Raw genomic sequence first — 57,671 nt, 5'->3', positions numbered from 1 at the left:
CTACATCCTGAACGAATACAACATGATAAAACTCATTCTTTTGGTCCGTTTCTTTCGTAATGACTTTATTTCTTTGTTTTGCCGCTTCCGAAGAAAGCTCTTTAATCGTCTCTTGACTAAAGGCAGATTGTTGTCCTTTACTGTATTGAACTTTCTTTTTTTCATCTATAAATAGGATAGAAACCGGTATTTTTTCTTCTAGCTTTTCAAATATATACGGATTTTTTAAAACATCATCAAACCCTTGTTCTTCTGCTAATACAGCAACATACCCGGTCTCTTTTGCCATTCTCTCTTTAGCGTGATCGATATAGTAGTTTTCAAACACAGTTTCTAGCAATAAACCTAGTCCAACTAAAATAAACACAATAAGAGAAACAAATGTAAAAAGAAGCCTGGAACGAAATTTATTCATCCCCTTTTGGCTCCTCTAATTTATATCCTAAACCACGTATCGTTTTAATGTACGTCGGTTTTTTCGTATTTTGTTCAATTTTATCGCGCAAGTGGCTAATATGAACATCAACAATTCGTGTATCACCAGCAAAATCATAATTCCATACAGCACTTAATAATTGATCACGCGTCAACACGCGACTTTTATTTTTCGCAAGATACACAAGTAGTTCAAATTCTTTTGGTGTTAATTCAAGCTTTCTTCCTTGGAAATAAGCCTCATAAAACTCCGGTAAAATTTTAAGGTCTGCAATTAGGATGCTATCTTCATCTGGTGCTTCTGCAACTTGTTCTTCTTGTTGTAACTTCGTACGGCGCAAAATCGCCTTCACACGAGCAACAACTTCCCTTGGGCTAAACGGCTTCGTCATATAATCATCCGCCCCAAGTTCAAGACCGAGCACCTTATCAAATTCATCATCTTTTGCCGTTAACATTAAAATCGGTGTCATGACACGTTGCAATCGTAATTCTTTACAAACTTCCATACCATCCATTTTCGGAAGCATTAAATCTAATATAATTAAATCTGGACGTTCTGTTGTCGCTTTTTGAAGCGCCATTTCTCCATCCATCGCTGTTATAACTTCAAAACCAGCTTGTTGTAAATTAAATTCAATTAAAGTTAAGATAAATTCCTCATCATCAACTACCAAAATACGATTGTTCATTCTTTTCCTCCAAGTTATAGACTTGAAACCTTCTTCATCCTAGTATTTTCCCCGTTATTCTCATCATACTAGAAAACAAGGTCCCCCTCAATATAATTGTCTATTCATGGAGCTCGTTTGTACTAACGCTTCGAAAATAAAAGCAATTGAAACTTCATTCTCTCTCCCTCTCCGCTATCCAAACTCGATAGATGAACCCACCTTTTTCAAAGTGTTTTTCCGTATGAACCACATACTCCCTCTCCTGCGCTAAGAAAAAAGAAAGAGCATACGCGATTTTATAATCTGGTGTTTCATATCCATCAAATACTCTCCCGTACATTTCATTCGCGAGCGAATCGGCCCACACTTCAGCTTCTCTCATCGTTTCAAAGATTATGTCTTCTCCTTTCCATTTCACCTTAAAAAATCACTCCTTCAATTGACTTCAACTATTACATTATGCGATAGTTTATATTATTGATTCAAATATATAAATATTAATAATATGGAGGTTCTATTATGCGACTAGTACTACCTATTCTATCTTTAGTAGTAACATGTATCCTTACTTTCAACGCCCCGAGCTGGGATACTATTAAAACAGGCTGTTCAGATTTCGCTGAAGGGTTCAAACAAGGATTCTTCAACTAAAAATAGCGCTAGCTCCCTTATTAAAGGTATGCTAGCGCTATTCGTATTTTCATGTTTTAAAAATTATCTAATGCTTTTTCCATAATAGAAACTGATTTATAAGGCGGTGTTACTGTTAATGAGCCTTTCACAACAGTATCTCCTTTTTCATCATGAGCAGATACAAGCATATCAATTGTATGTTCCTCCTCTGAAACAGCCACAACTTCAAAGTGGATTTGTAACGTCTCATAATGGTGAACATGCTTCACGAATGTAAGGTCCTTCCTAGTAATATGGCTACCTGGACCTGGTAAATATTTCGTAACTGCCGTTGTAATGAGCCCTGTTAGCATAATACTCGGTACAATCGGCTTTTCGTACGGAGTTTGGGATGCGTAATCATGCTGAATATATAATGGATTGGCATCATTCGTTAACCCTAAGTACAATAACAAATCTTTATCCTCAATTTTTTCAGTGATAGATAATTTCTCTCCTACTGTAATTTCATCCATTTTACGACCAATTTGAACTTTTTTCTTTAACATGTTACAACCCCCTCCGATTTTTTCACCTTATTATCCTACTAAAAGCGATACCTTCTCCGAAATTTACTATGATGAGGGCAATGTATAGTATAAGTCTATAGTTTCATTATAGGATACTACAAATGATAGCGTTTTCATATTATTTCAAAAAAACAATTCGATAAATAGTAGAAAAAGATTCGGGACCCCGAATCTTTTTCACTTATATTAAATCGTTAAACAAGAACTTTCATAACGTTACGTACAGATTCTACAGAGCGATCTAACGCTTCTCTCTCATCTGCAAGAAGTTCTAATTCAATAATTTTTTCAATTCCGTTACCACCTAGAATTACTGGTACACCTAAGTAAAGGTCACTATAACCATATTCACCTTCAAGGTACGCAATAGCCGGTAATACACGGCGTTGATCTTTTAAGATTGCTTCTGTCATTTCAACTAAAGAAGCAGCTGGTGCGTAATATGCACTACCGTTTCCTAATAAGCCTACAATTTCGCCGCCACCTTTACGTGTACGTTCTACAATTGCCTCTAAACGCTCTTTTGGAATTAATGTTTCTAACGGAATGCCACCTGCATAGGAATAGCGTACAAGAGGTACCATATCGTCACCGTGTCCACCAAGAACAAATCCTGTAATGTCTTTCACAGAAAAATTTAATTCTTGTGCAATGAATGTACGGAAACGAGCTGTATCTAATACACCCGATTGACCGATAACACGCTCTTTCGGGAATCCTGCTTCTTTAAATACAGAATATGTCATTGCATCAACTGGATTTGTTAATACAACAATAATCGCATTTGGTGAATGTTTTGCAATGTCGCGCGTAATACTTTTCATAATTTTAGAGTTTGTTGCTACTAAGTCATCACGGCTCATACCAGGCTTACGCGCAATACCTGCTGTAATAACGACAACGTCAGAATCAGCCGTATCTGCGTAATCTGATGTACCAATAATGTTAGCATCAAAACCTTGTACTGGGCTCGCTTCTAACATATCTAACGCTTTCCCTTTTGTTGGATTTTCCAGCTGTGGAATGTCCACTAATACAACATCTGCAAGTTCTTTTTGTGCTAATAAGAATGCTGTTGTTGCTCCTGTAAATCCTGCACCGATGACTGAAACTTTCTTGCGTTTGATTGTCATAATTTACCCCCCGCTTTAATTATGCGTTTTTGATTATCGCTACATCCATGTTTTTAATAAGCTCATTAGCAAATTCTGAACATTTCACTTCTGTTGCGCCTTCCATTAGACGAGCGAAGTCGTATGTTACTACTTTTGAAGCAATTGTTTTCTCAACTGAAGCAGTTACTAATTTCGCAGCCTCGTTCCATCCTAAGTGCTCTAATAATAATACACCAGAAAGAAGAACAGAAGATGGATTTACTTTATCTAAACCTGCATATTTTGGAGCTGTACCATGTGTAGCTTCAAAGATAGCATGTCCAGTAACATAGTTAATGTTTGCACCAGGTGCAATACCAATTCCACCTACTTGTGCAGCAAGTGCATCAGAGATGTAATCTCCATTTAAGTTCATTGTTGCAACAACATCGAACTCACGTGGACGAGTTAAAATTTGTTGTAAGAAGATGTCTGCAATAGAATCTTTTACGATAATTTTTCCAGCAGATTCTGCATCTGCCATCGCTTTATTCGCTGCATCTTTTCCATCTTTTTCAACGATACGATCATATTCAGCCCAAGTAAATACTTTATCGCCGAATTCTTGTTCAGCTACTTCGTAACCCCAGTTTTTGAAAGCACCTTCTGTAAATTTCATAATGTTTCCTTTATGAACTAATGTAACAGAAGAGCGTTTTTCGTTAATTGCATATTGAATTGCAGCACGAACAAGACGCTTTGTCCCTTCTTCTGAAATTGGCTTAATACCAATACCAGATGTTTCTGGGAAACGGATTTTATTAACACCCATTGCTTCTTTTAAGAAAGCAAGAACTTTTTCTGCTTCTGGAGATCCTTGTGCATATTCAATTCCAGCATAAATGTCTTCTGTATTTTCACGGAAAATAACCATATCAGTATCTTCCGGACGTTTTACAGGTGAAGGAACACCTTCAAAATAACGAACTGGACGTAGACATACATATAAATCTAATTCTTGACGAAGCGCTACGTTTAGAGAACGAATACCACCGCCAACTGGAGTTGTAAGTGGACCTTTAATTGCGATTAAATATTCACGAATTAAATTTAAAGTCTCTTCTGGTAACCACTCGCCTGTTTGGTTGAATGCTTTTTCCCCTGCAAGCACTTCTTTCCAAACGATTTTCTTCTCACCATCATATGCTTTCTCAACTGCTGCTTCTAGTACGCGAGATGCTGCAGCCCAAATATCAGGACCAATTCCATCTCCTTCGATAAATGGAATAATCGGATTGTTTGGTACATTCATAACACCATTAGTTACAGTAATTTTTTCGCCTGTCGTCAATGTGATAACCCCCATGTTTGAAATTTCATATGTATGAAACTGAGGGAGTAACCCCTCAGTTCAAACCGTTAGTCAAATTAAAATATTCTAATCATTACATCTTCCCTAAAAAATCAGACTTTTGAAAGCGTATTTTCACTATCTAAATAGTGTTTTTTACTTATCGTTGTCCAATTGGAACATACACTTGATGCGTAGGTCCATTATAATCAGCACGTGGACGGATTAAACGGTTATTTTCATATTGTTCTAGAATATGAGCTAACCAGCCTGACATACGGCTAATAGCAAAGATAGGTGTAAATAAGTCATGGTCGACTCCTAAACAATGGTATACAGATGCTGAATAGAAATCAACATTTGGTGGAAGACCTTTTTCTTTTGTTACAATGTCTTCAATTTTGATAGACATATTATACCATTTCTCTTCTCCTAAAAGCACGCATAATCTCTTAGACATTTCACGTAAGTGTTTCGCACGTGGATCACCATGCTCATATACACGGTGGCCAAATCCCATAATTTTCACTTTATTTTGAAGAGCATTATGAATATATGATTCTACATTTTCTTCTTCACCAATTTCAGTTAACATCTTCATTACATTTTCATTCGCCCCACCGTGAAGAGGACCTTTTAGTGCACCGATTGCTGCTGTAATACCAGAATATACATCTGAAAGTGTAGCTACGCAAACACGTGCAGTAAATGTAGAAGCGTTTAACTCATGATCTGCATGAAGTACAAGCGCCTTATCAAAAGCTTCGATTTCAACTTCATTTGGCTCGCGATCATTTAACATGTACAAGAAGTTTGCAGCTAATGATAAATCTTTTCTCGGCTCAACAACATCTAAACCTTTACGGATTCTTGCATAAGCAGCAACTAAAGTTCCCACTTGAGCCTGTAATTTAACCGCTTTCAAATAATTGGACTTTCCATCCATTATTTCAGCGCTCTCATCGTATAATGATAGCATGGAAATTGCAGTTCGTAAAACAGACATCGGGTGTGCGATTTTTAAATCTACTTGTTTCAAATATGTTAAAATCTCACCTGGCACTTTATAGTATTCAGATACAGTGTCTTTAAATTCCGCTAGTTCTTTTTCGTTAGGAAGCTTGCGATGCCATAATAAGTACACTACTTCTTCAAATGTAGCATTCTCAGCTAAATCATCAATATTATACCCAACATAAGTTAATGTATCATCAATAATAGAGCTCACAGATGATGTTGTTGCTACTACCCCTTCTAAACCTCGAATAACAGTCATGACATTCTCTCCTTTTCCTGAAAATTCTCCCAATCTTGCTCCTTATATCTATTTGCTCCCCTTATAAATTATGAACGCCCGTTCACTCTTTAGGCAAGCAAAATGCACGATCATGCAAATTTTTTGCGATGTTCCCCTCTTAATGTCCATTGCCTACATGGAAGCATGAGCGTGAATGTCTCCCCGAATCCTCACGCTCAGAACAAAAAGTTAGTGAGGAAAATAAATTCCGAAGAGTTTTATGATAAAAACAACATAAAACAATATCATTATAAAATTGTTTTATGTTGTTTTTATTTTATTTGGTGTAAAGTCTCTGCTGTTATGTAACTTTTCAAAGTTTCTAATCCTATTATAAACAATTATCTGACTTTTGTGAACAGAAAGAATTCAAAATTTTTATATTACTATAAAATTCCTTATTTAAACATCTGTATAATACTCATAACTGCATAGGCAATTCCAGCCCCAATTAATGGACCTACAGCAACCCCATTAAATAAGGCAACTGCTATAATCGTCCCAAAAACAAGCGCAGTTGTAATATGAGGATCCGTCGCCAATAATTGTACGCCGCCTTTCGCTAACAAAGCAACCGCTACCCCTGAAGCTAAAGCAATCCACGCATAATACGATTTCGCTGCTTCTCCAAGTTGTTTAAAACCTATTTCCCCCGTTGCAATTGGTACAAGCACCGCTATTGTAATAACCGTCACACCGAGGTTAATTCCTTTTGTTTGTAAATAAGGAAAGACTTTATCTCCTAAAAACGTAAACTTTAATAAAAATAACACACCGACAGCTACAGTAAGCGATTGGTTTTTCGCAATAAGTCCTATAATAAGTAGTATGAATAAAAATAAAGTTGACTGACTAATCATGATTACACTTCCTTTCTGAAAATAATGAACTCGTTTCCAAACAAAAATACCTTTAAACCTATCGTTATACATGCTATATCGATGACAATAAGGCAACAACTTCATTATTTATATGCATTTTCAAATTACAAAACGAGACTTTAACAAAAAAATTAAAGCATGTATACATTTTTGAAAACGCTTGTCTCTCCTTTCTTTTCTAATAAGAAACAGGTAAAATAAAAAGAAGAGAAAATGAATTTTTTACCATATAGTAGAAGCATCATCAACAAGCTTTTGCAGTCATTCATGCACTAAAAAAGCGGGCTAAATCCATCATTCCACTATAACATAAAGTGAAACTTTAATCAGTGAAGCACACTCGTTATAAGTTGAACGAATTAGGATAATCCAAATTGGAATGGGAGGTAAACATCTTTGAACCGAAACTTACTATATATGATATTGCGACTCATATTTGTCATTGTGGCAACGGTAGTTGGGTTCTATGCATTGCTATACATGTCAGGACTTATCTATCCTTTTATTATCGCTTTTGCATTTGCTTATTTGATTAATCCTGTCGTCAATTTTCTTAATCAAAAACTACAATTCCCTCGCGCACTAGCAGTACTCGTTAGCTTAATTCTCGTATTCGGAGCTATCGTCGGGCTTGTTACATACCTTGTAACTGAAGCAATATCTGCCACAACATACTTACTACAAATTGTTACAGTGAAGTTTCCAGATATCGTTACATTCGCTCAACAATTTGCACTTAATCATATTATGCCTCTCTACGATGATTTAATCTCTAAATTTAATCACCTTGGAGAACCACAGCGCTATACAATTACACAAAACATTCAAAATTTAGGAACCGAAGCAACAACACAAATGAAAGAACTTTTAACCGCCATTATAAGCGGGTTAACAAATTTCATTAGCGCATTACCAACGACTTTAACTGTTCTTGTATTCGTTTTATTAGCCACTTTCTTTATTAGTTACGATTGGCACCGTCTTGCTCAGAAAGCAAGAAAATTGCTACCGAATCGTGTACACGGCTACGGAAAAACGATTTTTGTCGACTTAAGAAAAGCTTTGTTCGGTTTTGTTAAAGCACAACTTACACTCGTATCTATGACAACCGTTATTGTGTTAATTGGACTTTTAATATTACGCGTACCATACGCTATTACTATCGCAATTATTACAGGCGTTGTAGATTTACTCCCCTATTTAGGAACAGGAGCTGTCTTCGTTCCTTGGGTTATATACGTATTTTTCACTGGCGACACCGCATTCGCCATCGGTCTTCTCATCTTATACATCGTCGTGATTGTCCAAAGACAAATTATGGAGCCTAAAGTACTTTCATCTAATATCGGCCTCGATCCATTAGCGACACTAATCGCTCTATTTGTCGGCTTTAAGCTCTTTGGTTTCTTAGGATTAATCATCGGTCCAGTCACATTAGTACTACTTAATACATTGCACAAAGCTCATGTATTCCATGACTTGTGGAAATTCATTAAAGGCTCACCATCAAAATAATAAATTCTAATTCACATACAACAAAAAACTTAACTGTAATCAGTGGGAAATTCCCACTGATTATTCCTTGTACTTATTTTTATATTAATTACATTTTAAACGAGAGGGTTTCCTAAAAAAGGATAATTTTCTTGTTTTTTTGCATAGAAAACGCATATTTCGTGGTGTTTTTACATTTTTATTCTATTTGTTTTATAATTATTACTTACATTTATTACTTTTTATGTAAATGAATAAATATACAAAATAGCATAAGAGAAGACTTTTCACCAACAATTTCTCCGCTCTAATATCATTTCTTGGCGCTACTTAATCTTATATATAACGTTAAGAATTATATATTGAATCGAAAATACATAGGGAACACAATAAAGTAGGGGGGCATCCCCACTGCTTATTAGCCCACACCAATCCATTTTTTACGGGCAGTTATCCCCCACCTAGCTTCCTAGCATTCGCCGAATTTTGAAGTAGGAGTCTTACTGTCCGGCAAATAGCCGGATAAAACAATACTTTAATCCCCGGTACCAATCAGGCTTTTGCAGGATAAAAAAATAGTGCTTAGATTGCTATAATCTAAGCACTATTTCTGAATAATAATAGTAGATTTCTTTCTAAACTTCCATTCCATCCACTTCATAACAAGCGGCTTCAATAAAGCCCTCGTTACAGGAATAACAAAGATAAAACCCATTATATCCGTCACGTATCCAGGAAGTACCAAAAGAATACCTCCTATAAAGACAAAAATACCATCTAGGACGGCATCACCCGGCATTTCTCCTCTATTTAACCTAAATTGAATCTCTCTAAGCACTTTAAACCCTTGTCGTTTTGCCAAATACACACCTACAATACCTGTAAATACAATCATAGCGAACGTAGACCATAAACCTATTATATGACTTGATCCGATCAAGACTGTAATCTCAATCGCGGGTATTAAAATAAGTAAAAATAACAACCATTTCACGGTTCCACACCCCTTTCATATTCTATCAAAAAACTCAAACATCATCTCTTCTAACATTACCTTTAAAGCACCCACAACGCTCTTATAAGCCCCCGAAAAGAGAAACAACCTTTCCCTATTAAAACTCCATAAGAAACAATTTTTAAAGTATTTTCAGGCTTTTCAAGCTATCTATATCTCTTTTTTGTGTAAAAAAAAAGAGAAGGACTCCGATCCTTCTCTCCGTATTACTTATAGCACTTCCGCATGTCCATTATAAACAATTCCGCGTGCTGCATCAACTGTTACTTCTTGGCCATTTTTTAAAGTTGTTGTTACGCCGTTTACACCAACGATAACAGGAATACCGATTGATACACCTACAACAGCTGCATGGCTTGTTAGACCGCCTTCTTCTACAACTAAAGCAGCAGCTTTTTCGATTGCAGGAATCATATCTTTATCTGTGCTTGTTGTAACAAGAATATCACCTTTGTTTACGTTCGCTACAGCTTCAGCAGCTGTTTTCGCTACAACTACTTTACCTTTTGCAGCTTTACGACCGATTCCTTGTCCTTTAGCAACTTCTTCACCAACAACATGGATTTTCATTAAGTTTGTTGTACCAGTTTCAGCAACTGGAACACCAGCAGTGATTACTACAGTGTCTCCAAGTCCGATTAGACCTGCATCCATACCTGTTTGAATTGCAGTCTCTAACATTTCGTCAGTAGAAGCTGCACGCTTCTCAGCCATAAATGCTTGTACACCCCAAACAAGTGCAAGACGACGTCCTACTTGCTCGTCAGTTGTTACAGCTACGATTGGAGATTTAGGACGGTATTTAGAGATCATTTTCGCAGTATATCCACTTTCTGTTGGAGCTACGATTGCAGCTACACCAAGAGCAAGTGCAGTGTGCGCAACAGATTGGCTAATTGCATCTGTAATTGTTGGAGTGAACTCTTTAATACGTTTTTTGAACATATCTTCATATTGTAATGATTTTTCAACACGTACCGCAATGTTAGCCATCATTGTTACTGCTTCTACTGGATATTGACCAGCAGCCGTTTCACCTGAAAGCATGATTGCATCTGTACCATCGAAGATTGCGTTAGCTACGTCACTTGCTTCTGCACGAGTCGGACGCGGGTTACGTTGCATAGAGTCTAACATTTGTGTTGCAGTAATAACCGGTTTACCTAACACATTACATTTTTTGATTAGACGTTTTTGTACTAATGGTACTTCTTCTGGCGGAATTTCTACACCCATGTCACCACGAGCTACCATTAAACCGTCAGAAACTTCTAAGATTGAATCGATGTTGTCGATACCTTCTTGGTTTTCAATTTTCGGTACAATTTGGATGTATTGAGCGTTATGCCCTTCTAATAATTCACGAATTTCTAATACGTCAGATGCTTTACGTACGAAAGATGCTGCGATGAAATCAACTTTTTGCTCGATACCGAAAACGATATCTTTTACGTCTTTTTCAGTGATACCAGGAAGCTTAATGCTTACGTTTGGTACGTTAACACCTTTTTTATTTTTTACAGTTCCGCTGTTTAATACTTTTGTACGGATGTTTCCGCCAGCCTTCTCGATTACTTCTAGTTCGATAAGACCGTCATCGATTAGAATACGAGAACCTGGATCTACATCGTCATAAAGACCCGCATAAGATACAGAGAACTTCTCTGCAGTACCTAACACTTGCTCAGTAGAAATAACTACTTCTGCACCTGTTACAAGCTCAGCTTGCCCGTCTACGAAGTCGTGAGTACGGATTTCCGGACCTTTTGTATCAAGTAAAATACCAACTGTTTTACCAGTTTTCTTTGAAGCTTCGCGAATGCTTTTAATACGAGCTCCATGCTCTTCATGACTACCGTGAGAGAAGTTTAAACGAGCAACGTTCATACCCGCTTCGATTAATTGTTCTAATTTCTCAATGCTTTCACTAGCAGGACCTATAGTACATACAATTTTAGTTTTACGCATATTGCACCTCCGAAAATTATGAAACCGTTCCCAAATATCTGACATTAAACCGATTAGATGGATAACTCTTTAGATAATTGATACATATCTTTGTCGATTGTATGCTTTTGAGCTAACGCCTCGATAATGTCATGATCAACAAGTTTATTATTTTGAATACCAACACAACGTCCGCCATTACCAGCAATTAATAATTCAACTGCTCTTGCGCCAAGACGACTTGCTAATACACGGTCTTGTGCACTTGGTGATCCACCACGTTGTACGTGACCTAATACCGTTACACGAGTATCAAAATTTGTTGCTTCTTCAATGTGCTTACCGATGTCAATTGCACTTCCAACACCTTCAGCTACAACGATAATACTGTGCTTTTTACCACGGTCACTACCACGTTTCAGACGAGCGATAACATCATCCATGTCATACTTCTCTTCTGGAATTAAGATTGTTTCTGCACCATCAGCTAAACCAGCCCATAATGCGATATCACCAGCGTGACGTCCCATTACTTCAATAACATATGTACGTTCGTGAGATGTAGCTGTATCACGAATTTTATCAATTGCATCAATAACAGTATTTAAAGCTGTATCGAAACCAATTGTGAAGTCTGTTCCAGGAATATCATTATCAATTGTACCTGGTACACCAACACATGGGAATCCTTGTTCAGTTAATTTTTTAGCGCCTTGGTAAGAACCATCTCCACCAATAACAACAAGTCCTTCGATACCGTGTTTCTTTAATTGCTCGATACCTTTTAATCGTACTTCTGGGTCTTTAAACTCAGGACATCTTGCTGTATATAATTTTGTACCACCGCGGTGGATAATATCGCCAACAGAACCAAGTTCTAATTTTTCAATATGACCAGAAATTAAACCAGCGTATCCATGGTAAATACCATATACTTCAATATCATGGAAAATCGCTTTACGAACAACTGCACGAATGGCAGCATTCATACCAGGTGAATCTCCACCACTTGTTAATACACCAATACGTTTCATTTGTACTCACCTCATAAAGATTATTTACCTTATAATAAAATAACACGAAAAAATATAAAATTACAATGGAGAAGATGTGTCTTTTCACAATAAAAACGTGCATTCGCGAAGTGGAACGCACGTTTTTATTATTTTATCCAAATGGAAGCGTTTGAAAACGAAACTTGCCCAATTTTCATATATTTTTCATAACGTTTTTCGATTAATTCATCTTTCGAAATTCCGTTTAATTGTTCAAAAGTTTTTCTAATCATTAAGTCTATATTTTCCGACTGCTTCAAAACATTACGGTGTGCTCCACCTTTTGCTTCTGGAATAATTTCGTCAATTACACCTAATTCTTTCAAATCTGCCGCTGTAATTCTCATCGCTTCTGCAGCTTCCCTTGCTTTTCCTGCATCTTTCCAAAGAATTGCCGCTGCGCCCTCTGGCGTAATAACAGAATAAGTGGAATTTTCTAGCATATGAATGTAATCTCCTACTCCAAGGCCTAGCGCACCACCACTACCTCCTTCACCGATAACGATACAAATAACAGGTACCGTTAAACCTGCCATTTCAAATAGGTTGCGGGCGATAGCTTCACTTTGCCCACGTTCTTCAGCAGCTTTACCAGGATAAGCTCCTTTCGTATCAATAAAACAAATAATTGGACGATTAAACTTCTCCGCTTGCTTCATGAGACGCAGTGCTTTTCGATATCCTTCTGGATGAGGCATCCCAAAATTACGACGAATATTTTCTTTCGTATCTTTTCCGCGTTGATGCCCAATTACAGTTACAGGCATCCCCTTATATTTCGCAATGCCGCCGACAATCGCTGCATCATCACCAAATAGGCGATCTCCATGACATTCGAAAAAATCAGTAAATAAGTGCTCAATATAATCGAGCGTTGTCGGTCGTTCTGCATGACGAGCAATTTGAACACGGTCCCATACTTTCATATTGCCGTATATATCTTCCTCTAAATTTTCTAGCTTGTCTTCCAAAATGCGAATCTCCTCACTGAAGTCCATCTGGCTGTTTTTCGTATAGTCTTTCAGTTCACGAATCTTATTTCTTAGCTCAACAACTGGTTTCTCAAATTCTAGCTCTGCCATACAGCCATTTCCCCTCCTTGATGAACTTCTAAAATCTTGCGAAGTGATTCTTTCATATCATCACGATGCACAACCGCATCTAATTGACCATGGTCTAGTAAGAATTCTGCCGTTTGGAAATCTTCCGGTAGTTTCTCACGCACGGTTTGTTCAATTACACGTCTACCGGCAAATCCGATAAGTGCGCCTGGCTCTGCAAGATTATAATCACCAAGTGAAGCGAAACTCGCTGAAACCCCGCCCGTCGTTGGATGAGTCATAACAGAAATAAATAATCCTCCTGCATTACTATGCTTTTTCAAAGCTACGCTTGTTTTCGCCATTTGCATTAAACTTAATATCCCTTCTTGCATACGGGCACCACCCGAAGCAGTAAAGATAATAAATGGAACTTGTAAGTCGTATGCCTTTTCAACCGCACGGGCAATTTTTTCTCCTACTACAGAGCCCATACTCCCCATTCGAAAACGAGAATCCATTACTGCAACAACAACAAGCATGTCATCAATTGTTCCTTCACCAGTTACAACCGCTTCGTTCAATTCAGTCTTCTTACGATCGCTCTCTAGTTTCTCTTCATATCCAGGAAACTCGAGTGGATTTAATGAAACCATCTCTTTGTCATACTCACGGAATGACCCCTCATCCAATATACTATCAAGACGTTCCCATGCATTCATAGGATGATGATATCCACAGTTCACACATACTTTTAAATTTTTTAGAACTTCTTTCGTATACATGATTTTTTTACATTTCGGACATTTTGTCATAACGCCATCCGGCACATCTTTCCGTACTTGTTCTGAAGGTATTGCAGCGTACTTTTTCTTTTTCACGAATAAATCTCTTAGCACAATTTGACCCCCTTCGTTGAGAGCTAAGGTTAGCGTAAGAAGAAAATGGGGCTAACACCAAAGTTTGATGTTAGCCTTATCTTCTCAATCTGTCTAATAACCTCTCTCTTTACGTTTAACTTTAACCGCTATGCGGTAGAATGTTTGTCATAACGTGTCATGGTCATTTCGACAAATTTTATACATTACGAGTGAAACTGTATATTCTCTACTAATTCATCGTAAATTTTTAGTGCATCATTTTCTTGTTTTTCTTCCAAAGTCGCATAAAGCTTTCTATACAAATCGATAGAGTCTCCTGAAACTTCACAAGAAAGAGTTGCTACATAATCATTTACGATCATCCAAATGCGATATAGTAAATAATTATCGACTTGTTCAATAAGTGTTTTAAAGAACGTTTGATGAAGCGTTGGAATTGAGCTTTCATTTCCTTCAAGTACTTGATCTAATTTCCTTAGTACTTTAGAAAACGTTTCTTTCGGTAAATTACATACAATTCGAATCATATCTTTTTCAAGCAATCGTTTTGTTTGCAATAAATCACGAATTGTTTTCTCATCTTGCAGTAAAAACGGAGCGATTAATTGTACCAGACCGTTATCGTAAAAGTTTCGAATAAACGTTCCTTCACCACGTCTCGTTTCAATTAACCCTACAAGTTCTAGAGCACGCAATGCTTCTCTTACAGAGGAACGTCCAACGTTTAAGCGTGAACTTAACTCACGCTCAGACGGCAAACGATCCCCCGCTACCAATCCATCCTCTTCCATAATGGAACGGATTTTTTTTACAATTTCGAGATATACTTTTGTGTTTGATGATGTCAATGGAAATTCCTCGCTTATTCTTTACCAATCAGCGCTAATTGTTTTGTTTTCTCAGCGATCTCGTTTGGATCTACTTGACGGCGAGCTACTCCTGTCTCCATTGCAGCTTTCGCAACATAAGCCGCTACTTGAGGCGCTACACGCGCGTCAAACGGTGCTGGAATGATATAGTCTGCATTTAACTCATCTTCTGCTACAAGCTCTGCAATAGCCTGTACAGCTGCCATCTTCATTTCTTCGTTAATTTGTGTCGCATGTACGTCAAGTGCTCCGCGGAAAATACCAGGGAACGCTAGTACATTATTTACTTGGTTCGGGAAGTCAGAACGACCTGTTCCAACAACAGCTGCGCCCGCTGCTTTTGCCAATTCTGGCATAATTTCTGGAACCGGATTCGCCATTGCAAAAATAATTGCATTGTCATTCATTGTACGAACCATCTCTTCTGTTAATGCACCTTCTGCAGATACACCAATAAATACGTCCGCACCTTGTACAACATCAGCTAAAGAACCTTCAATACGATTCTTATTAGTATATTTTGCAACTTCATCCTTCACCGGATTCATACCTGCAGGACGACCTTCGTAGATCGCACCTTTACGGTCACACATAATAACGTCACGTACACCATAGCGATATAAAAGTTTAATAATTGCAATACCTGCTGCACCTGCGCCATTTGCGACAACTTTAATGTCAGACATTTTCTTTCCAACTAATTTCAATGCGTTCACAAGCCCTGCTACTGTTACGATAGCTGTTCCGTGTTGATCATCATGGAAGATAGGAATGTTTGTTTCTTTTTTCAAACGTTCTTCAATAATGAAGCAGTTTGGTGCTGCGATATCTTCTAAGTTAACGCCGCCAAAAGTTGGCTCCATTAATTTTACAGTTTCAACAATTTTATCTACATCGTTTGTATTTAAGGCAATCGGGAATGCATCTACACCAGCAAAGCTCTTGAATAATACAGCTTTACCTTCCATTACTGGAAGAGATGCTTCAGGTCCAATGTTACCAAGACCAAGTACAGCTGTTCCATCTGTCACAACTGCTACCATATTTCCCTTCATTGTATATTCATATACCTTACTTTTATCGTCATAAATTTCTTTACAAGGCTCTGCAACCCCTGGAGAATATGCAAGACTTAAATCTTTTGCATTTTCTACTTTTACTTTTGACACAGTTTCTAATTTTCCTTGATGCACTTTATGCATGTGAAGTGCTTCTTCACGAAGTGTTGACAAACTATCCACTCTCCTCAAATTATTCTTGCTGATATCAATTTCTCCAAGTGGTCTGACCACGAACACTACTACTATAATAATCGAAGTGTAGGGAAATTGTCCATTATATTTTCACAACCACATTTTCTTCCCCGACAATTTCACGAAGTGCTCCTAAACATTCTTCACCTGGATGAATCGATAAACTTCGAGATAATTGTACCATTTTATGTTCCTTTTCATAATAAATTAGTACTTTCGCAAAACCTGAATAGTCAAACAATAATTTTGTAACCTGATTTAAAAGCTTTTTCTCATACTGAGACGGCAATTTCACGTAAACGGATGCGTCTTTCTTTTCTTCGTAAACATCCATTTCTTCTAATGGATATAGTCCGTTTACAATCCATTGCAGCTTATGGTTTCTTAGCTCAATCGTACCATCGACTAAAACAATTGCTCCTTCTTGTAACCTATTTGCAAAATGGATATACGTTTCCGGAAACATAACACCTTCCATCTCATCATTTTGATCACAGAATGTAATAAACGCCATCTTTTGCAACTTTTTCGTACGAATCACTCTCACACTTGTTATATACACGATAGCTCTTTGTACTTTTTTCTTATGTCGCATCGCCTGAGCGAGTGATGGAATTTCTAATTCTTTTGCTAACTTCACATACTGCGCTGTCGGATAACTTGATAAATAAAAGCCCAGTGCTTCTTTTTCTTTATTTAATTGTTCAATAAAAGATAGCTCTTCTCCTTGTACGTATTTTGATTTTGGAACAGCATCTCCTAAATCACGTGCAAGATTGGCGTACTCTAACGCTCCTTTAAGACTTTTCCATAAATTTGTTCTCGAAATACCAAAATCATCAAAACATCCCGACCAGACGAACGCCTCTAAATTTCGCTCTGTTACAAACTTTGATGGCATACGAAGACAAAATTCAAATAAATCTTCGAACATTTTTTTCTCGCGTTCTTCTAATAATGCCGTCACTGTAGCCATTCCGATATTTCGAATTGAAAGTAAACTGTAACGTATTGCATTTCCTTCTATTTGGAAGTTGTAACCACTTCTTTGAAGAGACGGTGGCAAAACGTGAAAACCTTTCCGCTTCGTTTCTCGTATATACTGCACAATCTTATCTTCATTTCCAATTGCACTTGATAGTAATGCCGTCATAAATTCCAGCGTATAATTCGCTTTTAAATAGGCGAGTTGATATCCAATCATACTGTAAGCTACAGCATGACTTCGGTTAAAACCGTAATTTGCAAATCTTACAATTAAGTCATAAATTTTATTTGCAGATGTCTCTTCATAACCGTTTTTCAAACAACCTTGCACAAAATGCTTACGTTCTTGATCTAAAATATCACGATTCTTTTTACTCACTGCACGGCGCAATAGATCTGCTTCTCCGAGCGAAAATCCAGCTAACTTCGAGGCAATTTGCATAATTTGTTCTTGGTATACAATTACACCGTATGTTCTTTCTAAAATCGGCTTTAAATCCGGATGTAAATATTCAATTTTTCTTTTTCCGTGCTTCGATTCAATAAAGGTGGGGATTTGTTCCATCGGTCCTGGTCTATATAGCGAGTTAACAGCAACAATGTCTTCAAATTCATTCGGTTTTAATCCGCGAAGTACATTTCGCATACCACCTGATTCAAGCTGGAATACACCTGTTGTATCCCCTCTCCCTAACAATTGAAACGTCTTTTCGTCTTGAAGAGGTAACTTTCTTATATCAATTTGTACCCCCGTTTTTTTCACGATAAACTTTATAATATTTTCAAGTAACGTTAAATTACGTAATCCTAAAAAGTCCATCTTGAGCAACCCGAGTTCTTCTAATGCATCAGCTGGATATTGTGTAACATAAACATCGTTATGCCCTTCTTGAATTGCTATACTCCCCGTTAATGGTTCTTGACTCATAATAACGCCAGCTGCATGAATAGACGTATGACGCGGTAAGCCTTCTACACGCTTTGCAATCTCAAATACACGTTCATGCAAAAGATTTCCTTGAATAAACTCACGAAGCGATTGTGATTCTTCATAAGCATCTTTTAACGTTATACCAAGCTTTGATGGGATAAGTTTTGAAAATATATCAATATCTCTCGGCGGCAGCCCCATTACACGTGCAATGTCTCTAATTGCTGCTTTCGCCGCAAGCGTACCAAACGTTACAATTTGCGCAACACGCAGCTGACCATATTTATCTTTCACATATCGAATCATCTCATCACGTCTTATATCTGGAAAATCGATATCAATATCTGGAAGTGTCACACGTTCGGGATTTAAAAATCTTTCAAATAATAAATCGTATTCAATCGGATCAATATCTGTAATTTCTAATACATAAGAAACGAGTGAACCAGCAGCCGACCCACGGCCTGGTCCTGTTAAAATATGATTTTCATGCGCATACTTCATAAAGTCCCATACGATAAGGAAATAATCACTAAATCCCATGCTAGAAATGACATTTAATTCATGATTCAAACGCGCTATATGCACTTCTTTCGGCGTACCATATCGTTTACGCATACCTTCTTCACAAACACGGCGCAAATACGTATCATTCGTTTCGCTAGATGGAACAGGAAATTTCGGTAATTGATTTACATGAAACGGTATTTCTACATTACAACGTTCTGCGATTTTTGCTGTGTTATAAATGGCTTCTTCTGCTTGAGAAAATAGTGCTCCCATTTCATCTGATGACTTTAAATAATATTGATCCGTTTTCATTCTCGGCCTATCTGGATCCGTCATTTTCGTTCCACTTTCAACAGATAATAAGCATTCATGAACAAGTGCATCACTTTGATTGATGTAACGTACATCATTTGTTGCAACGACTGGAATGTTTACTTTATTAATAAATTCAGGTAGCTTCTCTTGTAAAAGCAGCTCATCTTGAATCGCATGATGCTGCAAACTTATATAAAAATCGCCGAACATATTTTGATATGTGCGAGCTACTTCTTCAGCCTGACTCTCTTTGTCTTCTAATAATAACTGTTCAATTTCCCCGTCTTTCCCTGGTGAAATTGCAATTAGCCCTTTCGCATAATGCGCCAGCCACTTCTTCGGAATACCTTCTTTCGATTTCGTCATAATACTACTAGAAATCTTTAATAAATTTTGATAGCCTATTTCATTTTCAGCAAGTAAGACAAGCGGATAAGACCTTTCTTCTTCTTCACTAAAAATAGAAGCTGTTAAGCCGATAATAGGCTGTATACCATTTTTCTTACATGCTTTATAAAACGGAATAACGCCATACATAACATTTTCATCCGTAATAGCCAGCGAGGAAAAACCAAGCTCTTTCGCCCTGACTACAAGCTCATCAATTTTACAAGCACTTTTTAATAAACTAAAAACGGTTTGACATTGTAAATGCACAAACTTCACTGTTGTACCCTCTCTTTACCTATTTGACTACTTTTATTATAGGTGAAGAGGAAAGCGGAAATCAAAACATACTTCTTATACTTTGTCCATATATATGAAGAAGAAAGGGGAATGACGATGGATGTAAGAGAACATACTTTTTTCTCTCTGCTTATTATTAGTTATTTTATTGCCTTTGGGGTTATACTTGGCGGTTCATTAATTGGCGGGTTTGGTGCATTTCTTATCGGAAAACCAGCTCTAACTTATATTAATCAATTTGCTCAAAATTTAAGAATTTGGGCACTCGTTGCAGCAATTGGCGGAACGTTTGATACGTTTTATAGCTTTGAAAGAAGTTTCTTTGGCGGAGATATGAAAGATATCGTAAAACAAATTCTCCTTATTTTTTTCGCAACTGGTGGTATGCAAACTGGTCTTATTATTATTAAATGGCTAACGCAGGAACATGTATGAGAGTACCAAGTGCCAATACAGCTAAAAGATGGTATTTAGTTTTAGCTGGCGCCGCTGTTGGAGGCGTGTTGAGCTGGTTTGTTTTTTTGTACATATACGGTGTTTTTCAACAAGAACAAGCTAGTAAAATAGCAGAACAACGAGAAATTATAGAAAAGCAAGAAGCAAAACTCCACGTCCTTCTCGAAGATCAAGAGAAATTGAACACAGAAAACAAACGACTCTTAACCATCCAAGAGATTAAAATAAAAATTATAAATCGAGAAAAATACGATTTAGACAACCTTACACTCGAAAATATGACCACTTCTATCCATAATGATCTTCAACATCTTTTAACGAAAAACATTCAAAGTATCGCAAAAAACAAAGACCTTCTCAAAAAAGCAATCGAAAATAAATCGTACAAACATTACGATCGTATATATCGTTTTAAAGTCGATACAATATCTTTTGATACTGTGCTTGAAATTAGCATTGCTATAGAGAAAGAAAAATAAAGAAGGAGGGCTTTAGCGCCGCTCCTTCTTTTCGTTTTAACATATAATCTCTTATTTACAAATCTCACGTAAATCAGCAAACAGACGATCCGCTTCTTCCCAAGAAGATGCTTTTGCACCAGAAGCCATCGGATGTCCTCCGCCGTTATATTGCATCGCTAGTTTATTTATAACTGGTCCTTTTGAACGAAGGCGAACACGAATCACATCATCTTCCTCTAAAAATAGAACCCACGCCTTTAATCCATCAATATTACCAAGCGCTCCAACAACACCAGATGCTTCAGAAGGAAGTACATCAAATTCTTCTAATACTTCTTTCGTTAATTTAATGTAAGCTGCTCCTTCTTCTACCATCGTAAAGTTTTGTAAAATATAGCCGTTTAAACGAGCAATTTTTTCTTTCGTCTTATACATTTCATTGTATAAATCTGTGAATTTCACGTCCATGTCAACAAGCTCACTTACGTAACGAAGTGTTTTCGCTGTTGTATTCGGGAATAAGAAACGGCCTGTATCACCGACAATTCCCGCTAAAATAAGGCGGGCCGATTCTGTTGTTATCTTTAATCCTTTATCTTTTCCATACGTGTAAAACTCATAAATCATTTCACTTGTAGAGCTCGCTGTCGTATCTACCCACGTAATATCTCCGTACGGATCTTCATTCGGATGATGATCAATTTTAATTAACATCTTCCCTTTTGTATAGCGCTGATCACAAACACGCTCTTGGTTCGCAGTATCACAAACGATAACAAGTGCATCTTCATATACACTATCTTCAATATCATCCATTACTCGTAAAAACGATAACGAAGGCTCGTTGTACCCAACCATATAAATGTTTTTCTCTGGAAACGATTCTTGCAAAATTGTACCAAGACCACACTGAGAACCTAACGCATCTGGATCTGGACGCACATGACGATGAATAACAATTGTATTAAATTCTTTAATTGCTCCTAAAATTTGCTCATGCATATGTATAATCTCCTTTTTATTCAACTTCTTCACTTTATCCTCCATTATAACGGAAAGTATTTCATACATGCGAACAATTGCTTTATAATAAAAGTTAGAAAGTTTAGATATTTCTTTTTTCTCCACTATTATTTTTCACAAATCGATGGGAGTGTGCATTATGCCAGTATTAGTCTTCTGTATTATCGTCTCATTTATGTTGTACCTCTTCTACAAAACAAAATTCTTTCGTACAAACCGCCCGATGGAGAAAGGTTGGCTCTCTGGAAAATCTGCAATGGCACTCGGTTCATTCGTCTTGTTCTTCGGGGTAAACCAATTCTTTTTAGAACTTTCAACTGCCCGTATTATCGTTGGTGTTTTATTCGTTGTATTTGGTAGTGCAAGTGCATTTAATGGATTTCGCCAATATAAACATTTCTTACCATTAGCAGTTAAAGAAGCAGAGGCTTCTGAAGCAACGTAAAAAAGCATCAACATTGTGATGCTTTTTTCCTTCCTCTAACTTTCAAAATCATATATGCAACAAACGCAGAAGGTATATTAAATGGGTTGCCTTGCACATGAAAATGTAATTGTTCTTCTTCAAAAGACATTTTTTCATATAGTTCTCGCTGAGATAATCCTGTCCGTTTCTTTTTTTCATTTAATCCTTGTATGTATAGATATTGAATAGGTATCATCACAAGAAAATAAAATAGTGCGACACCACCAAAAAAGAGCACTTCTGATGACATATTGCATACCACCTTCCCGAAATCCATTTTCTTACAATATAATTATAACATAGTACACATTCGAGATGAATTAATATTCTGTCTTTTTTACGTTGCCTTCCCACTAATTTTCCCCACTCCACCTTATACATATTCCGCTAAAACTCACATCTTTAATAATGATTTCCAAACTTAAACTAACAAAAAAGATAGAACAAATCAAAACGATTTGTTCTATCTTTTATTTATCGATTAACTGCACCATAAGTAATGCTTTTCCAACAACATTACCTTCATGATGCACTTCTACATCAACCTTACCAAATTTACGTCCAATTTCTAATACTTTCGGATGAACGGATACAACATTATCAATTTGAACCGGTTTTACGAAGTAAATTGTTAAGTTTTCAACAATTAAATCGCTCTTCTTTTGCGCACGAATGACGCGAGTCGTTGCTTCCGTCACAATTGTTGCAAATACACCGTATGATAACGTTCCGATTGAATTCGTCATCTGTGGCGTCACTGAAAATTGATATAGATGCTCATTTTTCGCTTCTTTCGGCGTCATAAATTGATTCGTTACAATATCATCGATCGTTTCACCAACTTGTGGTTGACGCTGAATCATTTGCAGCGCTTGCAGTACATCTTGACGGCTAATAATTCCTTGCAGTTTATTTCCTTCATCAACAACAGGAAGTAATTCAATGCCTTCCCATACCATCATACGTGCCGCAGCTGCGACAGACATTTTACCGTTCACTGTAATCGGATGTTTTGTCATGACTTTATCAATTGGCGTTTCTTTTACGACACCAATCATATCTTTAGAAGTTACGATACCTAATACCTTTTTATTTTCATCAACAATTGGATAACGTCCATGCATTGTCTCCTCGTTATACGCATGCCATTGCAGCACCGTGTCATCTGGCTTTAAATATAACGTCTCTTCAATTGGTGTTAAAATATCTTCAACGAGTACGATTTCTTTCTTAATAAGTTGATCATAAATTGCACGGTTAATTAACGTTGCGACCGTAAATGTATCATAACTACTCGAAATAATTGGAAGCTTTAATTCGTCTGCTAATTTCTTCACATGATCTTCCGTATCAAATCCGCCCGTAATTAACACCGCTGCACCAGCTTCTAGCGCTAATTGATGTGCATTCGTACGATTACCGATAATAAGTAAATTCCCTGCTTCTGTATAGCGCATCATCGCTTCTAATTTCATAGCTCCGATTACGAATTTATTTAATGTTTTATGTAGTCCTTCTCTGCCCCCAAGTACTTGACCATCGACAATGTTAACGACTTCTGCATATGTCAGTTTTTCGATATTTTCTTTCTTCTTTTGTTCAATTCGAATTGTTCCGACACGTTCAATTGTACTAACATACCCTTTATTTTCTGCATCTTTAATTGCACGGTAAGCTGTCCCTTCACTTACACTCAAATCTTTCGCAATTTGCCTTACAGAAATTTTATGCCCTACCGGCAGGCTATTAATATGTTCTAAAATTTGATTATGTTTGGTAGCCAAATGGTTTCACCATACTTTCTTTTCCCTAAATTCTTCATGTGTTGTATTTTCAGTATACTATATTTCCAAAACTGTTACACTCTCTCTTTCTATATCTGTACTATTTTTTTTATAACAAAATAATCCTTACATTCCACAAGTCACTCTATTACAACAATGTAATGCTATTGTCATCTCGTTCGATAGTTAGTCCACTCGATTCCCTATACAATTAAGACAAGATATGAGACAAAGGAGCGAATACATGATGAAAAAATTTTTAGAGGTAATAGGTGCTGTGTTTTTAGCTTTCGTAGACGGGAAAAAAGTTGCGATGGAATTGAATGAAACACCTGAACAGCCACGTACAAAAGGAAAAGAATCACCAAAACAAGTGCAAACTTTAAAAGCTGTACTGCATACGTAAAAAGCCCTTCACTTGTCTTTTCAAATGAAGGGTTTCTTTTTTATAGTGTAATACTTTCTCCAGCGTCTAATACTTTCCCCGTACAATTTTGTAGATTTTCAACAAATTGATATGGGTCTTGTTCAATAACTGGGAACGTATTGTAATGCATCGGTACGACTGTTTTTGCACCAACCCATTTTGCAGCTAAAACAGCGTCTTCTGGTCCCATTGTGAAATTATCACCAATTGGTAGAAATGCTACATCAATATCATTCAGTTCTCCAATTAACTTCATATCAGAGAACAGTGCAGTATCTCCCGCATGATATATAGTTTTCTCTTCTGCTGTAAACAAAATACCAGCTGGCATACCTGTATATGTAATCGTCTTATTTTCTTCATCAATATAACTAGAGCCGTGGAATGCCTGGGTAAATTTCACTTTTCCAAAATCAAATTCATGTGAACCCCCAATATGCATCGGATGTGTATTCACACCTTGCCAACTTAAAAATGTAGCTAATTCAAATGGTGCTACAACAACCGCATTATTTTTCTTCGCAAGTGCTACTGTATCTCCCACATGATCACCATGTCCATGCGATAAAAGAATCGCATCTACTTTTACATCTTCAGCCTTTAAATCTGTTTTCGGATTCCCTGTTAAAAATGGGTCAATTAAAATAACCTTTCCATTCGTTTCAATCTTTACAACTGAATGCCCGTGATAAGATACTTTCATTATTATATTCCTCCCCTATTCACATTCACACTTTGTATTCTACATGATTTCTTAATTCCCTGTCTTTTCTAACATCTATTTACTTGTCATAACGCTTTCATCCGATGTAAAGTTATATTTGTAATTAAATATCTCGGGGGGGCCAATCGATGAATGCTAGATTAGAAAATTTAATGCAATGGCTAAAAGAAAAAAACGTAGAAGCTGCGTTCCTAACTTCTACACCAAACGTTTTCTACATGACGAACTTCCACTGTGAACCACATGAAAGACTACTTGGTATGTTTGTATTCCAAGAAAAAGAACCTATTTTAATTTGTCCTAAAATGGAAGAAGGTCAAGCGCGTAACGCTGGATGGGCACATGAAATCATCGGATTTACTGATACTGACAGACCATGGGATATGATTGCAAAAGCAATTAAAGACCGCGGTATCAATGCAAATGCAGTTGCAATTGAAAAAGAACATTTAAACGTAGAACGTTACGAAGAATTAACAAAATTATTCCCAAATGCAGCTTTCAAATCAGCTGAAGAGAAAGTTCGCGAACTACGCTTAATTAAAGACGAAAAAGAACTTTCTATTTTACGTGAAGCAGCTAAAATGGCAGACTATGCTGTTGAAGTTGGTGTAAATGCAATTAAAGAAAATCGCAGCGAGCTAGAAGTATTAGCAATTATTGAGCATGAATTAAAAACAAAAGGCATCCATAAAATGTCATTTGATACGATGGTATTAGCAGGTGCAAACTCTGCTCTTCCACACGGTATTCCAGGCGCAAACAAAATGAAACGCGGCGATTTCGTACTATTTGATTTAGGTGTAATCATTGAAGGTTATTGCTCTGACATTACACGTACAGTAGCATTCGGTGAACTTTCTGAAGAACAAACTCGCATTTACAACACTGTACTTGCTGGACAATTACAAGCAGTTGAAGCATGTAAACCAGGCGTTACACTTGGTGCAATCGACACAGCTGCTCGCTCTGTCATCGCAGATGCAGGCTACGGAGATTTCTTCCCACACCGCCTTGGTCACGGACTTGGAATTAGCGTACACGAATATCCAGATGTAAAAGAAGGCAACGATTCTCTATTAAAAGAAGGTATGGTCTTCACAATCGAACCAGGTATTTACGTACCAAACGTAGGTGGCGTTCGTATTGAAGATGATATTTACATCACAAAAGACGGATCAGAAATTTTAACGAAATTCCCGAAAGAATTACAATTTGTGAAATAATAAAAAAGGTAGCGTGGTCGCTACCTTTTTCTATTGCTCTACTATTTCAAATTTCTCTACAATCATTTTTGCTGGATCGCTTTCAAGTATTTGAGAAGACCATACTTTTATTTTATCCCCTGTTTTCAACAGTTTATATGCGCTTTTATCCTTAAAGTTCAAGACTGTATGTGATGGATACTCTTTATTCATTTGTTGCTCCATATAATTTTGCAACTCTACTTTTGTTTCAAACATTTTATCCCCGACAAAAAATACCGTATCATTTCTTATTATGATATACCCTTCTTTAGGACCTTGTTTTACCGCTACTTGCTCTACTATTTTTGTAGTGCACGCTGATAATATGATTAGAAGTATACTTAAAAACATATACATAGAAATTTTCATGTTCCTATTCATTTTTAGCTCCTTACTCTATACTATTTCCGCTTTAAAACTATCTTCTCTTCATAATTATCATCCCATTTAATCACAACTTCTATCGGTTCATCTTTAGATAGGGATGCACCACTTACACAGGAAGACTTCATTTCAATCCTTGCTCCCTTATGACTTTCTGACGTTGTTGTCATTGTACAAAACGCTTCATTAATATTAATCTCAAAATTTTTAAATTCTGTATTCCCATCCCCGCCCTTATATTGAAATGTAAACATTCCATCTTCACTGTCATCCTTAATATGGCCTTTATATTGTCCCGTCCAATTTTTGCTTTCGCCAGAAAAAGTAACATATGAGCTCGAACAACTTCCTAAAAAGAAAATACTAATAAAAAAGAATAATGCTCTCTTCATAATATCCCTCCATTCAAAAGCATTTATTTCTTCTCAATGTCTATATGTAAAGAAACCGAGTGCGAAATTGAAACATTACTATAAGAGCTGCCCCAATATTATTAAAAAAGAAGGCCCCTTAAAAAGTGCCTTCTTCTATCTCACTAATATTCAATTGAAATTTCACAATCCAAACTGAGAAAAGGTGGACAAGAATCGCAAACGCCATACATGCTCCACTCAAAAAGGTTAATATAGGATGCGAATACACATGCCCCAATCCATAAGACGCTCCTACGAAAAACAATGTTATGTAAATATATATCGCTCCATGTATTTGCCTCATATAAGCCTCCTTTTCCCATATTATAACATAAGTTTTCTGATTATTCGAATTAGTTTGTTGTGGTCAATATTTCTCAACTGTTACACCTCTAACAGCAGCCTTAATATATGGTGCTCCTTGTAAACTTTGTAAATCCTCTGTTTTTCCTGTTACGACTACACCGTATATTGGTAGGTCTTTTGGTTTGAAGTTCTTCACCTCATTATAGTTTGTTCTAAAATATTCTTGATATCCCCCTTTATTTTCACTTAAAGATTTCATAGCACCAATAAACCTCATTGAGTTTCCTTCAATATCTTTGTACTCGTCTTCCTTCTTATCAGCATAACTACCCTCAAATCCAAAAATATTCATTGATAACTCTGCATTTAATACCGCTCCGGTTTCAGGATCTGCTAATCCTGTATATGTCTCTGCTTTCTTTTCATCATATGTATCTACCCATAACCATACAGGTCGTATTCCTTCAGGAAGCATTTTTACTACTTCATCCGCTGTATATGCCTGATCAAAGGATAGTGCCACCTCTGCAACTTTATTCTGCAATTCACTAATTCTCTCTAAATCATTAACATAGTTTAAATACTTTACAAAAGGTAAGTAAAACCGCATTTCCCTTTGCATTGTCTGTCTATTATAATCTTGCATCGGTGCAAATTCAGATTTTTCATTCTGATTCTCTTCATCTAATATAGTATTTCCATTATAATTCTGTTGATTGTAACCCCAAATAGAGTATTCATAAATTTCATCAATCCACTTAACCGGTTGTCCTTGAATATTTTTATATGAACTGTACATCATTGTACCACTAGCTATTCCCACGCTTAATTTTGTATGTGAATTAAAAATAATATTAGGCCCTTGAACACTTTGTTGTAAATATACTCTCTGATCCATTTCTCGCTTACTCTTCTCGTTAAAATAAATTAATAGACTTATACTTCCTATAATAAGTACTAGTGTCACAACTACTGAAATTACGAGATTTCTCCAAAATTGCTTCCGCTTCGCTTTCTTCATCAAAGCTTTCATCTGCTTATCATCCATATTCAAATCAAAGTCCTTCCGACTCATCATTTCTCCCCCTATACAATTTTTTAAATTGATTTCTTGCACGGTACAAACTTGTTTTCACTGTTTCTTCTTTCATACTTAATAAAATGGCAATTTCCTTATAAGATGGTTCATATTCATATTTCAACAGTAAAATATGACGATAATCCTCCGTCATCGTCTCCAATATTTCTTGTACCTCTCCTTGTAGTTCACTTGTTAAAAGCACTTCATCTAATGTCTTTTGGCCAATAAGAACGACAGATTCAATTGCGATTGGATTTAGTCTTTTTTCTTTTCGGTATAAATCTCGGTGCTGATTGATCGCAACTCTAAAGAGCCACGGTGTTAAATGCTCTAACGGTATTTCCTCCATAAGTAATAAAGCTTTATATAACGTATCTTGCACAATATCTTCCGCTTCTTTTCTATCTGCTCCAATCTTAATTAAGTATCCAAACACAGCTTTTGATTTTTCTATTAATAATGTTTCAAACGTATCATGACTCATTCTGCTCTCCTTCCTATATACTCAACGTTTGAGGGCGTAAAATGTATACAGCTTTTCTAAAAAAATTTTCATAATAAAAAGCACATCCAATTTGATGTGCTTCTCTCAAAAATACTATTCTATTATTTCATCGCTTCCTTCACAACATCTTGAATCATAACAACTTCTGTTTTCATATCAACAGACGGTGCTTCCTCATCAATACATTCATACCAAAACGCTAAATGCTTTTTATCAATTTCATAATGAGAATTTTCGACAAGAGCCCCGCCTTCTCCTTGCACAGAATACCAATATAAGTACTCTTCTCCATCTCTTATTTCCCGGAAAATTGTCTCTACATACATCTTTTCGTCGTTTAATGTCAAAAGTACTTCTTTCATATTGTCATTAAGAAGCTGCATCCATTCATCTACTCGATGACTTTTACCAGGCTTCACTTTAAATCGCGATAATTCTACATTCATTTTTATTCCCCCGTTCTCTTGCGCACAAATAAACTATATTCTATTGGATTATGAAAACTTAATTTGCTAGCTAATTTTTGCGAAGGAATATTGTCTGCATTACAATCCCAGCACGGTGTAATATCATTTTGCATGCAATACTCAATGAACCGTGTTGCTACCGCTTGGGCTAACCCTTTCCCTTTATGCGCTTCATGCGTCACAATATCAATTTCAGCAAATCCATTCCCACTAAATATCGAAACACATTCCGCTACAATCATCCCATTTTGTTCTATACAAAATCCAAATCCATTATCCAAAAACGCTTCATTTGATCCCCAATACTCTTTATAATAATCCTCTGTAAATTCATTACTTCGTTCTATCTCTCTTCCATTAATACGTTTAACTTCATATGTATTTTTGTTACAATCTCGGCTTCTCTCTTCAAAGATTACTCTTTGAAATTTCATTCGCGGGATTTTCCGAAGCACATTGCTAAAACGTTCTTCAATTATCATTTCCCACTCTTCACTAGAAGTGAATAATGTAAATCGTTTCTCTGTTTTTTCAATAGCTGTTTTTATATAAAAAAATAAATCTTCGTTATAACTTCGGTCATGCATATCACCAAACAAATAATAAATACCGTTAGCTGTAATGATTAGTCCTGCTGTTACTTGCTCGTTTGCAAAAACCTCACCATCTATCATTTGATCACATACCGCATAAGCAAAAGTCGTTGTTCTTATATTTCCTTCTAAAATCGGAAGAACTTTTCTATACTCGGCTACAGAGATTTTTTTCATAATTGCTCCACTATGATCGTATCAGCTTCTATATTTTCAAAACAAAGATTTACCGTTCTCTTTAATGCTCTCGTTCTATGAATTGTGCATGCCGGAATTAGAATTGAATCGTTCGGTTTTAAAATTGCTGTCTCCCCATCTTGAAAATCGATAAGTAATTCTCCCTCTAATACAATGAATAATTCGTCGGAATTAGAATGATAGTGCCAATCATATTCACCAGTAAATACAGCAATTCGTAAGCAATGATTATTTATATTTGAAACGACGAAGTTTTTATGTTGATCTTGAATATTCTTTGTTAATTCTATTAAGTTCACAGTTTCCATATTTCGTCCCATCCTTTCATTAGTCGTTCTTCTAAAAAAACTAATTTAGTCTCCACCGCCACCTCCGCAATCTCCTCCACCATCACTTGAGCTGCTACAATCGTTGCTACTGTAGTCACCGAATCCACTTGATGAGCTTGAAGCGTATGAAGATTTTTTGTTCCTTTTTCTATCTTTACTGCTTTCATGACTAGGCCACATTTTATCAAACAATATAAAGAATAAGACTAATTCTATTGCGACAAGTATAAATCCTAAAATACTCTCAATAATATTTGAGGTTATCCCAAAACTATAAAATAGCTCGAATGAATAACCACACAAAATTACATACAGAACCATACAAATATACCGAAATGTTTTTTCTATAATACGGACTATTTTTTTTGAAATGGGTATGTTCTGCTCCTGATTTTTCTTTATATATTTTTGTCTCTTAGCTTGCTTTTTCTTCCTCTTTTTGCTCCCCATCGAATCCCCTCTTTCGACTTTCATTTTCCGTTTAATTCCAAATTATCACAAAAAAACACATCATAACAAGCTATATTTCTCGTAAAGTTTTGTTTACTTTTTGTAAAGTTTTATTTACTTTTTACCTAAAAATGGATAAAATAAATGTAACAAATTTACAAAAAGGAGAACTTGTATATTTGATTAAAAATAAGGTGAAACAATTCCGCGTCGTTAGAAACATCACCCAAGAACAATTAGCTTCCTCTGTTCAAATCACTAGACAATCCCTCATCGCTATCGAGAAGAATAAATACAACCCAAGTTTAGAATTAGCATTGAAATTATGTGAGTTTTTCAACTGTAAAGTAGAAGATTTATTTCAATTAGATAAAACTGGGGAGGAAAAAGAATGAAAAATACTTTTAATCAAGAGTTCATTTCGCATCTTACCATTTTATTGTTAGGTTCAACTTTTCTTTATTTCAATAGTAATGATGAAGAAAAAATTAGTTCTGTCCTTCTATTCGCTGGCGTATACATACTCTTAGCCTTGATACTATTAGTAGTGAAACGAATATTCTTTAAGAAAAAAAAGAACGATGCAGAGAAATATCCATTACCTGAGATGGATGAAAGAATCGAGAAGATGAGTTTAAAACTTATGGCACAAATTTTCGGTCTCTCTCATTTAATCGGCTCTGCGATACTATTTATTTTATATCTCACTGACAAAAACTCGATGATACGAGTTGAATATGCCTTGTATTACTTGTTCGGCATTCTTTTCTTTACAATGATGTTCGGATTGAAAATTGTAAAGAAACTAGACAATTAATCCAAATAAAAAGCCCCTCCTTACGAAAGGAGGGGCTTACATGTATTTCTATTATGATAAAGCAGGAGCTTTTTCAAGAAGCTCTTTTGCATCAGCGTATTGTAAGCCGTGAGCTTCTGCAACCGCTTCGAATGTTACATATCCATCTAATGTGTTAATACCTTTTAATAATGCAGCGTTGCCTAAGCAAGCATCTTTATAGCCTTTGTTCGCAATTTGTACTGCATATGGTACTGTTACGTTTGTTAATGCAAGAGTTGATGTACGTGGAACCGCACCTGGCATATTAGCAACTGCATAATGAACAACGCCGTGTTTTTCGTAAGTTGGGTTGTCATGAGTTGTAATACGGTCAGTTGTTTCGAAAATACCACCTTGGTCAATCGCGATATCTACAACGACAGAACCTGGTTCCATTGATTGAATCATTTCTTCAGTTACAAGTTTTGGTGCTTTTGCACCTGGAATTAATACTGCACCAATTACAAGGTCAGATTCTTTTACAGCTTCTGCAATGTTGTATGGATTAGACATTAATGTTTTTACTTGGTTACCGAAAATGTCATCTAATTGACGAAGACGTTCTGCACTTAAGTCGATGATTGTTACATCTGCACCTAAACCTACTGCAATCTTCGCTGCGTTTGTACCAGCTTGACCACCGCCGATAATTGTTACTTTGCCGCGTTTCACCCCTGGGACGCCTGCAAGTAAGATACCTTTACCACCTTTGTTTTTCTCAAGGAATTGTGCACCGATTTGCGCAGCCATACGACCTGCAACTTCACTCATAGGCGCAAGTAATGGTAATGAACGATTATCTAATTGTACTGTTTCGTATGCAATTGATGCGACTTTGTTATCAATTAATGCTTTCGTTAATTCTGGTTCTGGAGCTAAATGTAAGTATGTGAATAAAATTAAACCTTCACGGAAATAACCATATTCACTTGCAACTGGCTCTTTTACCTTCATAACCATATCTTGATTCCATGCTTCTTCAGCAGTTTCAACAAGTTTCGCACCAGCTTGTACGTATTCTTCATCTGTAAAGCCTGATCCTATACCTGCTCCTTTTTGAACAAAAACTTCATGACCATTTTGCACTAAATGTACAGCTCCCGCTGGCGTCATTGCCACGCGGTTTTCATTGTTTTTAATTTCTGTTGGAATACCGATACGCATTATTAGTTCCCCCTTGAGTTATGAAATGACCCCTGAATCATTTTTTAAAGCGCTTTCTACGCTCTTATATTTTAACATAATATCTCAATATTTGACAAAAAATAAGACGAGTTTTCCGATAGATTTAATCTTACATTAAAGGACAGTATTATCCGCACCTTTCAGTATAAAGGATAAACTGTCCAATTATTAGAAAATTCACTTTATTTAATTCTATCGATGTCTATGAATAACATCCACTGCACCGGTTACTTCAATAATTGTACCGGTGATCATATCGGAATCGTCCTCACATAAAAACGAAATGGTTCTTGCGATATCTTCACCTGTTCCAGATCTACCAATTGGTGTTTTATGTTCTTTCTGCTGACGCGCTTCTTGAATTGTCGCCTCTTTCATTTCACCAATAATATCACCAGGACATACCATGTTCGCAGTAATACCATATTCCGCTTCTTCGTAAGCAACTGTTTTCGTTAATGAAACAAGTCCTACTTTCGCTGCCGCAAAAGCTGAGCGATAAATCCATCCCGGCGCACTATCTGCCCCTTGGAATCCGTAATTAATAATACGGCCAAAGTTCTGTTTTCTCATAACCGGAACGACAAGTTTTAATAAATGAAATACCGCTGTTAAATTGCCCTGAATCATTTCATTCCATTCGTCTTCTTCATAATCGACTAACTTTTTTCGTTCAAATACATATGGACCAGCATTATTAATTAAAAAGTCAATTTTGCCAAAACGGCTCATCGCTTCTTCTACTATTTTATGTAAATCTTCCTTTTTCGTGACATCAGCTTGCACGAACTGTAGACGTTCTTCCACATTTTTATATGTTTCTTTCATCGTTTCCATAGCAGCTATATCGCTATGATATGTTACTGTTACTGAATATCCTTTAGCCAATAACTTTTCTGTTACTTGCTTTCCTAAACCTTTCGTACCGGCTGTAATGAGCGCGTGTCTCACAAACATGCCTCCTTTTAAATTCCTATACTTCATATGTAACAAGTTCTTGCTCCAATTACAACTAAAATGAATTGAAACAAAGTTTTCGAAATTTTGTAACGTTTTCAGCAAGCATATTACCAAAATTTGTTTTATAATTAAGTTGTAAACAGTTATAAAATGATTGGGAGGAATCTATTATGAATAATACATATACAAATATTTTAATTGCGGTGGATGGTTCTAAAGAAGCAGAAAAAGCGTTTAAAAAAGCAATTCAAGTTGCAAAACGAAACAATGCAACATTAACAATCGCTCATATCGTTGATGTAAAAGCGTACTCTGCAGTAGAGGCTTATAGCCGCGCGATTGCTGAACGCGCAAATCTATTTGCAGAAGACTTATTAGAAGACTACAAAAAAACTGCGCTTGAAGCTGGCCTTGAAAAAATTGAAACTGTATTAGAATTTGGTAATCCTAAATCTAAAATTTCAAAAGAAATCGCTCCAAACAATAAAGTAGATTTAATTATGTGTGGTGCAACTGGTTTAAATGCTGTTGAGCGTTTCCTAATTGGTAGCGTCTCTGAACATATTATTCGCTATGCGAAATGCGATGTCCTTGTTGTTCGTGGTGATGAGGAGCAAGGTGATCTTTAATTCATAAATAAAACACCAAGTCCCCAGGGGCTTGGTGTTTTTCATTTCACATATTTCACGATAAATACAAGACAAGCAGCAACAATCACTAAAGAAAAACAATACGTCTCATCTTCCATTCCTTTCTCATTTCCTAACATTACACTAACATACATTTTTTAGAAATAGACGGACACAATATGTGTGTTTAGAAAAGGAGGATGCTACATGGATGATTCTGAACGTATTATTTTAGATGTGAATGGGAAAGAGATCGAAATGTTAGATACGATTCGCACACATTTTAAAGAGAAACATGGTGTGGAACTAAGTAATGGTGCATTACTTCGAGATTTGATGGATATTGAGTATATTCGAATTACGAAAGATCGACATAAGTATGATTAATCGATGAAACTTTAAGCCTAGAACATATTGTTCTAGGCTTAATTAAATCTATACGAAAAATGTTATAATTAGGAAAAAACAGGTATGGAGGATACCCTACTATGAAATCTGAAAATATCTCAAAACATTTTCACACATTACATGTACAAAGAAACCAGTTCCTTCCTAAGCTTCATTCACTTTCACAAGAACAACTATGGTATAGGAAAGAGGATGGAAAATGGTCTATTGGTGAACACTTTTATCACTTATATTTAATTGCAAGGATGCTAAAAGTAGCGATTAAATTCTCTTTCACTCTTATCCCTTATGCCAAGCTAAGAAAAAACGCCCCATTTGCAACTGACATACATGACATTTATGCCGAATATAAAGAAAAACACGGCAGAGGCATGAAAGCCCCTTGGATTTTAATCCCTTCAAAAAAAGTCTATCACTCTATGAATGTAAACGAATTAGAAGAATTACTTTCACGTGAAACAGGTGAAATAAAAAAACTAGTTCAAAATATAGAAGAAAATATCGCAGGGCATATCGTATTTTTAGACCCCATTGCTCACTACCCTAACCTGATTCAATCTATCCAGCTATTAGCGATACATGAGAGGCATCATTTTATGATTATGCAAAATAATTATGAAATGATAGATACGCACCTAAAAGTCTAAATACAAAAAGGTAAGGTGCTTTAAAAAAAAGCACCTTACCTTCTATATCATACATCATTTAACTTCCAACAAACTCTCCAACTAACCCCTTCGCTTTCTCTAAAGCGTTTTGGATTTGTTCAAACCCTGTTCCGCCAGCACTATTACGGCGCTTTACAGCCGCATACGGTGAAAGAACTTCATATAAATCTTCTTCAAATAACGAACTCATTTCTTTATATGTTTCAAGTTGTACATCTAATAAATAAATTCCTTTTTGTGTGCAATGTAGAACTAACTTCCCAACAATTTCATGAGCTTGACGGAACGGCAGTCCCTTGTTTGCTAAATAGTCAGCAATTTCTGTTGCGTTAGAGAAATCTTGCGTTACAGCTTGCCCCATTTTTTCTTTGTTTACAGTCATCGTCTCTAACATGCCGGCCATAATATGCAGGCATCCTTCTACTGTTTTTACTGTATCAAACATTCCTTCTTTATCTTCTTGCAAGTCTTTATTGTAAGCGAGCGGTAATCCTTTCATTACTGTAAGTAAACTGAATAAGTTACCGTATACTCTGCCCGTTTTACCGCGGATGAGTTCCGCCATATCCGGATTTTTCTTTTGCGGCATAATACTGCTTCCTGTTGCGTATTGATCGCTCATTTCAATAAATTGAAACTCTTGGCTACTCCATAAAATAAGTTCTTCGCAAAAGCGTGATAAGTGCATCATGAGCATAGACGAGTTACTTAAAAACTCCAGTATAAAATCACGATCGCTTACCGCATCTAAACTATTTTCATAGATTCCATTAAATCCAAGAAGCTCCGCACTATATTCTCGGTCAATCGGGAATGTTGTCCCAGCTAGCGCTCCTGCTCCTAATGGGGAGATGTTAATACGCTTTAATGAATCTTCATAACGATTCACATCGCGCTCTAACATCCAAAAGTAAGCAAGAATATGATGTGCAAATGATATAGGCTGCGCACGCTGCAAGTGCGTATACCCAGGCATAATTGTTTCAATGTTATTTTCCGCTTGATGAACAAGAACAGTTTGCAATTGTTTTGTAGCCTTTATAATATCTTGCACTTTTTCTTTTAAATATAAGTGCATATCAGTCGCTACTTGATCGTTACGGCTTCGGCCTGTATGAAGTTTCCCACCTACTTCACCGATTTTTTCAATTAACATCTTTTCAATATTTAAATGAATGTCCTCAGCCTCGACTGAGAAACTCAATTTATTTTCTTTCGCTTCCTCTAGTAAATATTGAAGCCCTATCTTTATTTTCTCTGCTTCTTCTTTCGTAACGATGCCTTGCTTTGCTAGCATCGTTACGTGTGCAATACTCCCAGTTATATCTTGATTTACTAATTGTTGATCGAAGGAGATGGATGCTCCAAACTCTTCAACCCATGCTTCCGCTTCTTCTGTAAAACGTCCGCCCCAAAGTTTGCTCACGCTTCCACCTTCTTTTGATTCACTTGGCTGTATACTTTCGTAGGTAAACCGAATAATGAAATGAATCCAACTGCCGCATCATGATTAAATTCATCCTGAGCAGTATATGTTGCTAATTTCTCATCGTATAAAGAGTACTCAGATTTACGACCTTCTACAATTGCATGACCTTTAAATAATTTCACACGCACTGTACCTGTTACATTTTTTTGCGTTTCTTGTAAGAAAGCATTGAGCGCTTGTTTTAAAGGTGAGAACCATAGGCCGTTATAAATAAGTTCTGTTATTTTCTGCTCAATCATTGGTTTAAAATGCGCTACTTCTTTCACAAGTGTTAAATCTTCCAGCTCTTTATGCGCTGTAATTAACGTCATCGCTGCTGGACATTCGTATACTTCACGAGATTTAATACCGACAAGACGATTTTCTACATGATCGATACGTCCAACGCCGTGTTTTCCAGCAAGTGCATTTAACGTTTTAATTAATTCTGAAAGTGGATATGCAGTGCCATTTAAAGTAGTCGGTACGCCTGCTTCAAATCCAATTTCTACAAACTCTGGTTTATTCGGTGTATCTTCTAATGCCAATGTCATCTCATATGCATCTTCTGGCGGCGCTGCCCATGGATCTTCTAAAATGCCACATTCGTTGCTGCGTCCCCATAAGTTTTGATCGATTGAAAATGGGCTATCTAAATTAATTGGAATTGGTACATCGTTTTCTTTTGCGTATGCAATTTCTTCTTCACGTGACCACTTCCATTCACGTACAGGCGCAATTACTTCTAAGTAAGGATTTAATGCTTGAATAGAAACTTCAAAACGAACTTGGTCATTTCCTTTTCCTGTACATCCGTGTGCAACTGCAGTCGCACCTTCTTGTTCTGCGATTTCTACTAATTTTTTCGCAATCAGCGGACGAGATAACGCAGAGACAAGAGGGTATTTTCCTTCGTATAATGTGTGTGCTTGCATCGCCATCAATGCATATTCATTCGCGAATTCCTCTTGAACATCCACCATATACGATTTAATCGCACCTACTGAAAGTGCTTTTTCTTTTACAAACGCTAAGTCTTTTCCTTCCCCTAAATCTAAACAAAGCGCAATAATATCATAATTTTTCTCTTGTAACCATTTAATTGCAACGGAAGTATCAAGACCTCCGGAATATGCTAATACAACTTTTTTCTTCTCCATTTTTGCATCCCCCTAAAGAATAAATATTCATTATTTCTTATAATAATTCAAACTTTAACACCTTTCATAAAATGAATCAAGGGGAATTTATATTTTTTTTCAAACAATTTCGTCGAACTTCTTTCTTTTTTTATGTAAAATAGAGGCAGGAAAATGGAGGGCTGTCTATGGAAAAGTATTTTATATACAATGAGCATCTAGGAATTGCAGTGCCGAACATACAAGAAGAATGGGAAGACATCTCTGAAAAAACGCAGCACGCTATTTTATTAAAATGGGAGCAAATTCGGGGAAAAATACCCGATCGTATAAAAGAACTTGAACATTACATTAATCAAAAACAACATCGTTTAAATAACGAAGAGAATTTTGAAATTTCCTGTAGGCTTAATTCTGAAATTGCTGATCTTGCTTCAATTATTAACGATCTTTGGCTTTGGTATCGTCTTACCCAAAACGTATCTGAGGGAAAAGCACACCAATGAAAAAAGCATGCCCCTTAATTCATTTGGGTCATGCTTTTTTGTCGTAACAAACTTTGCAATATATTTCTTGCGCCGTTTTTGCCAAACATACATCAAATGGACCTACTAGCAGATTCTTTCCTTAGGCAGTTTCACAAAAACAACTAGATCTTCTTCATATTGAATCTTTTTTCTGACATGAAACGCATTTTATTTCTTTTCTTTTGAACATGCCTTTTAGCATATCTCCACTCTCCCCTTCATCTATCTATATTCATATACTATGTACAAAAGCAGGTCTCACACTTATGCGAGCTTTCATTATTATCGCTTTAACTTTTTTAAGTGTGATTAGTTGAGATGCATTTTTTAAAGATAAAAGTGATGAAAACAATACAACTGAATAAAAAACAATCTTTCCTATCTTACGAAATAACTTTGACTTTTCTACAAAAATATTTAAACATAACAATTTTTGTAGATTCCCTCCGTTTATTGTCGGTTTCCATCCGCATACATTTTTTGAAAGTATGATATAATAATATAAATCTTGAAGGAAGGGATTTTGATATCATGATCGCTCGAAGGAGCATGTGGCATCGTATTGACGAATCATACACGTAGCGTATTTTTCAGCTCAGATACTTTAGTCTAGCGAAAAAAATACGAGAGTGGGGAAATTATGATTGCCCGAAGGATAATTTGGCAAAAAAAAGACTCTTCTTACACATAGCGTTTTGTTTAGGACTTAATTGTTATTAGCTAAACAAAACAAAGAAGAGCAGGATTGCTAAATGACGAATCCTACTCACCGTTTTGTTTAGTCGCTTTAAGACTTAAACTAAAACGAAGGTAGGGAGAATTGATGGACGAGAGGATTATTCGTTATTTCTTCAGCGACATATAGCGTAGTTAGTTTTACGTAAACTAACTGAAAGCTACATGTGAGCTCGTAGTTAGTTTACAACACCAAAAGGACTACTAACTACGGAAAGAAGGAATAACGATGAGGAACATCCAAAGTCGACAAATTATTAAAGAAATTTTTATGGTTTTAATCGGTTCATTTATTTTAGCAGCAGCGCTATATCACATTCACTTCCAAAACCACTTAACTGAAGGTGGATTTGTAGGTATTGCACTATTTATCCAAAATTTTTATGATATTTCACCATCTATTTCAACTGTATTAATGGATATCCCTATTATTTTACTTTGTGCTTCATTTTTAGGTAGAAAAATGGTTGGCTATTCATTCTTAGGTTCACTTTCATTCGGAGTATTTTATTCCCTTATGGAAAATTATTCTCCATTTACGGTAGATTTATCAAATAATTTATTTGTAGCTGCAGTAGTTGGCGGTGCGTTAGCTGGTATTGGACTCGGTTTTATATTGCGATTTGGCGGTGCAACCGGTGGGGACGATATTTTAACGATTGTATTAAGTAAACGAACTCGTTTTACAATTGGGCAAATTTTCTTCGTCTTTGACGCGATTGTTCTTGCGCTTTCATTATATTATTTAAATTGGACAGAAATTGCTTTTACTATTCTTTCAATTGCCGTACAGGCAAAAACATTGGATTTAATTTACTATCCAAAAGCAGAAAAGAAAGCAACAAAACAACCAGTATCAATTCCAATGTCCAAAAAACATGCAACAAACTAAAAAGCGAAAGGCTTCGGCCTCTCGCTTTTTTTTTACGCTCTTTTTTCTTTTTCGACTATGTGGCGCACTTGATAAAATCGATTCGCAAATTCAGTAACATTTCTTGTTAAACGATAGTTCACTGTAGATCCGATTGCCATTCCAATTACCGGAATACCTTGGAATAACTTACGACGAAGCGCATAAATCGAAAATGTCTTCAAAATTTGCTTTAACACAACCTCCGTAGAAGCTGGTTGTAACACCGCTTCGTCTCCTTCATAAAAGAACGAATCTTCTTGCTCCAGTTCTTGCAATAAATTGTACCATGCGTACTGCTGAAGTCTTCCTGGTAGTAATGACGCATGAAACACCTTTAACGCAAGCATCATTTCATAAGGCTTGTTCACATCATGCCCAAATGATGTTGCAATAAGTTGTACAGCCTTTACATTTAACGCAATCATAACCGGAAAATCAGCTGTTAATAATAATAAACCACCAGCACCCGTTGCTCCGCCTTGTACGAATGAATATAGGCGATGACGTGCTGTTTGCTGCTCTGCTATGTATGTTAATTGATCAATAGATAATGATTTCAAATCTTCAAGTTGCTCAATTGATTCATCAAATAATCTCGACGTTCCTAAAATACGATTACGTGCATCTAGCTGTGATTGTGAACTTTGAATAAGCGCATGCAAATGAAAGAGCCATCCATCTGCTTTCGTAAAGAAATCTTTTCGTTTTTTCTCAGGTAATTTCGCAATTGTAGTATGTACCCATTTATCAAACATTTTTTGAAAATCGGTCGATTCTTGCTCAACTAATTGCGCTTCCCATTCCTTTATATTGTCTAAAATGGCTTGTTCTCGCTTCGATCGCACCGTAACAACCACCTCGTTTGATTTTTTTCTATTGTAACATATTTCCGCTTATTCTTTGCAAATATGCTTGTATATCGCATATTCTTTATTTACAATCTATCCGAATAAATGGTACCGGTTTCTATTCAGCTACATTATAATCGTCCCTATACAAAAAAAGACGAGACCCTATAGGATCTCGTCTTTCTTTTCATATATTAACCAATATCTCCAAGACGTAGTACGTCACGAGCAATCATAACTTCTTCGTCAGTTGGAATTACGATAATTTTTACTGGAGAGTGTGGGAAGCTGATGAATGCTTCTTCGCCACGAATGTCGTTACGTTTTGGATCGAAGTATACGCCCATGAACTCAAGGCCTTCTAATACACGCTCACGAATTAGAGCACTATTTTCTCCAATACCAGCTGTAAAGATGATTGCGTCTACACCTTTCATACGAGCTGCATAAGAACCAATATATTTATGAATACGTCCTACGAATACTTCTAGCGATACTTCTGCACGGTGGTTTCCTTCTTCTTCCGCTTGTTCGATGTCACGTAAGTCACTAGAGAATCCAGAAAGACCTAACATACCACTTTTCTTGTTTAATACGTTAAGAACTTCTTCTACTGTTTGGCCTGTTTTTTCCATGATGTATGGAATTAACGCAGGGTCAATGTTACCAGAACGTGTACCCATTGTTACACCAGCAAGTGGAGTGAAGCCCATAGAAGTATCGATAGATTTACCGCCTTCTACTGCTGCGATACTTGCACCGTTACCTAAGTGACAAGAAAGTAAGCTTAAGCTTTCAAGTGGACGACCTAATAATTCAGCCGCACGCTCAGTTACATATTTATGAGAAGTTCCGTGGAAACCGTATTTACGGATGCCAAATTTCTCATAGTACTCATATGGTAAGCTGTATAAGAATGCAGATTCCGGCATTGTTTGGTGGAATGCTGTATCAAATACTGCTACTGCTGGTACGTTTGGTAATACTTCTTGGAATGCTTTAATACCAACAAGGTTTGCTGGGTTATGAAGTGGTGCTAAATCGCTTAATTCTTCGATATCAGCTAATACTTCATCCGTAATTAAAACAGAGTCAGCAAATTTTTCGCCGCCGTGAACAACACGGTGACCGATACCGCCAATCTCATCTAGAGACTTAACGATTCCGTTTTCAGTTAATTTTTTAAGAAGCATATTAACTGCTACTGCGTGATCTGGGATGCTTGTAATTTCTTTTTGTTTTTCGCCATCTACAGTAATAGTGAAGATACTATCTTCTAAACCGATACGTTCTACTAAACCTTTTGTTAATACTGTTTCACTTGGCATTTCAAATAATTGGAATTTCAATGAAGAGCTTCCTGCGTTAATCGCGATGATTTTTGACATCTAGTCTTTCGCCCCTTTTTCTCTTGGTAGTTGTGTGGATCATCCCACAAACCGCTCGATTTTATCTAATTAAATCTACTCATTATGAAAACGTTTCATCATCAGTAAATTTTATACTCACGATTTTAATTTAAACATCGTCCGACATATATTTCAAGTGAAAAAATTGTAACACCAAGAAAAAAAATATATTACAGATTTCAAAACAATTCAGTTAAATCTTGTATACACTAAAAAATATTACATATTATATACAACTGTACCATATTAATTACTAACCCTGTTACATATATATCGTATTATTTATGTGTTGCAAACCAAGTATTCAATTGATCCATAATGTTCTCCATAGCCTTCATGTTAGAGAACTTAGGTAATTCCACTAGTAGTGCCTGTTTCGGCATTGTTACACCTTGGCCTTTCTTTTGGAGCACAAATATACTTTTTGCATTTTTCTCGTTTTTAAACATGGAAACAGGTAGCTGTAATAACCCTTGAATAAAACATGTTTCTTTAATAAATGCATGTAATTTTGGCGCCTGATTACTTTCGAAAATAAAGTTCGGTACTAAGAAGAATAAGTACCCGCCTTCTTTCGTATGTTTCACACTTTGTTCAATAAATAAGTGATGCGCATATGACATTCCTTCATCTGCTTTTAACTTATATTCACTTGCACCGATTTCATTTGGATAGTAACCGATTGGTAAATCTGAAACAACTGCATCAACTGGGTCAATATAAAGTGGTGCTAGTCCATCTTGATGGAAGAATTCGATTGCATGCTTTTGTAAATTCGCATTTACTAAAGCAAGTTTAATTAGCACTTCATCCACTTCTACACCAAATCCACTCATTTCAAGTCCTTCTTTGGCGCTATTAAACACTGTAGTCATTAAGTTACCTGTTCCAATTGCAGGGTCTAAAACAGTAATTTCTTTTTGCCCTTGCATAAATTTATGGAATAAGTAGCTCATGAACATTCCAACTGCATCAGGCGTCATTTCATGATTCGCTTGCACGCCTTCTTTCATTCCTTTTAAAATGGCTAGCTGAAATGCTTTACGAATTTCTTCCCCTTTATATGTTTCTTCATTAAACGTACTATATTCACGATTCAACCTTTCAATTGTTGCCTCGGATAATTCTTCTTGTAAAATCGCTCCTTCAAACAAGTTATCACCTGTTTCTACAAGCGCCTCTAAATATGTTACATCTAATTCTTTACGTAAAACTACCGTAGAAGAATCAAAAATAGAAAATAATGTTTCTACTGCCTGACTCACGTACATTCCTCCTTCTCTCTTTTACACATAACTTATATCATACCATAATCTGATTTTTTCCCAAAAGAAAAAGCGACCTCTTTTTAGGAGCTCCCTTTTAAGTGATGTATGACGTAACGTCTTTTCTCATATATCGGTTCATTTAACAATATATGAGAAAAGACGACCTCTTCTAAAGTGAAACTTTAATTAGAGGTCGTCTTCATTTACATTACTTCGCTAATTTTGCTGCTTCTAATGCTGCTTCATAGTTTGGATGGCTTGTACCTTCGCTTACGTATTCTGCGTAAACTACTTTGTCATTGCTATCTACTACGAATACTGCACGAGCAAGTAAACGAAGTTCTTTCATTACTAAGCCGTAAGCTTCGCCGAATGAAAGGTCGCGGTGGTCAGAAAGTGTTACAACATTTTCTAAACCGTTTGCTGCACACCAACGTTTTTGAGCGAATGGTAAGTCAGCGCTAATTGTTAATACTTTCGCGTTTTCAATACCTGCTGCATCTTGGTTAAAACGACGTGTTTGCGCATCACACACACCTGTGTCGATTGAAGGTACAACACTAATTAATTTCACTTCACCTTTGTATGTTTCTAAACTTACTGGAGATAAGTCGTTTGCTAACACTTGGAAGTTTGGCGCTTGATCGCCAACTTTAACTTCTGTTCCAACTAAAGTCATTGGATTACCTTTAAAAGTTACGTTTGCCACTTGAAAATCCTCCCTTATTTAAACAAAATATGTACACTGTAAATCATAGTTTGTCCCTATCGATAATGCAAATAAAATCGCTTTATTTACAAAAAAATAAAAAAGAGAACATCCTAAAAGTAGAGCTCTTAACTAAGGTTCTTTTCTTTTTTACGATTACAATAGTAATTGAAATCATATCGTACACAACTCTAAATATATCAACTTAACCAAAAATAAGACAATAGTAGCAACCTATACATATTAGAAGGTCGCCCCAAAACACCCTTTGAGACGACCTCTATTCGTTAAATTTGAAATTCTGGATCATCTTCTTTTCGTTTATCCATCATTTCTTTCACTTTATCAACAGCTTGTGGCGCTAATTCAATTATTTTATCGATGACGTGTGTTTGTTTATCTAAATGCAACACTTTCACACCTTCTCCATTTATAACAAGAAAGGCAACAGGATTAATAGAAACTCCTCCACCACTACCTCCACCAAATGGATGACGGCCTGAATATTCTACTTTACCAAATTCACTTCCACCAGCAGCAAAACCGAAACTGACTTTTGAAACGGTAAGAATTACACTTCCATCTGCTGCTTTAATTGGGTCTCCAACAATTGTATTAACATCAGTCATTTGTTTTAAATGCTGCATTGCGGTTGTCATTAAACCTTGAATTGGATGGTCCATTCTAAATCCCCCCTATGCTTGAACAGATTTATCTGTCATACCAGACTTTTGCTTTCTCATAAACAGGAGTAGTTTTACCGCTGTTTTCACAGTACGAAATATACGAAAGGAAGCTGTTAATTCACATCTTGATGCAAATCCCTTCCCTTGAAAGACAGGTGTAATTTCAAATTCTGGTACGTCAACAATATGCATATATTGTCCTACAATTCCAGCAGCCATTCCTTTTGTCCCCCATGCATATCCAGTGACAATTCCGGTACTGGCTGCGTCGCCTGCTCCAATTTGTGAATGCCATTTCCAATCATTGATTTTCACTCGTTTGAGAAAATCTTTAACAATAGTATGAACTTCTTGAAGCTTTTTTATCAGTTCACCCATGCTATCAAGTTGTGCCATAATTTTATTATCTATGCCGCCATCTTTCTCAGCTTTTTCGATTTTTTGCTCCGTCTTTTTCTGTTGTTTTTCAATTCTTTCCAACACATCAAATGTATATCGAATCATCCATATTTTCACTTGAAATAAACATTGCTTTTCCATTTCTGAATATAAAAACGTCACCTTAAGTGATATTTTCGACAATAGTATAAGCAAAATAAAAAGTAGGAGAATTATCATTCCAATTACGAGCCACTTCATTCGTACCATCCTTTCACTCCATACCCATTATCGACAAGTTTATTCACCATTAAACAACCTTTTATAAAATTGAATATAAAAATTTTTCTAAAAATAAAAAGGGATTTTGACAATTTATATCGAAATATATTATTTGAACATATCATCGAGAACACATTCTCATGATATGTAGCACGAAAAACTGAAAACTTAACTGCAGTGGAGGGATACATAATGGCAGATCGTCGCAATTTATTTTTCTTTTATGGTGATGACAAAGCAACACTTGTTGAAAAAATGAAACCAATCTATCGTATTTTAGAAGAGAATGGATTTACCATATTAGATCATCCAAAAAATGCAAACGCTATTGTCAGCGTTGGAGATGATGGAACTTTCTTACAAGCCGTTCGTAAAACTGGTTTTAGAGAAGATTGCTTATACGCAGGGATTTCTACGAAAGATGAAATTTCTTTCTACTGCGATTTCCATATTGATCACGTTGATACAGCCCTTCAAGAAATTACAAAGAACGAAATTGAAGTGCGAAAATACCCAACAATTCAAGTAGATGTAGATCACGGAACATCTTTCCATTGTTTAAATGAATTTTCTTTACGCTCAAGCATCATTAAAACATTCGTTGTGGATGTTCACGTTGATGATTTATATTTTGAAACATTTAGAGGCGACGGTTTAGTTGTTTCTACCCCAACAGGAAGTACGGCTTACAATAAATCATTGCATGGTGCAGTTGTTGATCCGCTTATCCCTTGCTTCCAAGTAAGTGAATTAGCATCTTTAAATAACAACACATACCGTACACTTGGTTCACCGTTCATCTTAAATCACGAACGTACATTAACTTTAAAACTAAAACCAGACAGTAATGATTATCCGGTTATCGGCATGGATAATGAAGCACTTAGCATTAAACAAGTGGAAAAAGTTGTTGTACGCTTAAGCGATAAACAAATTAAAACAGTTAAATTAAAAAATAACTCTTTCTGGGAAAAAGTACAGAGAACGTTTTTATAGTATTAAAAAAACCGACAAATTATGAAAAATCATAATTTGTCGGTTTTTTATTTCCCCCGATTAACGCGGGTAGCCCTCTCTATTATTCGGCAACTTTTCTTGTCATTTTTTGTCGGTAAGTCGATATGTTTTTACGCACCTTTTCTATACACGATTTCCCCATCAATGACGATCATTTCTGCTTGTACTTCTTTTATTTCTTCTGACTCGATTTCAAATATGTCGCGGTCTAATATTGTAAAGTCTGCTTCATATCCTGTTGTAATTTGCCCCCGCTTCTCTTCTTTCCCAATTGCATAGGCACTTCCTGTTGTAAATAAAGAAACAGCCTCATATACCGTTAGCCTTTCTTCTGGCATATAGCATACGCCGTCAATAAAGCTTCTACGTGTAACAGCACTATATATACCTAAAAACGGATTCACTTGTTCGATTGGAGCATCAGATCCACCGTTGCAGTGTAATCCTGCATCTAGTAACGTCTTCCAAGCGTATGCATAACGAAGACGATGTTTCCCTAGTTTTTCAATGACTGACGGGAAATCCGATGAAACAAAGACTGGCTGAATATCGATAATAGCCGGCAAGTGTTTCATTCTTTCAATCAACTCTTCACGAGCGAGCTGACAATGAATAATGCGGTCACGTAATCCTTTTGCTGGCGGATATAATTCGAGTGCATCAATTACATATTCAAGCGATAAGTCACCAATTGTATGAATGGCAACTGGCATATGTAAATCACGAGCTTTCTTCACTAACTCTGCAAGCTCCGCACGTGAAAAAATCGCAACTCCATTCGTTTCCTGCGCATCTTCATATGGTTTACTTAATAAAGCTGTTCTTCCGCCAAAAGAGCCGTCTGAAAAAATTTTCATCGCCCCAAATTCAATGTAGTGCTCATTTCCATATTCTTTTCGCTCATCCGCTACTTCATGATGAACGAGCAAATGTGCTTTAAATGGCATTTCTTTTATAACGTGTGAAAACGCATTGTATGTTTTTCTAAAACCGCCATAATAATTTAAATCTTCCGTATGCCCACCAACGAGTCCGTATTGCCAGCAGTCTTTAATCGCTGTTTGCAGAGCCCTTTGTAAATAGGCTTCATCAATTTCAGGCTGAACATGTTTAATTAATTCTTGTCCTTGTTCATATAAAAGTCCTGTTAACTTATTTGATGAATCCCGGCCAATTTTCCCGCCTTTCGGGTCTTGCGCCGCTTCTGTTATGTTCGCTTCTTGCAGTATGTATGAATTCACCCATGTCACGTGGCGGCAAACTCGTTTTAATAAAATGGGATGTTCTTTCGAAATCTCATCTAAATCACGTACATGAACTTGTTTTGTATCTGTAAAATTGTTTTCATTCCATCCTTCTCCGATAATCCATGTTCCTTGTGGAGCTTCTTCTACTCGCTTCTGAACGAGAGTAAGTACTTCGCTATAAGATGTACAATTTGATAAATCTAGACGGAGTAACCTCTCCCCATGTCCAATAAGGTGCATATGGCTATCAACAAGACCTGGAATCATCGTTTTCCCTTTTAAGTCACATAACTCCACTTCTGCATATCGGTTTTCTAACTTTTCTTTATTCCCCACGTCAACAATGACGCCATTTTCAACGTAAATGGCTTCTACTTTTTCATTTTCTTCTCTCATCGTGTAAATGGTGCCGCCGTACCAAATTTCTCCCATATATCCCATCTCCTTTATTTTTATTGTATAGAAAAAAGCACCATTTCAAAACATGGTGCTTTTCTAAAAATTACTTTTGTTCAGTAGTAGACGTTGTAACTTGCCATTCAATATTAAATTTATCTTTCACTTGTCCGTATGCTGGGCTCCAGAACGTTTCTTGAAGTGGCATGATAACTTCTCCGCCTTCTTGTAACTTATCGAATACTTCTTTTGCTTTTTCTGCATTACTAATTTGAATTGCGATTGTTACTTGAGATCCAATCGCATGCCCTTGACCTGGGAATGTATCAGAAATCATAAGTTCCGTATTACCAACTTTTAAAGTAGCATGTGCAACGCGCTCTTTCGCTTCAGCTGGAATAGGGTATTCTGGATTTTCAGGCATATCACCAAAAGTTTGCATGACTTCTACTTTTGCGTCTAACGCCTCTTTATAAAACTGTACAGCTTCTTGCCCACTACCATCTAAAACTAAGTAAGGATTAATACCTAAAATCATACGGACACCTCTTTTTTAAAATTTATAAAATCGAACTTGTGTTCGTTTTTATAATATCATACGTTTTACATTTCATTCAACCATTTACTACACTATTTTCGAAATTATTTTGAAGAAAGCTCCATCTCTTGTTTTCTAAGTTCGATACGACGAATTTTTCCAGAAATCGTTTTTGGTAGTTCATCTACAAATTCAATTTTGCGAGGATATTTATATGGTGCAGTGAGTTCTTTGACGTGTTGTTGAAGTACTGGAATCAATGTTTCTTCGTTCTTTTCTATATTCTCTCTTAATACGATAAATGCCTTCACGACACTTCCACGAATTTCATCTGGACTTGCGACAACCGCACATTCTCTTACGTATGGATGTTTTACAAGTGCATCTTCTACTTCAAACGGCCCGATTGTATAGCCCGAGCTAATAATGATATCATCACCACGCCCTTCAAACCAGAAGTAGCCGTCTTCATCCTTTTTCGCTTTATCACCGGTAATATAATAATCACCGCGGAATTGCATAGCTGTACGCTCATCATCTTTATAATATTGTTTAAAGAGGGCTGGTGTTTCAATGTGAACTGCAATATCACCAACTTCTCCTACCTGCACCGGAATACCTTCCTCATTTACGATATCAACATGGTTGCCTGGCGTCGGTTTTCCCATTGATCCTGGTCTAATGTCCATCCCTTTCATTGTCCCAACAAGTAACGTATTTTCCGTTTGTCCATAACCGTCTCTTACTGTAATGTCAAAATGCGTTTGGAACGTTTCAATAACTTCCCTATTTAATGGTTCACCTGCTGATACAGCGCTCTGTAACGCTTCTAAATTGTACTCGTTTAAGTTTTCTACCTTAGCCATTAATCTATACTCAGTCGGCGTACAACAAAGCACGTTCACTTTATTATCATCTAATAAATTTAAATACGTTTTCGGTTCAAATTTACCGTGGTATACAAATCCTGTTGCCCCTGAGCCGAGAGTTGCTAAAAACGGGCTCCAAATCCACTTTTGCCAGCCTGGACTAGCTGTTGCCCATACAACATCATTCTCTTCAATTCCGAGCCAATTTGGGGCGCTCGTACGTAAATGAGCATATGCCCACGCATGCGTATGAACGGCACCTTTTGGATTTCCTGTCGTCCCTGACGTGTACGATAAAAAGACCATATCTTCTTTATCGGTCTTCGCCATTTCTAACATGTCACTTTCTGTTTCTAATGCTGTTTTTAAATTAATCCATCCATCTACTGACTGCTCGCTCAGGACGAACTTTTGAAGAGTGTCCATCGCCTCTATGTCATCAAATTGTCTAATGTACGGTTCATAACTTACGATTGCCTTTACTTCTCCGTGCCCAATGCGATACTCAATATCTTTTTTACGCAACATTTCCGAGCTTGGAATTACGACAAACCCTGCTTTAATCGCAGCAATATACGTCATGTAGGCTTCAATTAAACGCGGCATCATAATGAGGAGCTTGTCCCCTTTTTGCAAGCCACTTTTTATAAAAGCGTTTCCAATTTTATTCGCACCTTGCATTAATTCAAAATATGTAACTTCTCGTCTATTCCCTTTATCATCTTGCCAAATTAAAGCAAGCTTCTCTTTATCATTCGTATATTTCTCTATTTCTGAAACTAAATTATAAGATGGTGGTGCCAACAATTCCTCTCTCTTCATAAAAACATCCTCCTTTATTTCTATGCCTCCCTTATATAATAAAGAATTTTCAGTAAATTTTGAACCCTCTTCTTTTGACAAATTTTTTATATCTATGTCGAATTAAATTTATAACGATACAAAAAAAAAAGAAAGAGCGGGGAACCCGCTCTTTCTAAGCCATCGTATATGGGATTATTTTTGGAAACCGCCTAATTGTTGCTCAGCTAGTGAAACTAGACGTTTAGTGATTTCTCCACCAACAGAACCGTTAGCGCGAGATGTTGCATCAGCTCCAAGTTGAACACCAAACTCTTGAGCGATTTCATACTTCATTTGATCTAATGCTGCTTGAGCACCAGATACTGCTAATTTATTTGTGCTTGCCATGTTGTATCACCTCCTTGTGAGTATAGAGTGTGATAAACAACATGACTTCATACACATTTGAATGTGGTAATTTATGGTTTTAGAAAAGTTCCTCGAATTTTTCTTCTTCCGCCACTACTTCTACTGTTTGTAATACCATTGTTTCTTTGTTCGCTACAGCTTCTTCGATTAACGGCGTGAAATCATATTTCGCTTCAAAACGATTTGCTTTTTCGCGCTTTGGTTTCGTCGCTGGGCTTGCTGGTGTGAACACTGTACAGCAATCTTCATATGGACGAATCGAAATATCGTACGTTCCAATTTCTTCTGCAATTTTAATAATTTCTAATTTGTCCATTGTAATAAGTGGACGAATAACTGGATAGTTTGTTACTTCGTTAATCGTATGCATACTATCTAGCGTTTGGCTTGCTACTTGTCCAAGACTTTCACCAGTCGTAATTGCAAGTGCGTTACGCTCCTCTGCGATGCGCTCTGTAATACGCATCATCATACGACGCATAACTGTCATTGAATAGCTAGATGGAATTTCTTTATTAATCGTTTTTTGCACTTCTGTAAATGGAACAAGGTGAAGTGTTACACGTTTACAGTACTTCGTTAATTCTTGTGCTAAATCGATTACTTTTTGTTTTGCACGCTCACTTGTGAAAGGTGGGCTATGGAAGTGAACTGCTTCCACAGATACGCCGCGCTTCATCGTCAAGTACGCTGCTACTGGGCTATCAATACCACCAGAAAGAAGTACCATTACTTTTCCACCAACACCAACTGGTAAACCGCCAGCTCCCATGCGCTCACCACACATAATATAGCTGTAACCACTGCGAATTTCTACACGTACATTCACATCTGGATTATGAACATCAACTGTAATATCTTCTGTATTTTCTAGAATGTGTCCACCGATTTCTGGAAGTAACTCCATCGTCTTCATTGGGAAGCGTTTATCAGAGCGGTGCACTGTAATTTTAAATGTTTTCACATCGCCTTTTACTTGTAAGAAAGCTGCTAATGCACCTTTTTTAATATCTTCTAATTCTGATGGTACTTTCATTGCTAAGTTAAACTTATGAATACCGAATACATCTTGCAATCTTTCAGAGATTGCTTCATGGTCTTCCCCATTTAATTGGATGTACATGCGGTCATGTGTTGCATCGATTTTAATATTTGGAAACTTTTTCAGTTTGAACTTCACGTTATCTTTTAATGTGCTTACAAACTTAGAACGGTTCTTACCTTTTGTCGTCATTTCTCCGTAACGAACTAAAATATATTCATATGTCATCATATTTCTTTACCTCATCACTTCATATAATTTTGGCATTGTCTCTTTTACAATACCTTCAAATTGTTTTACTTCTTCCATCGTGTTTTCCGGTGCTAAACTAATACGAATAGCACTTGCAGCGGCGGCATGCGGTACCCCCATTGACACGAGTACTCGGCTCACTTCATTTGCTTTTGAAGAACAAGCAGACTTCGTTGATACATATACACCGTGTTCTTCTAAAGCATGAACGACCACTTCCGGTTTTAAACCGACAAACGATACATTTAAAATGTGCGGTGCCGCAAATTCAAGCGACGTATTAATCGTTACATCTTCCATCTCTTTAAAGAAACGGACAAGCTCTGTTTGTAAACTTTGCAAATGAACGATCTTTTCATTCACTTGCTCCATCGTCATACGAAGTGCTTTCACCATCGCTACAATACCAGGTAAGTTTTCTGTGCCTGAACGATACTTAAGCTCTTGCTGACCACCTGATAAGATTGGATCTAATCTTACACCATCACGTACGTAAAGAAGTCCTGTTCCCTTTACACTATGAAATTTATGCCCAGATATTGAACAAAGATCAATATGAGAAGCGTATAAATCAAGCGGTACTTTTCCTATCCCTTGTACATGGTCCACATGGAATCTTATTTTCGGGTAATTCGATAATAACGTTCCAATTTCAACAACAGGCTGAATTGCTCCAGTCTCGTTGTTCACATGAATAATTGACACAAGAATCGTATCTTCACGAAGCGCTCGTTTTACATCTTCTACCGATACAACACCATGCTCGTTAACCGGTAAATATGTTACATCAAACCCAAGCTCTTCTAATTGCTTATATGCTTCAAACACAGACGCGTGTTCAATATTTGTTGTAATGATATGTCTACCGCGCGAACGATTCCTCATCGCAATCCCTTTAATCGCAAGGTTATTCCCTTCCGTTCCACCTGATGTGAAAATAATTTCAGAAGGTTTAACGTGAAGGAGCTGCGCTGCAATCGTTCTTGATTGTGTTAATAGACGCTCTGCCTCTCCTCCAAGCGAATGAATGGAAGAAGGATTTCCAAAATATTTCCCAGCAACCGTTACGTACGATTGAAGGGCTTCTGGATATGGCTTCGTCGTCGCACTATTATCAAAATAGATCATCGTTCTTCCCCTTTCAGCGCTATCACATCGTATAATCATATCATAAATACGTGTAATTACGCTAAAACTACTCAAAGGTTTCGTTTTATTTTAAAACGAATAACCTTACTGTATTCCGCTATTCATTATAGCAACATCACCTTCAAAATTACACAAAAAAACAAACCCTTTATGAAAGGGTTTGTTCATTGTCTACATATTCAGCTATTTTTTGAACAACGCCAGGCTCAAGTTGCTCTAATACAGAAGCCGCTTGTTCTAAAGCTGCATCGTATTGATATTCACGGAATAATTTCTCAGCGTAATTTAAGCTTTCTGCAAGATCCTCATCATGACTGCGGTAACGGTTACCGTATTGAATTAATTTTTCAACTAAATACGCTTGTCCAATTAACTCTTCTGTCATTTCTGCTACACCGTTAACAGTTGTGTACGCCTCTTCTAAACTGCTATTTACAGCATTCATATTTAACGGTTTTACTTCTAATTGATCATATACAGCTTGCATTGCCATTTGTCCTCTTTGTAAATCTTCCATAATGCTTGTCGGAAGACCTGGCAAATTCGACTTATGCATAAAGCGTTTCGTTTCTAAAATTGTGTTTCGCATTTCTTGTAACTTCTCACGTGCTTCAAATTCTTCTTTGCGCATCGTTTGTAGCATTTCTTTATACTCTGTATGGAGCACTTTTAACGTTTCACATTGCTCATAAATCTCTTCTAATTCCTCACGAATAATAGAGAAGGCAATATCTTGTTCCGCAACGCGTAATTGCAACACTTCAAAACGTTTCATTAAAATGTGCATTTGTTTTTCAATTACTTTTTGCGACTCAATATCTTTGTCTTGTAATTGATAACTTTGTTTCACAAGTTGTGTTTCTGCTTTTGTTTCGATCGTTTCAACACGAATTTCTTCTAAATCTTCATAAACAGAAAGTGTTTTTTGTTCCACATAATGTCTCGCATGTACTTCTTGTTCAAGTTGATCATAGAAACCATCTAAACGAGTTTTTAAGTTTTCTACTTTTCCTGCTGCTTCTGTTATATGAAGCTCCTGTATATCCATTAAACATGTTTGTAGTTGTGTCGTCATATCGCGAACTTCTTTAGGAATGTCCAAATACTCTAATACATAGCCTTGTCTTATCATATCATCATGACCTTGTAATAAATCTTCTAGCTGAACTGGTAATGTCGCTTGACACTCTACCAATAAATCTGGAATTTGATGAATAATGATTTCTAGACTTGCTAAACCTTCTTCTAAACTAATAACAATTTCTCTCGCTTTTAAATAATCACCATTATCTGTTGCCTCTTCAAAAGTTTTGAACTTCTCGGATTCAACATCTAACATCTCTTCGATTTTTTGCTCAGCTGCTCCATACATGTGTCGATGAGCAAGAACACTCTTTTTCATACTACGATATGTATCACGTAATCCTTCAATTTCCGAGCTATTTTTCTCATGGCTTTCTAACAATTGCTGTAATTCATTTAAAATGTCAGTAATACGATTATCAGCGTCATCTAAACCACTTATGGATTCTTTCATCGCATGCTTTGCTTTTCGGAAGGAGAATTGCGAGGCGAATTTTCGCGCTTGCGCTAAATCTTTTTCAGCTTTCGGAAGGGTTGTTGATACAATTTCATCCCATTCTTCACGCCATTTACCAAACAGTTCTTCTGTTTGACCCGTCATATTTAAATCTTTTACCCGTTTTAGTTCATCTGCCACAGGTTTATCTTTTATTTCTTGTTTCCACTGCTCCAGTGCTTCAATATCTTTATATGAACGATTTCTTATCACAAGCTCTATCATGAGCAGCACTAGAATAGAGCTTACTACAATGATAACGATCGTCAGGATAGAATCCATGCAAAAAAGCCTCCTAATTATATCTCTTTTTTTGTCCGTTCCGTTTATGAAATGGAAGGCATTATGTATAAAAAGGGAATTCCCCTATATTTAACAACTAACAATGTTCTAATCATACCATGTAATGGCGTGTTTTTGACCTAGTTTTTTTTAAAATTTCATGTTTCTTTAAATGCAACCGTAATTTTTCTTAATATTCCGTCTAACCTATCTCTTCTCTTCAAATGCACGCAATAAAAGGCCGTCTTCCCTATGAGATATGAAATAAATTTTTCGCATGAGTGGTGGTTCAATAGAAATGACATGTACATCCCCTTGCCTTATCGCTTGCTCTACCACCATTTCTGGAAGCAACGTAATACCAAGACCAGCTTTTACCATTGCAAGCATCGGTTCTGCATACGATGTTTCAACAGCTATAGTTGGTTTTACACCTATACCATGAAACATGTTCATAATCATTTTCCGTACATCACATATTTCTGGATATACAATTAACTTTTCATTTTGCAGCTCTTCCATTTGAATTACCGTCTTCTCTTTATACGGATGATTATGTGAAACGGCACAAACAATTCTCTCTTGTTTCACTTCTTTTATATACGTAGCACCTTCTACTACCGAATCGATGAACATCGCTTCAATCTTCCGCGCTTTAAATAATTCCCTTAATACTTTCGTATGCTCAATGTGCCATTCCACTTCGAATGCATCACCTAATATATCTTTACATTTTGATATGTAACGCTCCGCTAAACTTGGTAATATGCCAATTGAAAGTTTCCGGTTCTCTTGATATCCCTTCATTTCCGTTTTCACTTCATTTATTTGTTCCAAAATCGGTAACATTCTTTTTATAAATAATTCTCCAGCCTCTGTTAACTCCACTCCTTGAGCAGAACGTTTGAGTAAAGTCACCTCTAAATTCGCTTCTAATCTTTGAATTTGTTTACTAAGCGCTGGTTGGGAAATATGTAAAAGCTTACTCGCTTTCGATAAGCTTCTCGTATGTTTTACTTCAATAAACGATCGTACTGCCTCCAAATCCATCGTACACACCTCTAACAAAAAGTTATAACTGTTATAAAAAATCGATATTTCCTTTTAGTAGAAATCAATCTTTATACTTATTTCATCAACTTACTATAAACGAAATGTAAAGGGGAAAGAAACTCTTGGACAAAAAACAAATGCTACTCGGCTCCCTTCTATGCTTACTTGCTGTAACTGCTTGGGGATTTATGTTTCCTGTAATGGCAAATGCTTTGCAATTTATCGATCCGTTCTTCTTCACAACTATTCGATATGGATCAGCAGCTATTATTTTCCTTATTCTTCTTTTAATCGCTGAAGGAAGAAATTCACTCCGCTTCGAAAAACGAACTCTTTCGTTATTCTTTTACGGAACAGTCGGTTTCGCAGGATACGGTTTTCTCGTTTTTTACGGCCAACAGCTTGCCGGCCCTTCCGGAGCAATCCATGCCGCGATGATTCAGTCTCTTATGCCACTCATCGCCTTATTATTGCAATGGATAACGAAAAACAAACGCCCTCAAAACTACACATTTCTTTGTATGTTCGTTGCGTTACTCGGTGTTATACTTGTCATTTCAAAAGGAAATATTCACTTATTATTTGGAGCAGCAAGCCACTTATCAACAAACATATTGATGTTATGCGGCGTTACTTGCTGGGTCATTTATACGAATGGCGGTGCTCGTTTTCAATCTTGGTCACCACTTAGATACACAACATTAACTTGTTTATTTGGTTCTATTTCACTCGTTATAATCGTTACTGCATTAA

The 57,671-nt window shown here is 36.5% G+C and carries 63 protein-coding genes and 1 pseudogene (2 of these 64 cut by a window edge); 16 read left to right on the top strand and 48 right to left on the bottom strand.

Translation table 11 applies throughout. The features are described from left to right. The 3 genes from phoR to MR065_RS10820 form a co-directional block, all read right to left on the bottom strand. Positions 1 to 415, bottom strand: partial view of a sensory box histidine kinase PhoR gene (gene phoR / locus MR065_RS10830; protein ID WP_097905762.1) — the 5' end (the start) only. The gene continues 1,349 nt to the left of window position 1, outside the view; 415 of the gene's 1,764 nt are visible here — the first part of the coding sequence; it begins with the start codon at positions 413 to 415; the stop codon falls past the left edge of the window. Then, positions 408 to 1,127 (bottom strand): two-component system response regulator PhoP, encoded by a 720-nt coding sequence (phoP, locus tag MR065_RS10825; RefSeq protein WP_098990557.1) that lies wholly within the window; start codon positions 1,125 to 1,127, stop codon positions 408 to 410. Before phoP ends, phoR begins: the two co-directional genes overlap by 8 nt. Positions 1,128 to 1,281: 154 nt before the next feature. Next, positions 1,282 to 1,527, bottom strand: a complete 246-nt coding sequence (locus MR065_RS10820; RefSeq protein WP_242213642.1) for a hypothetical protein — start codon at positions 1,525 to 1,527, stop codon at positions 1,282 to 1,284. Positions 1,528 to 1,628: 101 nt separating this feature from the next. Between MR065_RS10820 and MR065_RS27450 the strand changes: the two genes are divergently transcribed. Then, on the top strand, positions 1,629 to 1,760 hold the full coding sequence (locus MR065_RS27450) for a hypothetical protein (protein WP_277927377.1): 132 nt from the start codon (positions 1,629 to 1,631) through the stop codon (positions 1,758 to 1,760). 56 nt (positions 1,761 to 1,816) lie between these two features. On the opposite strand, the gene MR065_RS10815 is transcribed toward MR065_RS27450, so the two are convergent. The 5 genes from MR065_RS10815 to MR065_RS10795 all read right to left on the bottom strand — a co-directional run bounded on the left by MR065_RS10815 (position 1,817) and on the right by MR065_RS10795 (position 6,913). Then, positions 1,817 to 2,290, bottom strand: coding sequence for a MaoC/PaaZ C-terminal domain-containing protein (locus MR065_RS10815; RefSeq protein ID WP_098268835.1), 474 nt, complete (start codon positions 2,288 to 2,290; stop codon positions 1,817 to 1,819). 215 nt (positions 2,291 to 2,505) lie between these two features. After that, positions 2,506 to 3,444 (bottom strand): malate dehydrogenase, encoded by a 939-nt coding sequence (mdh, locus tag MR065_RS10810; protein ID WP_242213641.1) that lies wholly within the window; start codon positions 3,442 to 3,444, stop codon positions 2,506 to 2,508. A 19-nt stretch (positions 3,445 to 3,463) separates the two neighbouring features. Beyond that, positions 3,464 to 4,756: an NADP-dependent isocitrate dehydrogenase gene (gene icd / locus MR065_RS10805; RefSeq protein ID WP_141436524.1), complete on the bottom strand. Its 1,293-nt coding sequence runs from the start codon at positions 4,754 to 4,756 to the stop codon at positions 3,464 to 3,466. A 160-nt stretch (positions 4,757 to 4,916) separates the two neighbouring features. Next, entirely contained in the window at positions 4,917 to 6,065 is a 1,149-nt protein-coding gene (citZ, locus tag MR065_RS10800) for a citrate synthase (protein WP_141436523.1), read from the bottom strand. Between the two features lie 386 nt (positions 6,066 to 6,451). Next, positions 6,452 to 6,913 carry a DUF441 domain-containing protein gene (locus MR065_RS10795; protein ID WP_098268836.1) on the bottom strand — a complete coding sequence of 154 codons (462 nt, stop codon included), beginning with the start codon at positions 6,911 to 6,913 and terminating at the stop codon, positions 6,452 to 6,454. 417 nt (positions 6,914 to 7,330) lie between these two features. On the opposite strand from MR065_RS10795, the gene ytvI reads away from it, so the two are divergent. After that, positions 7,331 to 8,449 (top strand): sporulation integral membrane protein YtvI, encoded by a 1,119-nt coding sequence (gene ytvI / locus MR065_RS10790; RefSeq protein WP_097905755.1) that lies wholly within the window; start codon positions 7,331 to 7,333, stop codon positions 8,447 to 8,449. A gap of 583 nt (positions 8,450 to 9,032) precedes the next feature. Here ytvI and MR065_RS10785 read toward each other — a convergent pair. The 8 genes from MR065_RS10785 to dnaE all read right to left on the bottom strand — a co-directional run bounded on the left by MR065_RS10785 (position 9,033) and on the right by dnaE (position 19,897). Further along, entirely contained in the window at positions 9,033 to 9,422 is a 390-nt protein-coding gene (locus MR065_RS10785; protein WP_242213638.1) for an FxsA family protein, read from the bottom strand. A gap of 231 nt (positions 9,423 to 9,653) precedes the next feature. After that, a complete protein-coding gene (gene pyk, locus MR065_RS10780; protein ID WP_242213637.1) occupies positions 9,654 to 11,411 on the bottom strand; it encodes a pyruvate kinase in 1,758 nt (585 codons plus the stop codon). Positions 11,412 to 11,464: 53 nt separating this feature from the next. Next, positions 11,465 to 12,424: a 6-phosphofructokinase gene (gene pfkA / locus MR065_RS10775; protein WP_097905752.1), complete on the bottom strand. Its 960-nt coding sequence runs from the start codon at positions 12,422 to 12,424 to the stop codon at positions 11,465 to 11,467. A 128-nt stretch (positions 12,425 to 12,552) separates the two neighbouring features. Continuing rightward, on the bottom strand, positions 12,553 to 13,527 hold the full coding sequence (gene accA / locus MR065_RS10770; protein WP_097905751.1) for an acetyl-CoA carboxylase carboxyl transferase subunit alpha: 975 nt from the start codon (positions 13,525 to 13,527) through the stop codon (positions 12,553 to 12,555). Continuing rightward, positions 13,515 to 14,384 carry an acetyl-CoA carboxylase, carboxyltransferase subunit beta gene (accD, locus tag MR065_RS10765; protein ID WP_097905750.1) on the bottom strand — a complete coding sequence of 290 codons (870 nt, stop codon included), beginning with the start codon at positions 14,382 to 14,384 and terminating at the stop codon, positions 13,515 to 13,517. The genes accA and accD overlap by 13 nt, the downstream gene beginning before the upstream one ends. A 185-nt stretch (positions 14,385 to 14,569) precedes the next feature. After that, a complete protein-coding gene (locus MR065_RS10760) occupies positions 14,570 to 15,214 on the bottom strand; it encodes a FadR/GntR family transcriptional regulator (RefSeq protein WP_242213635.1) in 645 nt (214 codons plus the stop codon). A 14-nt stretch (positions 15,215 to 15,228) separates the two neighbouring features. Further along, positions 15,229 to 16,437 (bottom strand): NADP-dependent malic enzyme, encoded by a 1,209-nt coding sequence (gene ystJ / locus MR065_RS10755; protein ID WP_170956692.1) that lies wholly within the window; start codon positions 16,435 to 16,437, stop codon positions 15,229 to 15,231. A gap of 133 nt (positions 16,438 to 16,570) precedes the next feature. Beyond that, positions 16,571 to 19,897, bottom strand: a complete 3,327-nt coding sequence (gene dnaE, locus MR065_RS10750) for a DNA polymerase III subunit alpha (RefSeq protein WP_242213633.1) — start codon at positions 19,895 to 19,897, stop codon at positions 16,571 to 16,573. A 42-nt stretch (positions 19,898 to 19,939) separates the two neighbouring features. Here dnaE and MR065_RS10745 point away from each other — a divergent pair, with 42 nt between their 5' ends. Continuing rightward, the gene (locus tag MR065_RS10745) at positions 19,940 to 20,353 is read left to right on the top strand and encodes a YtrH family sporulation protein (protein ID WP_002019462.1); all 414 of its coding nucleotides are present in this window, start codon (positions 19,940 to 19,942) and stop codon (positions 20,351 to 20,353) included. Continuing rightward, positions 20,350 to 20,853, top strand: coding sequence for a sporulation membrane protein YtrI (gene ytrI, locus MR065_RS10740; RefSeq protein WP_097905746.1), 504 nt, complete (start codon positions 20,350 to 20,352; stop codon positions 20,851 to 20,853). The genes MR065_RS10745 and ytrI overlap by 4 nt, the downstream gene beginning before the upstream one ends. 51 nt (positions 20,854 to 20,904) lie before the next feature. On the opposite strand, the gene MR065_RS10735 is transcribed toward ytrI, so the two are convergent. Continuing rightward, positions 20,905 to 21,837: a DHH family phosphoesterase gene (locus tag MR065_RS10735; RefSeq protein WP_097905745.1), complete on the bottom strand. Its 933-nt coding sequence runs from the start codon at positions 21,835 to 21,837 to the stop codon at positions 20,905 to 20,907. A 160-nt stretch (positions 21,838 to 21,997) separates the two neighbouring features. Between MR065_RS10735 and MR065_RS10730 the strand changes: the two genes are divergently transcribed. After that, positions 21,998 to 22,303, top strand: coding sequence for a YtpI family protein (locus MR065_RS10730; protein WP_097905744.1), 306 nt, complete (start codon positions 21,998 to 22,000; stop codon positions 22,301 to 22,303). A 7-nt stretch (positions 22,304 to 22,310) separates the two neighbouring features. Here the strand turns inward: MR065_RS10730 and MR065_RS10725 are convergent, their stop codons facing one another. Both MR065_RS10725 and MR065_RS10720 read right to left on the bottom strand, forming a co-directional pair. Beyond that, on the bottom strand, positions 22,311 to 22,574 hold the full coding sequence (locus tag MR065_RS10725) for a DUF3949 domain-containing protein (RefSeq protein WP_140417365.1): 264 nt from the start codon (positions 22,572 to 22,574) through the stop codon (positions 22,311 to 22,313). A 220-nt stretch (positions 22,575 to 22,794) separates the two neighbouring features. Further along, positions 22,795 to 24,108, bottom strand: coding sequence for a CBS domain-containing protein (locus MR065_RS10720; protein ID WP_242213632.1), 1,314 nt, complete (start codon positions 24,106 to 24,108; stop codon positions 22,795 to 22,797). A 244-nt stretch (positions 24,109 to 24,352) separates the two neighbouring features. On the opposite strand from MR065_RS10720, the gene MR065_RS10715 reads away from it, so the two are divergent. Next, the gene (locus tag MR065_RS10715; RefSeq protein ID WP_242213631.1) at positions 24,353 to 24,514 is read left to right on the top strand and encodes a hypothetical protein; all 162 of its coding nucleotides are present in this window, start codon (positions 24,353 to 24,355) and stop codon (positions 24,512 to 24,514) included. Between the two features lie 40 nt (positions 24,515 to 24,554). Here MR065_RS10715 and MR065_RS10710 read toward each other — a convergent pair whose 3' ends face one another. Further along, entirely contained in the window at positions 24,555 to 25,238 is a 684-nt protein-coding gene (locus MR065_RS10710; protein WP_242213629.1) for a metal-dependent hydrolase, read from the bottom strand. Positions 25,239 to 25,387: 149 nt separating this feature from the next. Here MR065_RS10710 and pepQ point away from each other — a divergent pair, with 149 nt between their 5' ends. Further along, positions 25,388 to 26,485, top strand: coding sequence for a Xaa-Pro dipeptidase (gene pepQ / locus MR065_RS10705; protein WP_097905739.1), 1,098 nt, complete (start codon positions 25,388 to 25,390; stop codon positions 26,483 to 26,485). A gap of 30 nt (positions 26,486 to 26,515) precedes the next feature. Here the strand turns inward: pepQ and MR065_RS10700 are convergent, their stop codons facing one another. The 9 genes from MR065_RS10700 to MR065_RS10660 all read right to left on the bottom strand — a co-directional run bounded on the left by MR065_RS10700 (position 26,516) and on the right by MR065_RS10660 (position 31,232). Beyond that, positions 26,516 to 26,887 carry a DUF3221 domain-containing protein gene (locus MR065_RS10700; RefSeq protein ID WP_242213627.1) on the bottom strand — a complete coding sequence of 124 codons (372 nt, stop codon included), beginning with the start codon at positions 26,885 to 26,887 and terminating at the stop codon, positions 26,516 to 26,518. Positions 26,888 to 26,907: 20 nt separating this feature from the next. Further along, positions 26,908 to 27,282, bottom strand: a complete 375-nt coding sequence (locus MR065_RS10695; protein WP_242213626.1) for a hypothetical protein — start codon at positions 27,280 to 27,282, stop codon at positions 26,908 to 26,910. A 118-nt stretch (positions 27,283 to 27,400) separates the two neighbouring features. Next, on the bottom strand, positions 27,401 to 27,607 hold the full coding sequence (locus MR065_RS10690) for a hypothetical protein (protein ID WP_071748301.1): 207 nt from the start codon (positions 27,605 to 27,607) through the stop codon (positions 27,401 to 27,403). Between the two features lie 63 nt (positions 27,608 to 27,670). Next, positions 27,671 to 28,684 (bottom strand): anti-sigma factor, encoded by a 1,014-nt coding sequence (locus MR065_RS10685; RefSeq protein WP_242213625.1) that lies wholly within the window; start codon positions 28,682 to 28,684, stop codon positions 27,671 to 27,673. Further along, a complete protein-coding gene (locus MR065_RS10680; RefSeq protein WP_242213623.1) occupies positions 28,665 to 29,174 on the bottom strand; it encodes an RNA polymerase sigma factor in 510 nt (169 codons plus the stop codon). The genes MR065_RS10685 and MR065_RS10680 overlap by 20 nt, the downstream gene beginning before the upstream one ends. A gap of 122 nt (positions 29,175 to 29,296) precedes the next feature. After that, positions 29,297 to 29,641, bottom strand: a complete 345-nt coding sequence (locus tag MR065_RS10675; RefSeq protein ID WP_242213621.1) for a DUF6176 family protein — start codon at positions 29,639 to 29,641, stop codon at positions 29,297 to 29,299. A gap of 2 nt (positions 29,642 to 29,643) precedes the next feature. Next, a complete protein-coding gene (locus MR065_RS10670) occupies positions 29,644 to 30,432 on the bottom strand; it encodes a GNAT family N-acetyltransferase (RefSeq protein ID WP_242213620.1) in 789 nt (262 codons plus the stop codon). After that, positions 30,429 to 30,761, bottom strand: coding sequence for a cupin domain-containing protein (locus tag MR065_RS10665; RefSeq protein WP_242213619.1), 333 nt, complete (start codon positions 30,759 to 30,761; stop codon positions 30,429 to 30,431). Before MR065_RS10665 ends, MR065_RS10670 begins: the two co-directional genes overlap by 4 nt. 45 nt (positions 30,762 to 30,806) lie before the next feature. Then, complete coding sequence (locus tag MR065_RS10660) at positions 30,807 to 31,232, bottom strand: hypothetical protein (RefSeq protein ID WP_242213617.1); 426 nt, start codon at positions 31,230 to 31,232, stop codon at positions 30,807 to 30,809. A gap of 131 nt (positions 31,233 to 31,363) precedes the next feature. On the opposite strand from MR065_RS10660, the gene MR065_RS10655 reads away from it, so the two are divergent. Both MR065_RS10655 and MR065_RS10650 read left to right on the top strand, forming a co-directional pair. After that, entirely contained in the window at positions 31,364 to 31,627 is a 264-nt protein-coding gene (locus MR065_RS10655) for a helix-turn-helix transcriptional regulator (protein ID WP_242213616.1), read from the top strand. Further along, positions 31,624 to 32,049, top strand: coding sequence for a hypothetical protein (locus MR065_RS10650; RefSeq protein ID WP_098990570.1), 426 nt, complete (start codon positions 31,624 to 31,626; stop codon positions 32,047 to 32,049). Before MR065_RS10655 ends, MR065_RS10650 begins: the two co-directional genes overlap by 4 nt. 51 nt (positions 32,050 to 32,100) lie before the next feature. On the opposite strand, the gene ald is transcribed toward MR065_RS10650, so the two are convergent. After that, positions 32,101 to 33,234: an alanine dehydrogenase gene (gene ald, locus MR065_RS10645; RefSeq protein WP_098253185.1), complete on the bottom strand. Its 1,134-nt coding sequence runs from the start codon at positions 33,232 to 33,234 to the stop codon at positions 32,101 to 32,103. Positions 33,235 to 33,447: 213 nt separating this feature from the next. After that, a complete protein-coding gene (locus MR065_RS10640) occupies positions 33,448 to 34,239 on the bottom strand; it encodes an SDR family oxidoreductase (protein ID WP_097905792.1) in 792 nt (263 codons plus the stop codon). 146 nt (positions 34,240 to 34,385) lie between these two features. On the opposite strand from MR065_RS10640, the gene MR065_RS10635 reads away from it, so the two are divergent. The 3 genes from MR065_RS10635 (at position 34,386) to MR065_RS10625 (ending at position 35,899) form a co-directional block, all read left to right on the top strand. Then, positions 34,386 to 34,844, top strand: a complete 459-nt coding sequence (locus MR065_RS10635; protein ID WP_001066674.1) for a universal stress protein — start codon at positions 34,386 to 34,388, stop codon at positions 34,842 to 34,844. Positions 34,845 to 35,051: 207 nt separating this feature from the next. After that, positions 35,052 to 35,231, top strand: coding sequence for a ProA domain protein (locus MR065_RS10630; RefSeq protein WP_141436518.1), 180 nt, complete (start codon positions 35,052 to 35,054; stop codon positions 35,229 to 35,231). A 101-nt stretch (positions 35,232 to 35,332) separates the two neighbouring features. Continuing rightward, positions 35,333 to 35,899 carry a DinB family protein gene (locus MR065_RS10625; protein WP_242213615.1) on the top strand — a complete coding sequence of 189 codons (567 nt, stop codon included), beginning with the start codon at positions 35,333 to 35,335 and terminating at the stop codon, positions 35,897 to 35,899. A gap of 58 nt (positions 35,900 to 35,957) precedes the next feature. Here MR065_RS10625 and argH read toward each other — a convergent pair whose 3' ends face one another. Continuing rightward, positions 35,958 to 37,346 (bottom strand): argininosuccinate lyase, encoded by a 1,389-nt coding sequence (argH, locus tag MR065_RS10620; protein ID WP_242213613.1) that lies wholly within the window; start codon positions 37,344 to 37,346, stop codon positions 35,958 to 35,960. Then, positions 37,343 to 38,548, bottom strand: a complete 1,206-nt coding sequence (locus tag MR065_RS10615; protein WP_097905727.1) for an argininosuccinate synthase — start codon at positions 38,546 to 38,548, stop codon at positions 37,343 to 37,345. The genes argH and MR065_RS10615 overlap by 4 nt, the downstream gene beginning before the upstream one ends. Before the next feature lie 167 nt (positions 38,549 to 38,715). Between MR065_RS10615 and MR065_RS10610 the strand changes: the two genes are divergently transcribed. After that, positions 38,716 to 39,033, top strand: coding sequence for a radical SAM protein (locus MR065_RS10610; protein ID WP_097905726.1), 318 nt, complete (start codon positions 38,716 to 38,718; stop codon positions 39,031 to 39,033). Between the two features lie 28 nt (positions 39,034 to 39,061). Here MR065_RS10610 and MR065_RS10605 read toward each other — a convergent pair. Beyond that, positions 39,062 to 39,256, bottom strand: a pseudogene (locus MR065_RS10605) (hypothetical protein). A gap of 762 nt (positions 39,257 to 40,018) precedes the next feature. On the opposite strand from MR065_RS10605, the gene MR065_RS10600 reads away from it, so the two are divergent. After that, on the top strand, positions 40,019 to 40,681 hold the full coding sequence (locus MR065_RS10600) for a YitT family protein (RefSeq protein ID WP_242213612.1): 663 nt from the start codon (positions 40,019 to 40,021) through the stop codon (positions 40,679 to 40,681). A gap of 32 nt (positions 40,682 to 40,713) precedes the next feature. Here MR065_RS10600 and MR065_RS10595 read toward each other — a convergent pair whose 3' ends face one another. From MR065_RS10595 to MR065_RS10570, 6 genes are all read right to left on the bottom strand, one after another. After that, positions 40,714 to 41,547 (bottom strand): EcsC family protein, encoded by an 834-nt coding sequence (locus tag MR065_RS10595; protein ID WP_097905721.1) that lies wholly within the window; start codon positions 41,545 to 41,547, stop codon positions 40,714 to 40,716. A 197-nt stretch (positions 41,548 to 41,744) separates the two neighbouring features. Continuing rightward, positions 41,745 to 42,938, bottom strand: a complete 1,194-nt coding sequence (locus MR065_RS10590) for an acetate kinase (RefSeq protein WP_242213611.1) — start codon at positions 42,936 to 42,938, stop codon at positions 41,745 to 41,747. 299 nt (positions 42,939 to 43,237) lie between these two features. After that, positions 43,238 to 44,224, bottom strand: coding sequence for a class I SAM-dependent methyltransferase (locus MR065_RS10585; protein WP_242213610.1), 987 nt, complete (start codon positions 44,222 to 44,224; stop codon positions 43,238 to 43,240). Between the two features lie 211 nt (positions 44,225 to 44,435). After that, entirely contained in the window at positions 44,436 to 44,936 is a 501-nt protein-coding gene (gene tpx / locus MR065_RS10580) for a thiol peroxidase (protein WP_097905718.1), read from the bottom strand. Positions 44,937 to 45,223: 287 nt separating this feature from the next. After that, positions 45,224 to 45,619, bottom strand: coding sequence for a GerW family sporulation protein (ytfJ, locus tag MR065_RS10575; protein WP_097905717.1), 396 nt, complete (start codon positions 45,617 to 45,619; stop codon positions 45,224 to 45,226). A 12-nt stretch (positions 45,620 to 45,631) separates the two neighbouring features. Continuing rightward, positions 45,632 to 46,270 carry a DUF2953 domain-containing protein gene (locus tag MR065_RS10570; RefSeq protein WP_097905716.1) on the bottom strand — a complete coding sequence of 213 codons (639 nt, stop codon included), beginning with the start codon at positions 46,268 to 46,270 and terminating at the stop codon, positions 45,632 to 45,634. 204 nt (positions 46,271 to 46,474) lie between these two features. On the opposite strand from MR065_RS10570, the gene MR065_RS10565 reads away from it, so the two are divergent. Then, positions 46,475 to 47,278, top strand: coding sequence for an NAD kinase (locus tag MR065_RS10565; RefSeq protein WP_097905715.1), 804 nt, complete (start codon positions 46,475 to 46,477; stop codon positions 47,276 to 47,278). Between the two features lie 131 nt (positions 47,279 to 47,409). Here MR065_RS10565 and MR065_RS10560 read toward each other — a convergent pair whose 3' ends face one another. The 8 genes from MR065_RS10560 to MR065_RS10525 all read right to left on the bottom strand — a co-directional run bounded on the left by MR065_RS10560 (position 47,410) and on the right by MR065_RS10525 (position 56,915). After that, positions 47,410 to 48,978 (bottom strand): amidohydrolase, encoded by a 1,569-nt coding sequence (locus tag MR065_RS10560; RefSeq protein WP_242213609.1) that lies wholly within the window; start codon positions 48,976 to 48,978, stop codon positions 47,410 to 47,412. A gap of 70 nt (positions 48,979 to 49,048) precedes the next feature. Next, positions 49,049 to 49,480 carry a VOC family protein gene (locus MR065_RS10555; RefSeq protein WP_242213608.1) on the bottom strand — a complete coding sequence of 144 codons (432 nt, stop codon included), beginning with the start codon at positions 49,478 to 49,480 and terminating at the stop codon, positions 49,049 to 49,051. 104 nt (positions 49,481 to 49,584) lie between these two features. After that, positions 49,585 to 51,171: an acyl-CoA synthetase MbcS gene (mbcS, locus tag MR065_RS10550; RefSeq protein ID WP_242213607.1), complete on the bottom strand. Its 1,587-nt coding sequence runs from the start codon at positions 51,169 to 51,171 to the stop codon at positions 49,585 to 49,587. Between the two features lie 174 nt (positions 51,172 to 51,345). Further along, positions 51,346 to 51,540, bottom strand: coding sequence for an alpha/beta-type small acid-soluble spore protein (locus MR065_RS10545; RefSeq protein WP_000168890.1), 195 nt, complete (start codon positions 51,538 to 51,540; stop codon positions 51,346 to 51,348). A gap of 79 nt (positions 51,541 to 51,619) precedes the next feature. After that, the gene (thiI, locus tag MR065_RS10540; protein WP_097905712.1) at positions 51,620 to 52,834 is read right to left on the bottom strand and encodes a tRNA uracil 4-sulfurtransferase ThiI; all 1,215 of its coding nucleotides are present in this window, start codon (positions 52,832 to 52,834) and stop codon (positions 51,620 to 51,622) included. 6 nt (positions 52,835 to 52,840) lie between these two features. Continuing rightward, entirely contained in the window at positions 52,841 to 53,983 is a 1,143-nt protein-coding gene (locus MR065_RS10535) for a cysteine desulfurase family protein (RefSeq protein ID WP_097905711.1), read from the bottom strand. A gap of 169 nt (positions 53,984 to 54,152) precedes the next feature. Next, positions 54,153 to 55,865 (bottom strand): septation ring formation regulator EzrA, encoded by a 1,713-nt coding sequence (ezrA, locus tag MR065_RS10530; protein WP_242213606.1) that lies wholly within the window; start codon positions 55,863 to 55,865, stop codon positions 54,153 to 54,155. A 207-nt stretch (positions 55,866 to 56,072) separates the two neighbouring features. Next, positions 56,073 to 56,915: a LysR family transcriptional regulator gene (locus tag MR065_RS10525; RefSeq protein WP_242213605.1), complete on the bottom strand. Its 843-nt coding sequence runs from the start codon at positions 56,913 to 56,915 to the stop codon at positions 56,073 to 56,075. Between the two features lie 125 nt (positions 56,916 to 57,040). Here MR065_RS10525 and MR065_RS10520 point away from each other — a divergent pair, with 125 nt between their 5' ends. Beyond that, a protein-coding gene (locus MR065_RS10520) for a DMT family transporter (protein ID WP_242213604.1) crosses the window boundary here: on the top strand, positions 57,041 to 57,671 show its 5' portion. 314 nt of this gene lie beyond the right edge of the window; only the first 631 of its 945 coding nucleotides appear in the window; its start codon is at positions 57,041 to 57,043; its stop codon lies beyond the right edge, outside the window.

Origin of the sequence: Bacillus cereus group sp. BfR-BA-01383 (assembly GCF_022663495.1) — a bacterium.
Taxonomy (GTDB): domain Bacteria; phylum Bacillota; class Bacilli; order Bacillales; family Bacillaceae_G; genus Bacillus_A; species Bacillus_A cereus_AU.
The sequence above is the reverse complement of the archived record's forward strand: the minus strand, read 5'-3'. Positions and strand labels throughout refer to the sequence as shown.

Excerpts from the sequence above, each read along its gene's own strand:
- MR065_RS10670 (WP_242213620.1), bottom strand. The coding sequence starts at position 30,432 with ATGAAAAAAATCTCTGTAGCCGAGTATAGAAAAGTTCTTCCGATTTTA.
- MR065_RS10615 (WP_097905727.1), bottom strand. The coding sequence starts at position 38,548 with ATGGAGAAGAAAAAAGTTGTATTAGCATATTCCGGAGGTCTTGATACT.
- MR065_RS10545 (WP_000168890.1), bottom strand. The coding sequence starts at position 51,540 with ATGGCAAGCACAAATAAATTAGCAGTATCTGGTGCTCAAGCAGCATTA.
- pyk (WP_242213637.1), bottom strand. The coding sequence starts at position 11,411 with ATGCGTAAAACTAAAATTGTATGTACTATAGGTCCTGCTAGTGAAAGC.
- ald (WP_098253185.1), bottom strand. The coding sequence starts at position 33,234 with ATGCGTATCGGTATTCCAACAGAAATTAAAAACAATGAAAACCGCGTG.
- MR065_RS10630 (WP_141436518.1), top strand. The coding sequence starts at position 35,052 with ATGGATGATTCTGAACGTATTATTTTAGATGTGAATGGGAAAGAGATC.
- MR065_RS10610 (WP_097905726.1), top strand. The coding sequence starts at position 38,716 with ATGGAAAAGTATTTTATATACAATGAGCATCTAGGAATTGCAGTGCCG.
- MR065_RS10715 (WP_242213631.1), top strand. The coding sequence starts at position 24,353 with ATGATGAAAAAATTTTTAGAGGTAATAGGTGCTGTGTTTTTAGCTTTC.
- ytrI (WP_097905746.1), top strand. The coding sequence starts at position 20,350 with ATGAGAGTACCAAGTGCCAATACAGCTAAAAGATGGTATTTAGTTTTA.
- MR065_RS10795 (WP_098268836.1), bottom strand. The coding sequence starts at position 6,913 with ATGATTAGTCAGTCAACTTTATTTTTATTCATACTACTTATTATAGGA.
- MR065_RS10570 (WP_097905716.1), bottom strand. The coding sequence starts at position 46,270 with ATGGTACGAATGAAGTGGCTCGTAATTGGAATGATAATTCTCCTACTT.
- MR065_RS10815 (WP_098268835.1), bottom strand. The coding sequence starts at position 2,290 with ATGTTAAAGAAAAAAGTTCAAATTGGTCGTAAAATGGATGAAATTACA.
- MR065_RS10690 (WP_071748301.1), bottom strand. The coding sequence starts at position 27,607 with ATGAGGCAAATACATGGAGCGATATATATTTACATAACATTGTTTTTC.
- MR065_RS10590 (WP_242213611.1), bottom strand. The coding sequence starts at position 42,938 with ATGTCAAAAATCATCGCGATTAACGCAGGAAGCTCTTCATTGAAATTC.
- mbcS (WP_242213607.1), bottom strand. The coding sequence starts at position 51,171 with ATGAAGAGAGAGGAATTGTTGGCACCACCATCTTATAATTTAGTTTCA.
- ystJ (WP_170956692.1), bottom strand. The coding sequence starts at position 16,437 with ATGCATAAAGTGCATCAAGGAAAATTAGAAACTGTGTCAAAAGTAAAA.
- MR065_RS10600 (WP_242213612.1), top strand. The coding sequence starts at position 40,019 with ATGAGGAACATCCAAAGTCGACAAATTATTAAAGAAATTTTTATGGTT.
- MR065_RS10650 (WP_098990570.1), top strand. The coding sequence starts at position 31,624 with ATGAAAAATACTTTTAATCAAGAGTTCATTTCGCATCTTACCATTTTA.
- MR065_RS10685 (WP_242213625.1), bottom strand. The coding sequence starts at position 28,684 with ATGAGTCGGAAGGACTTTGATTTGAATATGGATGATAAGCAGATGAAA.
- MR065_RS10725 (WP_140417365.1), bottom strand. The coding sequence starts at position 22,574 with ATGTCATCAGAAGTGCTCTTTTTTGGTGGTGTCGCACTATTTTATTTT.
- MR065_RS10665 (WP_242213619.1), bottom strand. The coding sequence starts at position 30,761 with ATGGAAACTGTGAACTTAATAGAATTAACAAAGAATATTCAAGATCAA.
- pepQ (WP_097905739.1), top strand. The coding sequence starts at position 25,388 with ATGAATGCTAGATTAGAAAATTTAATGCAATGGCTAAAAGAAAAAAAC.
- MR065_RS10525 (WP_242213605.1), bottom strand. The coding sequence starts at position 56,915 with ATGGATTTGGAGGCAGTACGATCGTTTATTGAAGTAAAACATACGAGA.
- thiI (WP_097905712.1), bottom strand. The coding sequence starts at position 52,834 with ATGATGACATATGAATATATTTTAGTTCGTTACGGAGAAATGACGACA.
- phoP (WP_098990557.1), bottom strand. The coding sequence starts at position 1,127 with ATGAACAATCGTATTTTGGTAGTTGATGATGAGGAATTTATCTTAACT.
- MR065_RS10680 (WP_242213623.1), bottom strand. The coding sequence starts at position 29,174 with ATGAGTCATGATACGTTTGAAACATTATTAATAGAAAAATCAAAAGCT.
- MR065_RS10625 (WP_242213615.1), top strand. The coding sequence starts at position 35,333 with ATGAAATCTGAAAATATCTCAAAACATTTTCACACATTACATGTACAA.
- MR065_RS10710 (WP_242213629.1), bottom strand. The coding sequence starts at position 25,238 with ATGAAAGTATCTTATCACGGGCATTCAGTTGTAAAGATTGAAACGAAT.
- pfkA (WP_097905752.1), bottom strand. The coding sequence starts at position 12,424 with ATGAAACGTATTGGTGTATTAACAAGTGGTGGAGATTCACCTGGTATG.
- MR065_RS10655 (WP_242213616.1), top strand. The coding sequence starts at position 31,364 with ATGGATAAAATAAATGTAACAAATTTACAAAAAGGAGAACTTGTATAT.
- MR065_RS10735 (WP_097905745.1), bottom strand. The coding sequence starts at position 21,837 with ATGCATGAGCAAATTTTAGGAGCAATTAAAGAATTTAATACAATTGTT.
- MR065_RS10695 (WP_242213626.1), bottom strand. The coding sequence starts at position 27,282 with ATGAAGAGAGCATTATTCTTTTTTATTAGTATTTTCTTTTTAGGAAGT.
- ezrA (WP_242213606.1), bottom strand. The coding sequence starts at position 55,865 with ATGGATTCTATCCTGACGATCGTTATCATTGTAGTAAGCTCTATTCTA.
- mdh (WP_242213641.1), bottom strand. The coding sequence starts at position 3,444 with ATGACAATCAAACGCAAGAAAGTTTCAGTCATCGGTGCAGGATTTACA.
- MR065_RS10660 (WP_242213617.1), bottom strand. The coding sequence starts at position 31,232 with ATGGGGAGCAAAAAGAGGAAGAAAAAGCAAGCTAAGAGACAAAAATAT.
- MR065_RS10560 (WP_242213609.1), bottom strand. The coding sequence starts at position 48,978 with ATGGGAGAAATTTGGTACGGCGGCACCATTTACACGATGAGAGAAGAA.
- MR065_RS10640 (WP_097905792.1), bottom strand. The coding sequence starts at position 34,239 with ATGAAGTATAGGAATTTAAAAGGAGGCATGTTTGTGAGACACGCGCTC.
- MR065_RS27450 (WP_277927377.1), top strand. The coding sequence starts at position 1,629 with ATGCGACTAGTACTACCTATTCTATCTTTAGTAGTAACATGTATCCTT.
- MR065_RS10675 (WP_242213621.1), bottom strand. The coding sequence starts at position 29,641 with ATGAATGTAGAATTATCGCGATTTAAAGTGAAGCCTGGTAAAAGTCAT.
- MR065_RS10535 (WP_097905711.1), bottom strand. The coding sequence starts at position 53,983 with ATGATCTATTTTGATAATAGTGCGACGACGAAGCCATATCCAGAAGCC.
- MR065_RS10565 (WP_097905715.1), top strand. The coding sequence starts at position 46,475 with ATGGCAGATCGTCGCAATTTATTTTTCTTTTATGGTGATGACAAAGCA.
- MR065_RS10700 (WP_242213627.1), bottom strand. The coding sequence starts at position 26,887 with ATGAATAGGAACATGAAAATTTCTATGTATATGTTTTTAAGTATACTT.
- ytfJ (WP_097905717.1), bottom strand. The coding sequence starts at position 45,619 with ATGGACCATCCAATTCAAGGTTTAATGACAACCGCAATGCAGCATTTA.
- accA (WP_097905751.1), bottom strand. The coding sequence starts at position 13,527 with ATGGCAGAGCTAGAATTTGAGAAACCAGTTGTTGAGCTAAGAAATAAG.
- MR065_RS10730 (WP_097905744.1), top strand. The coding sequence starts at position 21,998 with ATGCCAGTATTAGTCTTCTGTATTATCGTCTCATTTATGTTGTACCTC.
- MR065_RS10555 (WP_242213608.1), bottom strand. The coding sequence starts at position 49,480 with ATGATTTTAGGTATTAATCCTTACTTAGTTTTAGATGGTAGTGGGCAA.
- MR065_RS10635 (WP_001066674.1), top strand. The coding sequence starts at position 34,386 with ATGAATAATACATATACAAATATTTTAATTGCGGTGGATGGTTCTAAA.